Origin of the sequence: uncultured Pontibacter sp. (assembly GCF_947495565.1) — a bacterium.
GTDB lineage: Bacteria > Bacteroidota > Bacteroidia > Cytophagales > Hymenobacteraceae > Pontibacter.
On sequence record NZ_CANLZM010000013.1, the window covers coordinates 115,343 to 173,013 of the forward strand.

The window sequence follows — 57,671 nt, forward strand, 5'->3', positions numbered from 1 at the left end:
TGATCATGTACGTAGACAAACCTATGGTAATGAGGCCAACCAGAGTAACCAAGCCTACTATTTGAGGGCTAATGTGCCCTAAAGTCATGCCAAGCGAGGCGAAAATCAACGAAAACTCGCTTATCTGCGCAACAGTAAGGCCCGCCAGAAAACTTGTTCGCTTCCTGTAGCCCATCAGTCCCATAATCACCATGACAATGAGCGGGTTACCTACCAGCACGAAAAGCGAAAACAAAAGAGCAGGTACTACCTGATCGCCTATGAGCTGCAGGTTGAGGTGGAGCCCCAGGTGGATGAAAAAGAAAAGCAGCAGAAAATCACGTATACTGACTAAGCGGCCACTAATTACATTCCGGTACTGCGTAGAGGCCAGCGAGACACCTGCTACAAAAGCACCAACCTCACGGCTGAAACCCAAGTACTCGCTGCCGGATGCAACGGCTACGGCCCATGCAATGGCAAACAGCACCAACAGCTCCTGAGAACGCGCCAGGTATTGCACTAACCGCGGTATGACATAAATCATCAGCAGCCCAATGGCTACAAATATGCCTAACCCTCTGCCCACCATACCTAGCATGTTGTACAGCAGCTGCTCGCCGGTATTGTTATCGAGAGCCTTCAAAAAAATCATCATAAACACGACTACAAGGTCCTGCACAATCAGAAAGCCAATGGCAATCTGGCCGTGCAGCGAGTCTATTTCCTTTTTATCAGAAAGGAGCTTTACAATGATAATAGTACTAGAAAAAGTGAGCGCAACGGCGATATACAATGAAACCAGCGGGGTATACCCAAGCGCAAGGCCTATAACAAAGCCAAAAACTGAGGTGAAGATTACCTGGCCTAATCCAGTCATCAGGGCCACTTTGCCCATGGAGCGAATCAGGTTCAGGTCAAGTTTTAAGCCGACAACAAATAAAAGTATAGCGATGCCGAGGTCGGAGAGGAGCGTGATTTTATCTGTAGAAGATACCAGGTTCAGGCCCGTAGGCCCGACAAGTATACCTAAGGCTATAAAAACAACGATGAGCGGCTGGCGGAGCAACTGGCCAATTGCACCAAGTATGGCTGCCAGCATAAGTATGATGGTGAACTCATAAAAGGAATTTTGGTTCAGTAGATCCATAACCATACTTCATTGCGCCTCCTTTATATGCGGTATAACTAATAAGGGCAGGCCAGCTTTGCTGGCGGCTCTCTCTGCAAATTGCTCCGATGGTGAGTTTCCCCAAAACCCGTGCTGCATCGGCAACCAAACCAGCAAGTCTGTACCTGAGTTTTGTAAATGCTTCTGCAGGTCTTGGGCTTTAGTGGCTTTGCGGATGGAAGTGATTTTATAAGGTAGATCCTTATCTAAGCTGTAGGTTTCTGCTGGCGGCAAAAACTTTGGCTCTGTTTCATCCTCATCCAGTACAAAAATAAAGTATAATTGAGCGCTGTAAGTCTGCGCGATTCTTTCCAGTAGCCGTAGTCCGGGCCTCTCGCCAAATCGCTTCAGCCGGATTATAACCGAAATGATCTTAAACGCCTCAAAATGATAGTTCGGCGGAATTATAAGCAGCGGCGCAATGGTAAGGCGAATCATATCACTGGTGTTGCTGCCCAAAAAGAATTTTTGAAAACCACTAACTCCGCTCGAACCCATCACCACCAGGTTTACAGCGCTGCCACAGCTAAGTTGAAGTATGGCGTCAATCAACGGAGCCGGCAGAACCTGTACAGTTTTAAGCACCTCTTTTGGCCTCAGGCTCAGCTCCAGATAAAGCCCTTGGCACTGCTGCTGCAGCTTTTGCTCCAATTTCTGGTGCTCGGCCTTGTAAATGTCGGCGTATACTTCCTGCGGAGAAGTGGCGGGTACGGGAGGCCTCTCCATAGTGTGCAGAAACACTACTTCTGCTTGATAGCTTCTCGCTAATTGCAGCGCAGTGCGCATGGCAGCATATGCGTTTTCTGAAAAATCGGTAGGTACAAGTATACGCAGCATGATAAAAGAGTCTTTCTATCAATACGCAAAAGCTTGAGTATGAAGTTGTAGGGCAGCAGCTCAAAAAAATAAGCCGCTCAGCTTTTAATGGCTGAAGCGGCTTATTTTAAAGTTAGTTGGTTGAAAATGGGGATAGTTTATACTACCACATTTATGATTTTGTTTGGCACAATGATGATTTTCTTTGGAGACTTTCCTTCGAAAAATTTAGTTACCTGCTCCTCGGCAAGTACGGCCTTTTCAATCTCCTCGCGCGGCACATCCAACGCAAACTTTAGCTTGGCCCGCATTTTTCCGTTTACAGATACCGGGTACTCAAACGTGTTCTCTACCAGGTATTTCTCCTCGAACTTAGGGAAAGTGGCGTAGCTGATGCTTTCCCGATGACCCAATTGCTGCCAAAGTTCTTCGGTAATGTGTGGCGCGTATGGCGACAGTATTACCGTAAGCGGCTCCAGAATAGCGCGTTTGTAGCACTTGAGCTGGCTCAGCTCATTCACGCAGATCATAAAGGTAGAAACCGAGGTGTTAAACGAGAAGCGCTCGATGTCTTCCTCCACCTTCCTGATCGTTTTGTGCAACGACTTCAATTCTTCGGCTGTTGGAGCCTCGTCGGTAACTTGCAGGTTGCCGTCTTTGTCGAAAAAAAGCTTCCAGTATTTCTTCAGGAACTTGTGCACGCCGTCCATGCCGTTGGTGTTCCAGGGCTTAAACTGCTCCAGCGGGCCTAAGAACATTTCATACATGCGCAGCGTGTCAGCTCCCTGGCGTTCCACAATGTCGTCCGGGTTAACCACGTTATACTTGGATTTCGACATCTTCTCAATCTCCACGCCACAAACATACTTGCCGTCCTCAAGTATAAACTCAGCGTCAGCATTCTCCGGTCGCCAGTTCTTGAAGGCTTCCAGGTCCAGCACGTCATTGTCTACGATGTTTACGTCCACGTGCAGCTGTGATGTCTCGTACTGGTCTTTCAGGCCAAAGGAAACATACTTGTTCGTGCCGTTGATGCGGTACACAAAGTTAGAACGTCCCTGGATCATGCCCTGGTTGATGAGCTTTTTAAATGGCTCCTGTTCCACCACAAGCCCCAAGTCGAACATAAACTTGTTCCAGAAGCGGGAGTAGAGCAGGTGGCCGGTAGCGTGCTCAGAGCCACCGATGTATAGATCCACGTTGCGCCAGTATTTCACGATGTCCTCGTCGGCGAACGCGCTGTCGTTTTGCGGGTCCATGTAGCGGTACCAGTACCAGCTGCTGCCGGCCCAGCCCGGCATGGTGCTCAGCTCGTACTCATGCTCATTTTCATACTTCCAATCCACGGCGCGGCCAAGTGGCGGCTCGCCGGTTTCGGTTGGCAGGTATTGGTCAATCTTAGGCAGCTCCAGCGGCAATTCTTCTTCCTTGATGAGGTGCGGCACGCCATCCTTGAAGTATACCGGCACGGGCTCGCCCCAGTAGCGCTGGCGGCTGAACACGGCATCGCGCATGCGGAACTGCGTGCGGCCTTTGCCCACGCCAAGTTCCTCGGCTTTGGCAATACCTGCCTTTATGGCCTCTTTCACCTCCAGCCCGTTCAGGAAACCGGAGTTAATGATTTTGCCTTCTTTGCCAGAGTAAGCCTCTTCCTCGATGTTGCCGCCTTCCACTACTTGCTTTATCGGCAGGCTAAAGTGCTTGGCGAAAGCATAATCGCGGGAATCGTGGCCCGGCACAGCCATAACGGCACCTGTACCGTAGCCAGCCAGTACATAATCCGCAATCCAGATCTGTACCTTATCGCCTGAGATCGGGTTGATGGCATAAGCGCCGGTAAACACGCCGCTCACGGTTTTTACATCAGTCATGCGCTCGCGCTCCGAACGGTTTTTGGCCACGGTAACGTAAGCATCCACGGCTTCGCGCTGCTCCTGCGTGGTGATCTGTGCTACCAACTCGTGCTCTGGCGCCAGTACCACAAACGATGCCCCAAAAATAGTATCGATACGGGTGGTAAATACTTTAATCTTATCTTCAGCGCCATCCACGGCAAAATCAAGCTCGGCACCCACTGATTTGCCGATCCAGTTGCGTTGCATTTCCTTGATCGGTTCCGGCCAGTCGATATCCTCCAAACCTTGCAGTAAACGCTCGGCATAGGCCGTGATGCGCATCATCCACTGGCGCATTTTCTTACGCTCAACAGGGTAACCGCCACGCTCCGATACGCCGCCCACTACCTCGTCGTTGGCAAGTACTGTTCCCATGGCAGGGCACCAGTTTACCACGGCCTCGGCCACATAGGTCAGTCTATACTTTAGCAACACTTCCGACTGCTGCTGCTCGTTCATGGCTTGCCACTCACCGGCGGTGAAGGCTGGCGTTTCATCATCACAGGCTGCGTTTACCTGGGCGTTTCCGTTTTGCTCGAACTCCTCGATCAGGGATGCAATCGGTTCTGCCTTTTCCGAAGTATAATTATAGTAGCTGTTAAACAGCTGCATAAAGATCCACTGCGTCCATTTGTAATAATTTGGCTCAGAGGTGCGGATCTCGCGCTCCCAGTCAAAAGAGAAGCCGATATTCTTCAGCTGCTCCACATAGCGCTTAATGTTCTGCTCGGTGGTAATTGCCGGGTGCTGACCTGTTTGGATGGCATATTGCTCTGCTGGCAAACCGAAGGCGTCGAAGCCCATTGGGTGCAGCACGTTAAAGCCTTTCAGGCGCTTGTAGCGGCTCACAATGTCAGAGGCGATATAACCTAGCGGGTGGCCCACATGCAGTCCGGCGCCGGATGGGTACGGGAACATATCCAGGGCGTAATACTTTGGTTTATCACTGGTTGCAGTGGCTTTAAATGTCTGGTTTTCTTCCCAGTACTGCTGCCACTTTTTCTCTATCTGCTTAAAATTATACTCTGACATGCTCTGTAAATCTGTTCGCTTACTTCTGGTTGAACTGCTAAGATAATCGTTAATTGTGAATTGTCGGTTTGTTGGCTGGCTAAATTGTTGAATTGCTACATGGTTGATTGGCTAAGAACGTAAGATAATAGGAAGAGGCAACACGAGGAATCGATACAGGATTCAGGTTTGATCTTAGGCTACCTGTTGTTGATTTGGCCAGGCAAGCACACCTCTTGAATTAGCAATTAACAATGCAGCAATTTATCAATAAAACCTACCTTTGCGCCATGGAACAGAAGAAACACGACCTACTCGATATTATCCATCTGATTTATGTGATGGACCCGATGTGCTCCTGGTGTTATGCTTTTGCCCCGGTGGTAAAGCAGCTGGTAGCCGAGCAGAAAGATAAGATGCAGTTTAAGCTGGTAATGGGCGGCCTGCGCCCCGGCACCGAGCGCCCGCTGGAAGCCCAAATGAAAGACAGCATCCGGCACCACTGGCAGGATGTTGAGAAAATAACCGGGCAACCTTTTGATTATGCCTTCTTCGAGCGCAATGGCTTTGTATACGATACGGAACCTGGCTGCCGCGCTGTGGTAAGCATGCGCTACCTGAAGCCCGAGGCAGAGCTGAAGATGGCAGAGGCAGTGCAGCAGGCGTTTTATGCCAAGAATAACGATGTTACCAAGCCGGAGGTGCTGGCCAGCATTGCGACGCAGTTTGGCATAGCGGAAGACGCTTTTATGGAGCAGTATAACTCCGAGGAAATGAAGGAGAAAACCCAGCAGGATTTCACAATAGCAAAGCATTTGCAGGCCGCCGCCTTTCCGAGTTTATACATCCTGAACGGTACAAACATACATTTGATTAGCCGCGGTTACCGCCCTTACGATGGCATGAAAGCGCACCTGGACCGCGTGCTGCAGCAACTCTCCCCAGACCAGAACCCTTTATAAGATTTGCCAAGTATAAGAGAGCAACCTGCTTACTTATACCTATGAAGCGCCACCGGGAGCCTTTTGGTTTTTGCCAGATCACTAAAAAGCATTTGCCGCTGCACTTGCTGGTGCCAGGTAAAGCCATTCGTCAAAAAGTAGTAGATCTGATTAAGGCCGATTTTCCGGATTTTGACGTGGAAAAGTTCGTGGCCCTGGATGTGCTGACCAAGTACCGCAAGTTATACCTGGAGCAACTGCTGCGGCAAGAGCTCGGCGAACTTACAGAGCTGGAAGAGGAGGTGGTGAAGAGTATAAACCAACAGGAGTTACTCTCCAGCAACGTGGAAGATGAGTTGGAAGAAGACATCAGCCTGGGCAACCGAATGGCCGACCACATAGCCAGCTTTGGCGGCAGCTGGACCTTTATCAGCATCTTTTTCTCATTCCTGCTGATCTGGATGATGATAAACGTGTTTTTGCTGGCATCACGGCCCTTCGACCCATACCCGTTTATACTTTTAAATTTGATTTTGTCCTGCCTGGCCGCCATTCAGGCACCTATTATCATGATGAGCCAGAACCGGCAGGAGACCAAAGACAGGCTGCGCTCTGAACACGACTACAAAATCAACCTGAAAGCGGAACTGGAGATAAGGCTGCTGCACGAGAAGCTCGACCACCTGCTTATGCACCAGAACCAGCATTTAGTAGAAATACAGCAAATGCAGCTCGACCTGTTGGAGGATATTATGCAGCAGCTCAAGGCGAAGAAAAACCATTCCTGAAGCTGCTGCTCAGGTTAAAGTATACTTGCCGTTGGGTCAACGCCGTTCCAAGTGCCTTCGCTGGCCACAGGTTTAAAACGGGCAAAGAGCTCTTCGCTGTACCAGTTCTCTGATCGGGTGCGCCGCATGACCTCCTGGTGCAACGGACTCTTATACGCAAAGTTTTTCATCGCCTCCACCGATTCCCACACGCTGAATGTTGCCTGCCGGACAAACGGCAACTCACCCAAGCCAATGGAGCAGACCAGGCCTTCGGCATTTTCCAGCGCCTTACTTGTGCTGGGCACAAAACGCCAAAAGCCAGGCAAAGCACGCCAGTTTATACTTGCACGCGTTAGCACCGCAATCGGGCCGGAGCTATGCTTTTCAGGTAAGGCCGGAGAAAAGGGGGCCACGCCATCCCATTGCCCATGCTGCTGATAGGGGTATAGTTTAATCGTCCAGGTTTCGTGGGTATGTTGCCTGTATTCCTGTATGAGGGCGGAGTTTTGCAGAAAAGCATCGGCGTCAGCTTCTGTTTGCCAGGTGCACATGAGGCCGTAGCGCCTAAAGTTCGGTTTTATACTAAAGCCTTTGCCGTGTCCGCTGCCCAAAAGCTTAAAGAACAACAGACCAGATACTTTCTCTAGCTTAGGCCCCGAAGTACCCATCTGTGACAGACCCCAGCGCCAATGCCCCTTGCGTATGCCAAATAGGGTAAGGGTGGTTAATCGGGGAGAGGTAGATGCTATTGGTGGCATTGGATACGCTGAGAGTTAAGACTACTTGAGGTTAAACGCAAAGCAGGAGGCGCTTAAGTCAACGCCTCCTGCTTTGCAATTTCAGTAAAATAATTTAAGCCTGATACTATAGGTTGATTTTCTTGTTTTCGCCTCCTTTTGCAGGCTCGCCGGTGATGGCCGCTTTTGCCATGCCGTAAAGTATAACCATGGTATTGTTAGGCGTGTCCCAATATTCCGCTTTATCGATTTTAACGCGGATAAGACCTATGTTTTTGTCTTCCTTGCCATCCGGGAACCAGGCTTTCATGTCGGAGCTCCATAATTCATCTATTTTCTGCTGATCGCGCAGCACCTGGGCTTTACCTGATATGGAAACATAAAGGTTATCATCCGGGTCGGCAAAGCTTAGATTAACGTGAGCGTCATGCTCAATTTCATGCGTTTTACCGGATTCGTATCCTGTAAAAAACCATAGATCGCCGTCTGCCTCTGTTTTTTGGGTTTTCATGGGGCGGCTGCGCAAGGTGCCATCGTCATCCACGGTGGTCATCATCGCAATTTTTACATCTTTGATTTTATGTATTAATTTCTCTAAGTTCTCTTTGGTGTTACGATCGGTGTTCATAGCTTTATATCTTGTTTGTGTTAGATTACGGGCCTATCGTGCTTAGGGTTTATACTTCTGGTAAAGGCAACCCAACCCAAAAAAAACCGCTAAAACAATAGGTACAGCAGCCTGTTTATACTTTCTACCTTAGCCAAAAATACGTGAACTACCTAGCCCACATTTACTTGTCTGGCTCCGATGAACAACTCTTAGTAGGCAATTTTATGGCTGATGCCGTGAAAGGGAAACAGCTTGACGTGTACCCTGCGGGCATAGCCAGAGGTATACGGCTGCACCGCCTGATAGACACATACACAGATACCCATCCGATAGTGGCTGAAACAAAAGTGCGGCTACGGCCAAAGTATAAAAAGTTTTCCCCGGTTATAGCCGACATGTACTATGACCATTTCTTGGCCCGGAACTTCATGCAGTATGCTAATGTGCCCCTGGCGGAGTTTGTGCAGCAGGCATACGCAATTATTCAACAGCAGTATGATATGTTACCCCTACGCATGCAGCAGCTGTTTCCGTATATGCAGCGCCAGAACTGGTTGGAGTCGTATGCTGAGTTTTCTGGTTTGGCTCAGGCTTTTGAAGGTATGAGCCGCCGCACATCCTTCGTGTCGGGTATGGAAACTGCGGGGGAGGAGTTAGAGGCGCAGTATACTTTATACCAGGCAGACTTCGGGGCTTTCTTCCCGGACCTGGAATGTTACGTAGCTGAAGTAAAAAGCCATTTGATTTAAAATTTATACTTGAAGTAAATAATCTGTTGCTTAAACGCTTTATAATGACTTCAAATGTGATTGACAAGGCCCGTATACGAAATATAGTTTATGATTCAGGTTTCTCAAAATTCACTACATAGGCTAAATTCCAAGCTGAGCTGACATCATAGCTAAACCTTTTATAGTTAGTTGCTTATACTTTGTTTATGAAAGTATGAAAATAAACTGAACGCTTATGTTACAGCACAGCTATCTCTTCCGGCACAACCGCCGTAAATTTCTAAAAGATTTATCTTTAGCCTTTGGCGCCACCACGCTGGGGATGCCTTTGGTCTCGCTGGCTTCCTGTCAATCCTCGGGCTCGGAAACGCAGCAGGAGCAGCAAACTAACCAAGCTTCCGGCAATTCAAAGAAATTGGGCATCGCCTTGGTTGGCTTAGGTAGTTATGCCACCAACCAACTCGCTCCGGCACTTCAGGAAACCGAAAAATGCTACCTGGCCGGCATCGTGACCGGTACGCCCTCTAAAGCTGAGGAGTGGAAGCGCAAGTATAACATTCCGGATAAGAACGTTTACAACTACGAGACCTACGATCAGATAGCCGATAACCCCGACATCGATATCATCTACATCGTGCTGCCAAACGGCATGCATGCAGAGTATACTATACGCGGTGCCAGGGCTAAAAAACACATCATCTGCGAGAAACCAATGGCCACCACCGTAGCCGATTGCAAGCACATGATTGAGGCTTGCAACCAGAATAACGTGAAGCTATCCATTGGTTACCGCCTGCACTTCGAGCCGCATAACCTTCGGGTAATGGAGCTGGGGCAACAGCAGGTTTACGGGGCTGTGCAGCAGATTGAAGCCGCGGATAGCTTTGTGTTTAGCGGGAGCTCGGACAAATGGCGACTGGATAAAGAACTAGCTGGCGGCGGCCCGTTGATGGACCTCGGTATTTACTGTGTGCAGGGTGCTATTTACACGATGGGAGAGACCCCGACTGCTGTTACAGCTAAATTTGGGGAGGTAACCCGGCCAGAGTATTTCGATGACGTGGAGCAGTCTATAAGCTGGCAGATGGAGTTTCCGAATGGTGCTGTGGCCAACTGCCGCACCAGCTACAATAAAAACGAAGGGCTGCTGTACGGCAAAGCCGAGAATGGCTGGTGGCGTCTGGAGCCTGCCTACAGCTACTCCGGCATTAAAGGCAAAACAAACGAAGGCCTGATGAATTTGCCCCAGGTAAACCAGCAGGCGCGCCAGATGGATGATTTTGCCAGGTGTGTACTGGAGGGCGATGAAACCAAAGTGCCCGGTGAGATGGGACTGCGGGATGTCCGGATTCTAGAGGCGATTTACGAGGCAGCTAGAACAGGGGAGAGCGTAGCAATTCAGACTTAGAGGACAGCTGGTTTAATTATTAAATGATCTTATTTTAGGTGCTTGATAAAGTATAGGAAAAGAAGCTGTTTAAAGTTTTTGGTTGTAGGGCCTACACCCGCCATTGTTGGTGTTTTTCACCAACAATCAAAATGCAGATGCTGTAAATCTTGCTGGTGAAAACATGCAGCAAGGGCAGGCAGTATAGTATTAATAAATTCTAAACAGGCTCAAAGTATAATTCCTGAAACAAAAGAGAGCTGCTGGATATCCAGCAGCTCTCTTTTTACACTTTAAACTATAGCGGGGCTTAGTGTTGTACGCCGCCTTCGCCATGCACGTGGCCATGAGAAATTTCTTCTGGCGTAGCCTCGCGGATGTTTTCCACTTTACCTTTAAAGTATAATTCTTTGCCAGCCAGCGGGTGGTTGAAATCCATCTTTACAGTATCGGCAGTTACATCTACAACACGTCCTTGCAACTGGTTACCTTCACTATCCGTCATCGGGATATAGTTGCCGATGGCAAGCATATCCTCTGGCACGGCGCCCTCTATTTCAAAAGCCTGCTTTGGCAGATCCACCACGGCGTTATCGTCTTGGTTACCATAGCCTTCCTCGGCATCGAGTTTAAAATCAAAATCATCACCTACCGACAGACCGTCAAGCTTTTCTTCAAATTGCTCAGGAAGACCACTCAAGCCGTAGATGAACACCATTGGCTGCTCTTTATCGGCTGTTTCTATCAGGTTTGTCTCGCCCTGCTCGTCCATGATTCGCAATTCATAAGAGAGCGTAACTACTTTGTTTTTTTCAATTTTCATGTCTTGTCGTTTAATTTCTAATAATAGAAAGTTAGGAAAATATATCCAGACCTCTAAGCTTTGTACAATATTTACAGGTTTATGCCATCAGCTCCTGCAGCTCCCAGGCACTGCGGTAGGCATTTATACTCTCTACGTAGTTTAAGAAAGAAGCGTAGAAAGGGTGCTGACTTAAGGTGGCGCTATCCCCCACAATTACCATTTTTTTCTTGGCCCGCGTCATGGCTACGTTCATACGGCGCATGTCTGCTAGAAAGCCTATTTCGCCCTGCTCATTGCTGCGTGTCATGCTGATGTAGATGATATCGCGCTCCTGCCCCTGAAAGCTGTCTACAGTGCCAACGGATAAATGCCGCAGCTGCCTCAGTTCGTGTAGCTGTGGCATATGCTCAATACGGTCTTCCAGATAATTAATTTGAGCGCGGTAAGGGGCGATTACGCCAATGCGCAGGTGCTCCACCTCCTCATCGGCATGGCTGTAATCCTTTAGCAAGTGTGCCAGGTGGTTGAGCAGCAGGTTCGCCTCATCAGGGTTTGCGGAGCTGCTGCTCTCAGGCGTATCCACTTCATTGTAGCCGCAGCCGGCCGTATCTATAAACTCTACCGCTAAACCTGCCGCAAAGTGAGGGTTATACTCATGCAGGTCGCTGCTGTGCACGCTTTCATGAGCCATAAGCTCGCCCTTGTAAAACTGTTGGTTCGAGAACTCCATGATGTGGTGGTGCATACGGTACTGCGTTTTCAGCATCACCGATACTTCAGGCTGACGTTCAATGCACTTCTCAAACAGGGTTTTGCCTAAGCCTTTCTGCTCAGCCTCATAGGATTTAACAGTAGGGGGAAGCTGGCAATGGTCGCCGGCCAGCACCACGCGTTTGGCCCTGGAAATTGGAATCCAGCAGGCTGGCTCCAGCGCCTGGGCTGCTTCGTCAATAAACACTGTATCATACTCCAAATGGCGGATGGCTTTGTTGGCAGCGCCTACCAGCGTGCACGTAATCACCTGCACGTTGTTCAGAAGATCTTCGGTAATATATTCTTCCACACGGTCGGCCTCATCCAGCAGACGTTTGCTCTCCAACTTATACAGCTGCCGCTGCGCCCGCTCCTCATGCCCGAATTTGCGCTTAAACTGGAAAGCCATGCGCTTATACTCTTCAGCCGTTTTACGGAGTTCTTTCAGGTTTTTATAAGAGCGGTGCGCCATTACCTGCGCATCTAAAGTATGCTCCAGCAGCACATCAGAAACACGGGATGGATTGCCGATACGGATAACGTTAACGCCCTCATTAGCCAGTTTCTCTGTTAGTAAGTCTACGGCTGTGTTGGAAGGCGCTGTTACGAGCAGGCGCTTCTGGGTGTGCAGCGTAGTAAGTATGGCTTGCACCAGCGTGGTGGTTTTGCCTGTTCCCGGCGGGCCGTGGATAATGGCCACATCCTTTGCCTGCACAATTTTACGGACCGCCTCATTCTGCGATTGGTTCAGCGATGGAATAGCATCCATGGAAGCCTCTGCAAAGTGGGCGGGCATATCGCCGAGCAGGATATCACGCAGTTCCGCCAGCCGGGTTTTATAAGCTTCAATCACCTTTTTCATGGCTATCTCCATCTCGCGGTAGCTCATTTCATCAAAGGTGAGGTCTATGCCGAGGCGGCCATCGTCTATCCAGTCGGGGAGGTCTTCCTTGTTGGTTGCCAGCTGCACTTTGTTGCGCTTCAGGCCTACCACCACACCATTTAAGCTTTGGCGCTCGCCGCTGTTGCTGAACAAGGCCGCCGTTTTACCAACCTGAAACAGGTGCAGCTGGTCGCGGTCTTTGGTACGCTCCAATTCTATCACCACCTTATTCCCGAAACCGATTTCTTCTTTGGATATGGTAACAGGATACCAGCAGAACCCCATTGCTTTACGCTCTGCAATCGTGCTCTTCAGGCTTTTTATCTTGTATTGCTGGCGGTCTTCTTCCTGCTCTATTTTCAGCAGCTCCTGTACCCGCTTCAGTTCAAATAGTATTTCGCTCATGTATATCAAAAAAGAAAGGCTGGTCGTTTTGCCCCAGCCTCCATCCTTTAGTTTTATTCCTCAAGTATAAAAGTTATACCTGCTAAGTGCAAGGCATAACAAAATGTATCCCTTTTTAAATTCATTGCCCCGGCGCAAAGTATAGTTTACGCTTTCTTTTTCTTGCGGGGTTTAGCGTTGGCCTTGTTCAGGCGAATCTGCAGAAAAACGGCGTAAAGCAAAAGTATAAAAGCGCCTACGGCCAGCACACTTATCACTTTATCTTTGCCATACTTTACGTCATAGCTTGCCTTTACCTGCGTTTGCAGTTCGGCCATTTCTCGGTCTTTTTTGCGCAGCGTGCTCTCCAGTGTTTTCACTTCGCTTTTCAGGCTGCTTACCTGCTTCTCGAAGTTGCGCTGATCCTCGATGGTGAGTTTGCCCTCTCTGGAGGTTTGCACTTTGTTTTGCGCAATCTGCCTGATGCTGTTTTCCTTTACCGCCCCAACAAGCTCAGTATCTTTATTAATGATTTTCTTGAGCGTCTCGATAATATTGATGAGGTCTTTTTTAGACTGGGTGCCCCAGAAACTGCTGTTCTGCTGCTTGTAATATTGGTATTCCAGTATCAGCTGCTCCCGCTCACTCAGCAGCCGCGACAGTTTATCCTCTTGCTGCACCTGCTCTTCGGTCTGGGCCTGCGCCCCTACAAAAAAAAGGCAAAGCATTGCTAGCGCAAATATTCTCTTCATCATCTCTCTTCTATACTTATCCTTTAATTTACACGCAAATATGGTCATCCTTATTGGATTAGGCCTAATTTATTTTTTAGGATGCTTGTAGAAAAAAAGCAGGAGCACCGGCAGAAGCAGCAGGTCCGCCACCACGGCAAAGACCAGTGTGAGGCTCACGAACAGGCCCACATAATAGGTCGCATCAAAGGTAGAGAGAACCAGCGTAAGAAAGCCCGCAACCAGTATGCAGGATGTGATAATGATGGCTTTGCCAGCAGAGATAAACGTGCTCTTTAGCGCATAAGGCAGTGATTTGCCGGCCATCAGCTCCAGCTTCAGCTTGCTCAGAAAGTGTATGGTGTCGTCCACGGCTATTCCGAAAGCGATGGTGAAGATGATGGAAATTGAGACGGTAAGCTTGACGCCCATAAAACCCATTATGCCGCCAATCATCAGTAAAGGTATAATATTGGGTATCAAGGAAATGATGATCATCCTGAAGGAGCGGAAAATTAAACCGACAATAACCGCTACCACTCCAAAAGCGATCAGGAGCCCTTGCATCATGTTAGAAGTCACGTACTCGTTGTTCTTGTCCATCAGGAGAGCACTGCCTGTGAGGCGCGTCTGTAGCAGGTCGGGGTTAATGTTTTGGCTGATAAAGGTGCGCAAGGAATCGTTGAGCACACTGGCGCGGGCGCTGCCAATGTCTTTCATCTTGCCGCTTAGCCGGCCTTCGGTAGCGTCTGGAGTTACCACACTTCGCAGCTCCTCGCGGTTGCGGAAAGCCTGCAGCCGTCGTTTTATACTTTGAAGTCCGCTTTTAGAATCCGGCAAAGTATAATATTCCTGCAGCCCGCCATTCTGCGCCCTGTTCAGGGTTTTAACTATAGTGGCAGGAGAGGTGATGAAGTTGAGGCCGTACGTGTTGTACAGGTAATCCTCCAGCTCCTGCACCTCCTGCAGCACCTCCGCATCAAACATAGAGCGATTGGCTCCGGCAACCAAATGCAGCTCAAACGGGCGCACACCAGAAAACTTCTGCTCAAAATAATTGAAGTCCTGAATAATAGGGTCTTCATCGCCTAGATCTTCCAGCAGCGTGGTGTCCACTTTTATCTGGCTGATGCCCACCAGGCTCAGAAGTATAATGAAGGTGCTGGAGGCAAGTATGGCTTTGGGGTGAAGCAGCACAAAACGCAGCAGGTTGCGCATCATAACCGGCCACGAGAAGCTTACAGTTCTGGCTCTTGCCTTGTTTGGTTCTTTGATGAGCAGCAGGATAGCCGGCAAAACAGTAAATGCAAGTATAAAAGCCAAACCAATTGACACAGCCGTGTAAAGACCGAAGTTACGTATGGGTACGATGGCAGTAGTAAGCAAGGTCAGGAAACCGATGGACGTGGTAAGCGAGGTTAAAAAAGTGGCCATGCCGACTTCCTTGACAGTTATCTTAAGCGCCGGGATTTTCTCTTTTCCGCTCCCGATTTCAGTAATGTACCTGGAGAGGATATGGATTACGTCAGACATGCCAACCACAAACATGATGGTGGGCAGCAGCACGGTCATCAGGTCTATCGGTTTGTTGAATAAGCCCATCACGCCCATCGCCCACAGCACCGACAGCAGCACCACCACCAGCGGCACCAGCACGCCCCAGGCCGTGCGGAAAGCAATCCACAGAAAGAAAATTACCAATAGGATGGAGGCTGACATAAAAATGGCCAGTTCTACCTGCATCTTCTCCACAAATACAGATTGCGCCAGCGCCTTTCCGGCTATGTGCTCCTCCTGCAGCTGCAGCTCCTCCAGCTTCAGGTTCAGGGCAGACATCAAGGTATCGCTGGCCTCTTTGCTTAGGTTATCCGTTGTCTGCACAAACAAAGACACAGCCGTGGCGTCTTCTGAAAACAAGGTTCCGATCAGCTCTTTAGAAGTATAAATATTGATGGAGTCCTGCTCGTATCGTTCGGGTTCTGAGGCATGCAGGTATGGAATCTCAAAGTATCCGAACTGCTCTATCACCGGGCTTTTAACCGTGGTTGGCGAGAGTACCCCTTCTACATGGGGTTGCCGCTGCAGAAAACTGGTCAGGCTGTCAACTTTGGTGAGAAACTGCTTGTCAAATAAGCTTTTTCCCTGGTTGTCTAGGCCAATGAGGAGGTAGTCGTTGTCGTTGCCAAACTTATCGCGGTAACTAAAGTAATAGGTGAGGTCAGGATCGCCTTTCGGGAAAAAATTATCGAAATTGTAATCAAACCGCAGTCGGGAGGCAAAGTATATACTCAGGGCCGTAAGCACCGTAACGGTAAGCAGCACCAGGTAACTTAATTTTCTGTAGCTCAAAGGTATTTAGATAGGGTTTAGAGGCACTATGAACGCAAAAATAACTCCTATCATTTGCTTTTGTTTGGATGAGGCATAAAAACTTCTGCTCCGCAATGGCACAAATTTAGATGAGCGACAACCGCTTAGCGGCCTGGGCTAAGTATAAGTATAACACAAATGGCTCCTTCCACAAAAAACCTATAACTTTATAGCCGCACAAAAAGAGCATCCATACCATGAAGCAATATTTAGACTTAATGCAGCATATACTGCAAAACGGGGTAAAGAAAGAGGACAGAACCGGTACAGGTACCCTGAGTGTTTTTGGCTACCAGATGCGTTTTGATTTGCAGCAGGGTTTTCCGTTGGTAACCACTAAAAAAGTGCACCTGCGCTCTATTATACATGAGTTGCTTTGGTTTCTGCGGGGTGATACAAACATAAAGTACCTGAAGGAAAACGGCGTGAGCATTTGGGATGAGTGGGCAGACGAAAACGGTGACTTAGGCCCGGTTTACGGCTCACAATGGCGTAACTGGCCTACTCCGGATGGCCGCCACATAGACCAGATTTCTCAGGTGGTGAACCAGCTAAAGAACAACCCTGATTCGCGCCGCATTATAGTGAGCGCCTGGAACGTAGCCGAAATCGAAAACATGAAGCTGCCGCCTTGCCATGCGTTTTTTCAGTTTTATGTAGCAGACGGTAAACTAAGCTGCCAATTGTACCAGCGTTCCGCAGACGTGTTTTTAGGTGTGCCTTTCAACATTGCTTCTTACGCGCTGCTGGTTCTGATGATGGCGCAGGTAACAGGCCTGGAGCCGGGTGAGTTTATCTGGACTGGCGGCGATACGCACCTGTACCTTAACCACCTGGAGCAGGCGCAGCTACAGCTAACCCGCGAGCCGCGCGAGCTGCCGCAAATGAAACTCAACCCAGAGGTGCAGAACATCTTCGATTTTAAGTTTGAAGATTTTGAGCTGGTAAATTACAATCCTCATCCGGGTATTAAAGCGCCTGTTGCAGTTTAGGTTTTAGCCGAAAAAGGATAGATTTCGTATGAATTCGATTATCATCCTTTCAATTTAACCTATAGTTTATGATCATCAGATCCATTCTTGCTTTTGTCTTTAGCCTTGCTTTTTTGGGGGCGCAGGCACAGCAGCTACCCGAACCGGATACGCTTAAAACGAGTGGCGGCCCATTTATAATTCAACCGGTTAGCCATGGCACGCTGGTGCTAAAGTATAAAGCCAAGCATATTTACGTGGACCCAACTGGCGGAGCAGAAGCATTTGCCAGCATTCCTAAGCCTGATCTTATACTTATTACCGACATTCATGGCGACCACCTGGACACGGCCACTCTGGCAGCTCTTGATACCAAAGGCATTAAAATGGTGGTTCCCCGTGCTGTGGCCGAGCGACTGCCCGAGCAGTTTAAGCAGCAACTTGTGGTGCTGGATAACGACGGCCAAAGTATGCAGCAAGGTATAACCTTAAAGGCTATGCCCATGTACAACCTGCCCGACACGGCCGATGCGCGCCACCCGAAGGGTAGAGGCAACGGCTACCTGCTCGAGATGGGAGGCAAGCGCGTGTACATTTCCGGCGATACGGAAGGCATACCAGAAATGCGCAGCCTCAAAAACATTGACGTGGCTTTTATAAGTATGAACCTGCCTTATACCATGGACGTGGACCAGGCAGCCGATGCGGTGCTGGAGTTTAAGCCTAAAGTTATTTACCCGTATCATTACCGCGGCCAAAATGGCCTGAGCGATGTTGAGAAGTTCAAACAGCTGGTGAGCAGCAAAAACAAAGACATTGAAGTGCGCCTTAAAGATTGGTATCCGGCACAGTAACAACAAGCATTTTCAAAATCAAAAAAGCACAGGCCGTAGAGTCTGTGCTTTTTTGATTTAGGGGCTAGTGAGTTTCGCTAAACCTGTTAATTTTGAGCCAGATTTATAACTTATTGGCAGCTCACTTTGAAACAAACTTTACTCTCTATCGCCAAGCTGATGAAACTTGGCAGCCTTACTTTTGGCTTATTATACTTCAACTTTAACGCTTCAGGGCAATCTGTGGCAATCGATACGCTCCAGGCAGCGCATGAGAAGCCAGCTGATTATAAAGTAACCGCCCCTCAGGTAACACTTTCATCTGTCCAACTGAACAAAGGATTACTGGTGACGCCGGAACAGCTGTTTGCCGGGGCTTTTCCTGGTTTGCTGGTGAGCCCTGTTAGTGGTGCGCCCGGTGCTGCAGGCCAAATGCGGATCAGGCAGGGGAGCAGTTTTGCAGGGGCTAATCAGCCGCTGGTAATCCTGAACGGTGTTCCTCTGTTTCATGACCCAATGACCGGAGTAGATAACCCTTTGAGTTTTATTAATCTGGATGATATTTCCAGCGTCACTGTACTGAAAGACGTTTCAGTTACGGCCATGTATGGGAGCAGAGGCAGTAATGGGGTTATCCTAATTACTACGCGCAAGAACGATAAGCCAGAAAACGGCTTTATGCTCAGCTTCTCGATGACAGGCGCTATGGCTACGGCTACAGGTAAAATACCGGTTCTCTCTGCCGATGAGTTCCGGAAGGTAATAGGCCAACAGGTTGGGAAGGAGCATGAAATGGCACTTGGGCCGGCTCAAACAGACTGGCAGGACGAAATATACCGAACAGCCTACGGTGCCGATAATCAGCTGAATATAAGTGGCGCACTGGGTAAACTGCCCTATCTCGTTTCAGTAGGCTATCTAAACCATAACGGCGTGCTGAAGACATCAAAGCTTCGGCGAACATCCGCTGCTGTAAACCTACAGCCAAGCTTGTTTAAAGACCACCTGAAGCTGGACCTTAACCTGCGCAGCGCTTCCGTGAAGACTACCTTTGCAGATGAAATGGCAATAGTTGCTGCTGCTCTTTTTGACCCAACCAAACCGGTTATGGACAGAAACAGCTACGGCAATTACTTTACCTACGTGGATTCCGGCGATCGATCTTATTTAGCTCCTTTTAACCCCCTTAGTTTGTTAGAGCAACCCGAAGATTTGGGGACATCAAACAGAAACATTACCAGCCTTTCAGCTGATTATGCTTTTCACTTTTTGCCAGCGCTGCATGCCCGGTTAAATGTGGCAGTTGACCATGCAGAGAACCAAAGGTCATTTCACGCTCCCGCAAACATGGCAAAATATGCCTTAACGAACGGCTTAAACTGGAAGAACAAGCAAACCGCAGAAAATCAGTTTCTGGAGTTTAGCTTAGGTTACAGCCACAAGTTGGAAGCCATAAACAGCAGCTTTAACATAATGGCGGGCTTAAATAGGCAAAGCTGGGAGGAGCGAAACCTGCAGGAAGCGCACACTAATCATTATGGGCGCGAGTTGAAAGGTGCTGTTGGCAACAGTAATACCCTGGAACTGCAGTCTTTGTTCGGAAGGCTTAGTTATACATTTGGCCGTAGGTTGGAGCTAAATACCACGCTTCGGAATGACGGTTCTTCCAGATTTGCCGAAGACAACAGGAATTTCTTGTCCAGAGCTTTGGGTATTTCATGGAATGCGGCAGGATTAGGTTTCACTGAAAAACTGCCGTCTCTCACAACACTTATTTGGCGAGCCAGCTACGGCATACTTGGCAAGATGGATTGGAGCAACGAGCGTTCTGATTTGCTTTATGTAATACAGGGTGGATCTATTCCGGCTGAATTAAAACCTGCAAGCTCCACCGAGTATAATGTGGGGCTGGAAACAGGATGGTTTCAAAACAGATTGCAAGTCTCTGTTGATGTGTACAACGCAATATATGATGATCTGCTGCTGCAGGTTCCTGTGGCTTATGGCAGCTACAGCACCGGTTATGAGTTGATGAACTATGGCAGTTATAAAACGAGCGGGCTGGAATGGTCGCTGAACTATAACGTGCTGCAGAAAAAGGATTTGGTTTGGCAGCTTGGGCTCAGCGGAGCGTTTGAGAACAACGAAATTCGGGATTTGGGCGAAACGAAGTCTGGCGCTGTTGCAGGCAATATAGCGGGCGGATTAGGTGAAATTCAGATCCATCGTACAGGTTATCCTGCTTCCTCTTTTTATGTGTATAAACAGCAATACGGGCCGGAGGGACAGCTGCTGCCGGGCAAGTTTGCCGACACTAATCAGGATGGTTTCTACACTTGGGCAGATCGTTTTGCTTACAAGTCTGCTACACCAAAAGCGCATGGCGGCTTCCGTTCTTATGTAAAGTATAAACGCCTGGATGCTTCTATTTTACTGCATAGCCAGCTAGGCAACTACAGCTATAACAATGTAGCTGCGGTACAGGGAGCTTTCAATATGCTGGACACCTATAACGACCATTTCAGGAACATCTCTCAAAGCGCATTGGAAACAGAACTAGAAGAGCTGCAGCCTTTTTCAGATTATTATGTTCAGGACGCATCTTTCCTGCGGTTAGAACACCTGCAGCTGGGTTATAGCATAGGCACATCAAAGAACAACAATCCGCTTCTTCGCATTTACGCCACCATGCAAAATGCATTTACCCTCACAAAGTATAAAGGGCAGGAGCCAGGGGTTGCCGGTGGTATAGATGGCTACACTTACGCACAGCCACGTACTTTTAGCTTTGGCCTTCAAATGAATTTATACTAAAAACAATCAGCCCCCGAAGTATAAACTGCGGGGGCTGATTGTTTTTAGTTGAGCCTATTATTGTTAAGGATTAGTAGACCACAAGCCGGCTTCTTTTACAAATACGCGGCGGTTTAGCTTTAGCTGGGAGATTACCAGTTCGGCAAAATCCTCCGGCTGCATCACACGCTCCGGGTTGCCGTCAGTCAGCTTCAGATCAATAGCCATATCAGTGGCAACGGTGCTCGGGGTGAGGGTAGTCACGCGGATGTTATGCTTGCGCACTTCCTGCATCAGCGACTCCGACATACCGATCAAACCAAACTTGGATGCGCTGTAGGCACTGGTAACCGGCGCACCTTTCTGCCCCGCCGTAGACGATACGTTTACGATGTCGCCTGTCTGGCGCTCCATCATTTCCGGCAGCACCGCACGGGTTACATAGTATGGCCCCATCAGATTTACTTTGATGATGCTTTCCCATTTCTCCGGCTCCATTTCCAGGAACTTGCCAAAAGCACCAACACCGGCATTGTTAATCAAAATATCAATCGGGCCTAGTTGCTCTCTAGCCTGAGCAACAGCCGTATTTACAGCTTCTATATCCGTTACGTCTGCAGTTATAACAGCCGCCTTCACACCTTTTGCCTTTACGGCTTCCGCTACTTCTTCTAACTGGCTGGTGGTACGTGCCATCAGCGCTACATTTACGCCTTCTGCTGCTAAAGCTATAGCCAGTGCCCGGCCAATGCCTTTACCGGCACCAGTTACCAGTGCGTTTTTTCCTTTGATAGATTCCATGTAAGTATGCTTGTTATTTGTAGATACAAATATATAGACCCTAACTTAAAAATTCAAGTGAATAGGGAGGAAGCTCCATTGCCAGCAGCCAGTGTCTCTAAATAAGACTATCTGTTGCTTTTCGGAATATACTTTTAAACGCTAAACTTTTAAGGCGGGTTTTTATAGCTGCAAGGCTGAGCGCAGCATCTTCAGAAAATCGTTCTGCTGGTTTAAAGGTGTGCCATTTAAACTGGCCAACCCACGAATACCTGTTACGTTTGCTGAGAAAACAGCATCAGCGTGTTGCAGCTGGTCGAGGTTCTGTAGTACTTCCTGCACTTTTATTTGTTGAGAGGTGCACCACTTGATGATGTTGCGCCGCAGAATGCCGTTTACGCAGCCAGATGTTAGGCCGGGCGTGAAAAGGACATTATCCTTCAGCCAAAAAATATTGGAAGAGATGAGCTCACCTATCATACCTTGCTGCGTCAGCAGGAGCATATCATCATGCTGGTGCGCTTTCTTCTCAAGCCCGGCCAGCACATAAAGCTGTGCATTAGGCCCTTTAAAATGAGAAAGAGGTGTGCAGACGGTATTTACATTCTGGCAAATGCCAATGTGTAGTGCAGCTTGTGGAGCAGGAGCGGCTTGTTGCAGTGTAGCGTACCAATAAACCTGGTTTGTTTGAGGAGTATACAAGCCTTCGCCGCTTCGCCATACTTTAAGTTTAAGTCTGGCATAGTTTATGGCGTTCTCTTGCTGGGCCAGTAGCAGGAGCTGCTCTTTGAAAGCAGTCTGAAAAAAATAATCCGGCAGCTGCAGGTCCAGCACAGTAGCTGCCTCTCGCATACGCTGGAGATGCTCAGGCCAGAACCGGATAACACCATTAACAACAATAGCTGTCTCAAAAAAACCGTCGTTATACTGGAAGGCTCTATCAGAAATAGGAATGCACAGATACTGCTCAGGAATCAGCTGGTTGTTGTAAAGTATAAACAAGACGCTCGAATTGTGGTTAAAGTATAAAATTAAATGATTGCGCCGAGTGTTTTGCTGGAATTTCAGCTAAAACCACTCATTCGGCTTCGCGTACACTAAATTATATCCATTTAAGTATGATAATCAAGAGTTTACCATTTTTTCTATTTGTAATTTTAAGTTACACTGCCTGCACGGAGGCTACCAACGGTAACCGCGTGCAGATGACCGGTAACGATGTGCAGACGCAGGAAGCGGATACAGTTGGTTTGCCTAGCGCCGTTTTTGCCGGTGGCTGCTTTTGGTGCACAGAGGCTTATTTTGAAAGGCTGAAAGGTGTGGAGGCTGTTATTTCGGGCTACTCCGGCGGCAAACAGGCGGAGCCATCTTACAAGCAGGTCAGCGCTGGCCTTACCGACCATGCGGAAGCTGTTCAGGTGTACTATAATCCAGATCAAATTTCTTATCAGGAGTTGCTTGAGGTGTTTTTCGCCACACATGACCCGACAACCCTTAACCGCCAAGGCCCTGACTATGGTAAGCAGTACAGGTCTGCTGTGTTTTACCGCACTCCGGAAGAAAAAGGGCAAATTGAAAAGTATATAAAGCAGCTGGAGGAAGCCGGCGCTTACCAGAACGAAATTGTGACGTATGTGGAGCCGTTCAAAAAATTCTGGCCTGCCGAGGAGTATCACCAGGACTATTACCGCCGAAACCCGCAGGACCCTTACGTGGTATCTGTTGCTAAGCCAAAGGTTAAGAAGTTTGAAGACAACTACCAGGATAAGCTGAAACCTGAATATGTAAGGTAAGTATTTATCTTTTTGAATCTGTAACCGTAGTAGAAGGCTGAAAATAAATTAATACCTAAAATAAAACTATGGGATTTATAATTGATTTGCTTGTGAGCGCCGGCGTGATTTTGCTGCTGGCTTATCTTTTGCCAAGTGTACATGTCAAAAGCTTCTGGACCGCACTTTGGGTGGCTTTTCTGATCGGTATTTTTAACGCTACCATCGGCTGGATTTTAGGAGGCGTACTCAATTTGGTGTCGTTTTTCCTGTTGGAGGCTATTGTGAGTATTATCGTTACTGCGCTTATGATTAAGCTGGTAGACAAATTGGTGAGCAACTTTAAGGTGGATGGCTTTCTGCCTGCTGTTATCATAGCCATTACTACTGCGGTGGCGCTGTACCTGGTCGGTTTGGGCAGCGGCGATAACGATGATTATTCGCTGCAGCAACAGGATGTGCAGCCAAAAATTGAGTTTTTAGCTACTGTTTAATCTTTAAGATGGCTGTTAATTATAAAATACGTTGACGATTCCACTACTAAATAACTTTAAACATAAGGCCTCCAATACCAAGGTATTGGAGGCCTTATGTTTAAAGTGTTATACTTTTAGGCTGCATCTACTCTGAAGCTAGATAAACAGTTAAAGAAGCAGGTTTAGCTGTACTTTATACTTCGCTTTTCCCAGCTGCTTTGCATAGCCAATTCTATAACTTTTATGGTATTACGGGCCTGCTCTGGTTTAACCACTAATTCCTCCTGGCCAAGTATAGCTTTGTAAACATTTTCGTACAAGCCTGTATAATCGCCCGCTTCGCTTTCTATTTTTCCTTTAAAGTGAAGTCCCTGCAAATCAGTATTTATTGTTCCCCAGTTCTGCTCCGGCTCCACACCCCAGTCAGTAGCGTTGGCCGGAAAATTTCCAAGTTTTAGCTGCTCCTCCTGCACATCCATGCCATACTTTACAAAAGAGCCTTTGGTGCCGTGCAGTAAAAAATGCGGCCCGTTTTCACGGACTAGCATACTGGCTTTAAGTATGGCTTTCAAGGTTTTATACTGCAATACCACTTCAAAATAATCCGGCACTTTTGATTTTTGCCGCTGTACTTTCACGTCGGCAAACACTTCCTCTGGCTCTCCGAACAAATATAGCGCCTGGTCAATTAAATGGGAGCCGAGGTCGTAAAGAATACCTCCGCCCGGCAGATCTTCCTCTTTCCAAGTGTTTGGTTTAATCTGGTTGCGGAAACGGTCGAAATGAGCTTCATACTCAACCAGATTTCCCAGCAGTTGGTTTTGCAGCACTTTCTGCACCGTTTTAAAGTCACTGTCCCAGCGGCGATTCTGAAATACTGTCAGCAGTTTCTGTTTTTCCTGGGCTAAGGCAATCAGTTCTTCCGCTTCGGCACTGGTGATGGTAAAAGGCTTATCAACCAGCACATGCTTTCCTGCCTGCAAGGCCGCCTTTGCCAGCGCGAAATGTGTGGCGTTTCCCGTGGCAACCACTACCAAATTTATACTTGCATCCCCGAAAATGTCCTGCTCCTGCGGCACTACCTCTGCCTCCGGAAAGCGTTGCTTGGCTAAGGCTATACTCTCTTCGCGGTTTGCTTTTATTTTAGTCAGTTTAAGCCCCGGAACATTGGCTATAAAAGGCGCATGAAAGATTCTACCTGCCATTCCGAAGCCTAACAGGCCTACATTTATAAGTTGCGTCATTTTAATTTTTAAGTATGATGTTAAAGTATCTGGCTGCTAAACCAGCGCTCTGTCAGCCACAAGAAGTCTTTAAAACGCTTTGGGCTGCTGTTGTGCTAAGTAATTAGTTGATTTCAAAAGCTTTATACTCGGGTCATTTAGAGAGATTATCTGGCACAAATCCCTTTGTAGGCGCACCATTGGCACACGTCCAGGTCTTTTGTTTTTTGGATAGGCTCCAGTGGGTCCAGCATGCGGCGCACAAAATCTCCGAGCAGCTCTTCGGAGGCAGCTACAAAATCCTTTGGCGTGGCATTATCCTCCTCCATAAAGTTAAACTCCGAAGACAGCACGCCCGGCTCCAGATTTCGGAAGGAAAGTATGCCGGATTTTGGGTTTATACTTAGTAGGGAAATGTGTTGGGCGTGGCGAAGTATGGTTCCCGGCTGCTCCTCCAGCACCCGCTTCAGCACATATTCATACAGCCAAAGCTGGCGGGCTTTGCCATACTTCTGATCTGTTAGGAAATGTAGCGCTACGTCTTCTGGTTTAATGCGCAACTGGTTCTGCTCCACCTTTCCGGTTTTATAGTCGATTACGCGCAGCTCGTGCCCGGTAAGGTCTATTCGGTCGGCTTTTCCGGCTATGCGCACGTTTACTACTTCATCGCCAACTTGCACTGGAAGTATGGTGGCCAGTGTTTCTTCGAGGCGCAGCACGTACAGCGGCAGCTCATCAGAATCCTTTAATTTTTGAAGGTATTTCTCCAGCACCTCCACCGCCACCTTGTAGAGCAGGTAATTCATGCCCCGCTCAGGCTTGGCACCCAGCGTAACTTTACTAAACTCCTGCTTTACCTTTTCTGGCAGCGCCTGCAGCATCTGCTCCACATGCACGGCAAGTATAGGGTCTCCGGTTTGCTCGTGCGGCCGAAAAAAATCCTCTAAAACCTGGTGCACAATGGTACCAAACTGATCTGCCCCAAGTTGCTCTTCCACCTCATCCACTTCCTGCATTTTGGCGATGCGCGTAAAGTAGTACTGCAGTGAGCAGTTGATGTACATGTTCAGGTGGGAAGGGTAGAGGCCACGCTCCAGTTCCTGCCGCAGCTGTGCTATAGTTTCCGGAGTTTTTTCTATCAGAATGTCTTCTTGGTACTTGCGCGTTTCCTGCTGCTCCACAGCCGCAATCATATCCCGAAATTTAATGTTTGGGTTGCGGAGCGCCAGGTCGTTTTGCAGCTGTAGTATAAAGCGGCTTTTCTCGCCGGAGCCGTAGGTGTCTGAAGGCAGCACATAAAGCAGGTTAACCTTTTTAGCGCGCTGCAGCAGGCGATAGAAATTGTATGCCATGGCTCCCTCGGTCTCGGAGTAGGTAGGCAGGCCGAACTCGCGCAGCACATCGTAAGGCATCAGCGACTCTTGCCGCTTTGGCGCCGGTAGCACGTTTTCGTTAACAGAAAGTATGATCAGGTTCTCAAAATCCAGCGCACGCGTCTCCAGCATACCCATAATCTGCACCTCCGAAATCGGCTCCCCGCTAAACGGCAGCCTTGTCTGAGAAATCAGTTCATACAGAAACTTGCGGAAGCTGCGCACCGAAATCTTATGTTCGCGGCAATCGAAAATAGTGTCGAGGCGCTTCACTAAAGTATAAAATATGTAGAGGTACTCGGTTTCGATGCTGTTGCGGCCATGGGTGTATACTTCGCGCAGCAACTCGATTAACTGGTACATGGCCAGTATAATATCGTCGCAGTCGCGCCAGGTTCTGAATAGCACTTCAAATAGCGGGTGGTGCTGGCTTAGCTCCAGCAGCTCCTGCGCCGTTATCAGTACCTTGTTCTCCTGCACCATCTTATCCAGCACCTGCTGCATCATGCCATGGAATTTGGCCTGCTCCGGCTGTTCATTTAAGTATAACTCATACCTCCTGATGAAAGGGTGCGTGAGCAGTTTGGTGACACTCAGGTGATGGTACTGGTATACTTTGTAGCCGGAGCTCTGCAACTGCGTTACGCCTGTTAGGTGCACCTCAAACAGCAGATCAATGAGGTTAAACAGCGGTGTGCCCCGAAAGCTGAGGCCCATCGTAACGTTATAAGACGGAATATCCGCTGGTATGGAGTGCAGCACAGGCAACAGCAATGTTTCGTCGGGCAACACAATGGCGGTCTGGGCATGCTTGTCCTGCTCCCGAATCTCCTGCAACAGCTGGCCAGCCAGTTTGCCCTGCATGCTGGCGTTGGCCACTCCAATCACATTGATTTCCTTTTCATCCGTCAGCAGCAGATTTTGCTGCCAACGCCACTCCGGCAGGTTCCAGGTGCTTTTATACTGGCGCAAGAAGCTCCCGGCTCTGTTGCTGAGGCCCTGCTCATCCATGTAAAACTCATCGGTATCAAACAGTACTTCCGCCTTGTCGTGCTTCAGCAGTGTCCTGATGATCTTTTCCTCGGAACGCGTAAGGCTGTTGAGGCCAATAAATATATACTGCTGGCAATCGCTGCCTTTGGCTATACTTTCGATGTTGCGGGCCACTTTACGGAAAGCCATGCCCGTATAAGCCTGCTTGTTTGCCAGCAGCCGCTCCTGCAGCCTGTGGTAGGTTTTCTCTATGTTATCCCAAAGGCTGAAATACTTTTTAAGGGTGGGAGAGAGTTCTTTCCCCAGAAATTTGGGGTCCCAGCGCTCCAATGCCTTCGCCTCGCCCAGGTACTCGAACAGCTTGGTGGTGTCTACCAGGTTTTGGTCGATGCGGTTGAAATCCTCCAGCAGGGTGCCAGCCCAGGTTACAAAGTTGTCAAAGTCTAGCTTCGGGTCCTGCTCCCGCATGAGGTCAAACAGCTCCAGCTGCAGGTTTATCGGCTCCAGCACATCGGTTTTGGAGAGTTTCCGGATAAAATCCTCCATGGCATAGACCTCCGGCGACCAGATCGGTTCCGGTGCCGCCTGTGCCAAGGCCGTCTTAAAGAAAAAGCTCGCACGGCGCGACGGAAGCACTACACACAGCTCACTTATGTTTTCTTTATACTTTTCGTAAATGTACTTAGCCGTTAGCTCCAGAAAGGTTTGCACGCGGTATTTAGTTTTGAGTGGGTGAATGAGTGATTATGGTCTGAGTCAGGATTTACCAGATTTCAAAGATTGGATACTTCCAAAAATTCCTTGATATTTAGACCTTTTATCTGAAGTATAAGCACTAATTAATAGTAGATAATCTTGTTCATCTTCTAATCCTGAAAATCCTGATCCTTAATGGATAGAGGTATGCCTTGGCCCTTTTGGTTCTTCCGGAAGCATGAATGGGTTGTAGGCGATCTCCCATAAATTGTCGTCCGGGTCTGAGATGTAGCCGCTGTAACCACCCCAGAAAACCTGCTCCGGGTGTTTTACTACTGTAGCGCCTTTTTCCTCCAGCTGCGCAACCAATTCATCCACCTCCTGCTTAGAGCGCACGTTGTGGGCAAGGGAGAAGCGCTTAAAACCGCTGCCTTCCGCTGAAACTCCCGCATCGTCTGCCAAAGACTCCTGCGGGAAAAGCGCCAGCAGTATGCCCTGCAACTGAAAGAAAACTATACTTTCAGAGTCCGTCTCAACGGAACGCCATCCGAATACCTGGTGGTAAAATTCTTTGGACCGCTGCAGGTTCTTTACCCCTAAAGTGATCATTGTCAGTCGTTGCTCCATAGTTAATATGCTTTTGCCGCTCCCCAAATTAAAGTAATGGTGTATTTGCTATAAATTCGTTTAAATCTTTTTTAACTAAATGTATTTACTTGTTCGCTGACCGAAATTCAAAGTATAAAACAGCGACTTATTGTAAGAATATTGTCTGCTGGTAAGAGTTTCAAAACAGCCATCAACTGATTTAGGTACATCTTCAGGAATGGCAGCAGTTACAGCTCCAGCCCCAGCTGCTCCGTTTTTTTGTTGCCGTAATGCCACTCTACCACTTTCTCCGTTTCAAAATAATACAGTATGCATTTAACCTTCTGATAGCCCAATTGGCGAAATCGTACGGCGTAATGGTCCAGTTTATACTTGTGCTCAGGCTCTGGGGGCGGCGTTTTAAATCCAATCAGCACCACCGCGTCAGCATCAAACACGATACGGTCTGGCTTGTAAAGGTAGGCCCTTGCGTCCAGCACTTCCTTCTCGTGCTCCACCACCACCTGGTTTGTAAAGTAGCGGCCTAGCTTAGGATTGCTGAGCACCTGCGTCAGTTTCTGCTTTATCTCTGGCTTTTCGCGTTCGCTGATGATGCCTTCATAGGTCATCTGCCGCAGCACTTTATCCAGTTCAGGCGCAAATGCCAAGCGGGCCAAGGCGTAATGCAGTTTCCGGTTTTGCTGACGCTGCACCGTCTGCGTTTCGAAGTCGAACACGTTGTTGGCGTGCTGTTTTATTTTGAGGCGTTTTTCCCAGTCAGTTGAAGTCAGGTGTTCAAGCAAGTATGATTTTTCATCTCCTTTTCGGTGAGCCATACTTTGCGGCTTGCCCTGCGCCAGTTGGTAGCACAAGGTGCCGTACGCCCACATCTCCTTGTGCAGCAGGTAACGGTACAGCAGGTGACTTACGTTTTTAGCCTGTCCGTCCAGCTTTGGCGCTTTCCGCTCCTCCAGCAAATCTTTTGCGTTGCCTATCAGGTACAGCCTGTCGATGGGGCGGGTGAGGGCCACATACAGCATGTTCAGGTTCTCGATAAAAGTTTTTTCTACCTCCGTGCTATATTGTTTTGCCAGTGTAGTGTTCTCCAGTTTAGAACTTATGTTAACTGCCACGCTCCGCAGTTTGCCTGTTACGCTCACCTCGTCTGGCAGTTGACTCCACATCAGCGAGCCACGCTTCGGTTCAGTGCTCCAATCAGCAAACGGAATGATGACGATGGGGTAAGCCAGGCCTTTGGATTTGTGGATGCTGGTGATGGTAATGGCGTTTCGGTCTTTCGGTGTGTTGATGCTCAGTTTTTCTTTCTGCACATCCCAATAAGCCAGAAAATTATTCAGGTTGTTGCTATGCTTCAGGCTGTACTCCAGCACCAGGTCCAGGAACCGGAAAAGATATTCGCTCTCATTGTTTCTGCCGAGCAGGTCAAAAATGCGAATAATCTTTTCTGTGAGTTCATAGATGGACAGGTTGCCTGTTTCGCGCTCCTGCACATCAAAGCCGAACACACGAAGCTGATCGAAAAAAGATTGGTTTTCCTTTTCATTGGCAATAGCGGCAATGGTTTTAGTCATCTCCACATCCGGCACCACGCCTAAAGACACTTTACAAACCAGGTACAAAGCCTCAGACTTTGCCAGAGAATCTTTAGGCCGGTTAAACACCCGGAACATGGCGATGATCAGGTTGATGACCTCGGCGAACTGCAGCGAGAGCGAATCCTGCGAGATGATGTCATACTTGCGCTCCTTCAGGAAATTTGCGATGAGCTTACTCTTGATGTTGGTGCGGCAAAGTATGGCCATGTCTTTTAATATATAACCCTCAGCCATGGCCTGCTGCACTAGCTGGAGCACCATATTCAACGTGCTCTCGTCGTAAGCCAGCGCTTTTTCCGAAGTATAGCCATCATACAACTCGTGTGTGCGGCTGCAGCTGTTCAGGTCATACTTCAAATTAAGGTCATCATCGTGCGTGAACATAATTTGTATATGGCCGCCGCTTTTGTCGCTGCCCGTGGGCACCTGCTGCGCAAAATCTTTATCGTAGATGGACGTGAACATGCCGAACTCCTGGTGCCCCTGGCTTATGAAGGTGAACAGCTCATTGTTGAAGTCGATGATCTCGGAGCGGCTGCGGTAGTTTACGCTCAGGTTCTGCGGCTCCAGCGCCTGATCCACGGATTCATACCTTTCGCGTATAAGCGGCCCGTGTCGGCGGTTTTCGTATAGTTGCCTGGTATTGTTTTTATAAAGGTGCAGGATCTGCTCCATCTCGCCGCCGCGCCAACGGTAAATCGCCTGCTTGGCATCGCCCACCACCATACTAAAATGGCCCGAAGCCAGCGCATTGTCTACGAGCGGCAGCAGGTTGTTCCATTGCAGCACCGATGTGTCCTGAAACTCATCTATCAGAATGTGCTTATACTTTTCGCCCAGTCGCTCATAAATAAACGGCACCGGCTCCTTCAGCACAATATCAATGATCCGCTTGTTAAACTCTGAGATGTGCACGGTATTCTTGTCCAGCTTTATTTCCTGCAGGCACTTCTCCAGCTCATTCAGCAAGGATACTTTATACAGGTGTGGCACCACCTGCTGTACCAGCGTGAACATGTCGGCGTACTGCTCTTTTATACTTTCGATGTGGAAGTATAAATCGGTTAAAAGCTGTTTAATGCTGTCTATCTGGGCTTTGGCGTACGTGTTGGCTTTGCCGCCATACCATTTGTCTTCTTCTATGGTTTTTTGAGCGTTGCTGTTGCCATAGTTTAGGTCCACTGTTGTGAGCCACTTGTTGAAGTATGACCAGATGCCGCGGTTTCCCTGGTAGAGGTCGGTGGGGGTGACGTCTGCGTTCTCGAGCACCTGCATGGCTTGCTGCGCCGCTTCCTTCACGGTTTCGGCCACCTGCTGCTGCACCAAGTATAGCTGCTCGCGCACTTCCTTAAAATCCTCCAGGCTCAGCTGCTGCAGGTCTGTTATAGACTCGTATACCTGCTCGTTCAGCAGGTTGCGGGCAAAGTCCATCAGGTCGTCGGGCAGCATGGTCCAGCTTTTGCCTTCGCGCGCTTTCTCCAGCGCATACTGCTCCAGCGTCTGCGACAGCAAATCGTCTTTAGAATCAGTTACCTTGTCCAGCAGCAGCGACACGGCTGTGCTCAGGAGAGTGTTCGAGTCCAGGTCAACTTCAAAATTCTGCGGTATATTCAGCTCACGCGTAAACGCCTGCACAATTTTGTTTACAAAGCTATCGATGGTGCTGACGCTAAAGTCGGAGTAATTATATAGAATCTGCCTGAATAGTATGGCCGCGCGCCCACGAACCTCCTCCATATTAAACTGCTCCTCCGGGTACTCCATCTGCAGCTCATCTGTGATCTGCTGGAGCAGGTATTCGCTTTTCTGCTGTTCCTTCTCCTGCAGGTTTGAGTCATTAAAATTGCGTAGCGCTGCCAGAATACGTTCTTTCATCTCGGCGGCGGCATCGTTGGTGAAGGTGATGGCAAGTATGCCACGGTAATAGTCCGGGTCAGAGGTGTGCAGCGCCAGCTTCAGGTATTCCTTTGTTAGGTTGTAGGTTTTGCCGGATCCGGCGGAGGAGGAGTATATTTTAAAAACTGATGGCATCGCGGTAGTGTCTATACTTTAAAGATACAGTTTTGCCCAGCCATCAATCAAGTGTTTGGCTAAATATAGTAGCAACTGCTTTGTAACTACAACACTTGCAGGGGTATAAAGAAATAAGCCTCTCCCCGGATAGGGCAGAGGCTTATAAATATCTTAGTAGTAAGCTTGGTTTAGCCAGCGTAAACTAATTCGCCTCTGGCCTCGGTAGTAATAGGAGCAAAATCTTTTACACATACATGGTACATGATGCGCGCCATGGAGAGAGAGTAATCGGTAATCAGGCATCGTTGCTGCTCTGCACTTATTAGGGCTTTGCTGGTGCCCAGGTTAAACTTGTTCAGCTCAATCACCTCATCAAAATTTTGGCGAAGGGTTTTCAGCGCTTTAAAGGACGGCTCGTTGTAGTATAGCGGGATTACCTGGCAAACTGCATAGTTTCCTTTTTTACGCTCCTGCGCAATCAGCTCGCATAAAGATTCAATGTTGGTTCTGTCCACATCCGAAAGGATCACATAAAACACATTGCGGCGATCGGCGTTGAGTGCTTTTGCCGGCGCGCTGCCTAATAACATGTTCCGGCTGACCTTTGCGCCTTTGTGGAAGGTCTCATCCTTCAGAATTTTGTTGTGGATTTTAAAGGCCAGCGCCCCTGATGCGATGATGTTAAAATCCTTGCCTTTGGTTGAGATTTTGGAGAAGTGCAACATAGAATTAAGGTTAAGAGGTTAGGGATGTTTTAAATATCTTTAAAATCGCCACAAGCAGTTACCTTTAACCAGTAATTTATGTGGCTGATAATCTCCTGATTGATGTTCAAATTATTTGGCTGAACCTGTTAACAGGTGTAGAGTAGGTACAATTTAATAGTAAAAGCATAAGGGCAAAACGAGTTAGTGTGATACAATACTTACTGCTATTGGGATATACTACGATTGTTTAATTTAATTAATTCACGATAAAATATTATCAATGGTTAATAGGTATATTTCATGAGTGAATGTACTGTTACAACGAGCCAAGATTTTATTAGTTGCTTTAATCTTGTAAAATATTGTAATTAACAGGTAAGTTAAAATAAAAATTTAAGTATACATACTATGAATGTTGAATTTAGTAAAAGGTTGTAATTTGGGTGTGGAAATTTTTATATTGGTGCAAAGGGTTTAAAATTGCTATTTTATAACCACAGTTAGTAATTCTCGATTAAAGTGCGTACCTTTGCATTTGATTTGGAACAGTCTGAATTACAGATAACTGGTTACTACACTGTTGGCTACTTAGTTGTTTTTATTTGTCGCTCTCTTAATTGCAGAGAATGGTTGATTAGCAGGCTGCCTCCAGATGTATCAGTTACAAAAAGTTAGATGAACAAAATCAGATTTGAAGAGCTTCCGCTTTCGCCGGAAGTACAGCGTGCTATCGCTGACATGGGTTTCGAAGAAGCCTCTCCCATCCAAACAGAAGCAATCCCGGTTGTTTTAGCAGGAAAAGACATCATCGGCCAGGCACAGACAGGCACTGGCAAAACCGCCGCTTTCGGCATCCCTACCATCGAATCCATTGACACCAACAACCGAAGCGTACAGGCTCTTATCCTGTGCCCTACGCGTGAGTTGGCCATTCAGGTATCCGGTGAGATTCAGAAACTGGCAAAGTATAAGCAAGGCATCAGCGTGGTGCCTATTTACGGTGGCCAGAGCTATGACCGCCAGCTGCGCGCCCTTAAGCAGGGTGTTCAGATCGTGATCGGTACGCCAGGCCGTGTTATGGACCACATCAACCGCGGCACTCTTGTGCTTGACGGGGTGAGAAAAATCATACTTGACGAAGCGGACGAAATGCTGGATATGGGCTTCCGTGAAGACATTGAGTATGTGCTGGAGCGTATCCCGGAAGATCGCCAGACGATCTTCTTCTCGGCTACCATGTCTAAGCCGATCATGGAAATGACGAAGCGTTACCAGACTGATCCGGTACTGGTTAAAGTAGTGCACCAGGAACTGACGGTAACAAACATCGACCAGGCTTACTTTGAAGTACGTAACAGCGCGAAGCAGGAAGTTCTTTCCCGCCTGTTGGATATGTATAACATGAAGTCGGTTATCATCTTCTGCAACACCAAGCGTATGGTGGATGACCTGGTGACCGGCCTGCAGGCACGCGGTTACTTCTCTGATGCCCTGCATGGAGACCTTAACCAGAACCAGCGCTCAGCTGTAATGAATAAATTCCGTAATGGCACGCTGGAAATACTGGTAGCGACAGACGTTGCTGCCCGTGGACTGGACGTTGACAATGTGGAAGCCGTATTTAACTACGATTTGCCGCAGGACGAAGAGTCTTACGTACACCGCATCGGCCGTACAGGTCGTGCCGGTAAATCAGGTAAGGCATTCTCTTTCGTGGGTGGCCGTTCAGACGGTTACAAGCTGAAGGATATCATGCGCTACACAAAAGCCAAGATTGTTTTGCAGCAGGTTCCGTCGCTGGAAGATGTGAACGAGATACGCACTAATATTTTCTTTGATAAAGTGAAGGAAGTGCTTGAAAAAGGGCACCTGGCAAAGCATGTTGCACGCATTGAGCGTTTCGTAAACGAAACAGACGGATATACTCCGCTCGACCTGGCTGCGGCGCTTCTAAAAATGAACCTGAAGGAGCAGAAAGTTAAGGAAAAAGGCGCTGAAGCCGAAAAAGGCCTAAGCGCTGCTAAAGAAGGTATGGATCGCTTGTTCATCACCATCGGTAAGAAAGACCGCGTACACCCACGCGACCTGATTGACCTGTTAGCGCAGAATTCCAGCATTCCGGAAGGTCGTGTAGGCGATATCGACTTGTACGATAAGTTTAGCTTTGTAGAAGTGCCTACAGAGTATACTGCAGAGATTGTAGAGAGCATTGGACGCGTGGAATATGATGGCCGTATGGTTGTTGTGGAGAAATCGCAGAAGAAAGGCTCAGGCCCGAAAGAAGGCGGTGAGGACTTCGGTTTTGGCGGCGGCGGCGACCGAGACAGAGACCGTGGCGGCCGTAGAGGCGGCGGTGGTTTCCGTGGCGACCGTGATGGCGGAGGCTTCCGTGGCGGTGATCGTGATCGTGGCGGTGACCGTGGCGGGTTCCGTGGCGGCGACAGACGCGGCGGCGGTGACCGTGACCGTGGTGGAGACCGTGGCGGTGATAGAAGAAGCGGCGGCGGCGGAGGTTTCCGTAAGAAAAGATTCTAATCTTCTGAAAATCTGTAACATTACGTCTTATCGCACGTATAAATAAATGTAATCAGCGCAAGAAGTGTTAAAACTTCCGAGCTTGAAGAAAAGGCCGACTTGAAACGTCGGCCTTTTTGATTAAAAATATTTCACAATAGCATAACCTAATGTTTACTCTTGCGTTAATAGAGTATCATAAAAAGGTTGGAAGATTAAGCTAACTGTTTACGCAGTTAGATATGACAGGGGTAACATCAGACGGATGTTACCCCTGTTGTTTTTTAGACGTAATTATTCACTTAAACTTTAATATCATACTTTATTTCTTTTATCCCGGCCCTGAAATATTCATAATCCACTCCATCTGCTAAGTGCCAGGCTGCTCGTAATACGGTGGGTATTCTTAAACCGCCCATTTCTCTGTACCTGTCATAGTAGGCCGACCATGGCAGCTTTTGAGCTTCTTTATTGGTAGCAGCATAATACCGATCGTTGGTTCTAAACTGATATATTTGGTAATACTTATCGAAGTAAAATTTACCACTTACCGTCTTTCCTGCGTCTTTTATACTTGCTGTCATACAATCGGGTGCCGATTGCTGCAAACTTAAAGTAGACTGTGTGAAGACAGCAGGCAGCAGCACCGCCTCGGCTAGAAACGTTACAAGAGCTGACAAGTCTATTTCTCTTCCTTTTGCCTCATTTATTGTTAAGCCGGCTAACTTTATCAGCATATTACCTTTACCATGCTGGTATTTATCTCTGGCTCCGAAAGGCACAAAACCATATAGCTCGGTGTGCATAAAGGCAATTCGGGTAGGGGGAGAAAATGAATTAAACTGTTCGCAGGAAAGGCTAAGCCACTGTTTGTTTGGTTTTAATCTGATGCCCGCATGCTCGAACAAAATATAAATGTTATGGAATTTAAGTTTGCCAATGTATCCACAGTTTACCATATACTGAGTAAGTACAGCAGGCTTATTCCTAAATTCATCCAGTGAAAAAGATTCCTGTTGATTGAATTTATTACCAGATGATAAAGCATCCTGTTGCTCATTTAGAAATAGCGTCTTAAGGAACATAGGCTGAAGTGTATTATACTTTTATTACGCTTTTCTGTAACAGAAGGGCATAAAAAAAGGAGCTTCGTAAAAGCTCCTTTTGGTGATTTCTGGGTAATCTATCCTTTTGCGTTATCGCGCAAAGTGCGGATGTGGTCGTGTGCATGCTTTACGTCCTGGTACTGCTGCTCCACAATCTGCTTCAGCTCGGAAGGGAGGTTCTTTTCAAGTGCTTCCTTATAGGCCTTCACAGCGTAGTCTTCGCCGCGCTCACACTCTTCGAGTACACGCACTCTGTCTCTGGATGTAAGCGCTGATTTAAGGTCAATCCAGGCGCGGTGCATAGTGCCTTCAATAGAGCTGGACTCATCATCCGTATGTCCCATTTTGTGCAGGTGGTCCTGCAGCTCCGTAATCATACTATCGCGCTGCACCGCATACTTACGGAACAGATCCTTAAGGTCTTTATCTTCAACATCTTCTGAGGCTGTTTTATAACCTTTGGCGCCATCTTTACAACGCTCAATCAGATGGTGCACAGTAGACTGTACTTCTTTATTAATTTCCATAGTTTTATCAGTTTTGATCTAATATGCATTTTTACTGATATGGATGAAGTTTTGTTGCCGGTTTAGCTAAAACAGCCAATCTAAACCATTGCTTTACCTGCCAGATAACCTGTTGTCCAGGCGGCCTGGAAATTAAAACCGCCCGTAATACCGTCGATATCCAATACTTCGCCTGCAAAGTATAAACCCGGCTGCAGTCGGCTCTCCATCGTTTTCATGTTTACCTGGCTGAGATCTACACCGCCGCATGTTACAAACTCTTCTTTAAAAGTAGTTTTGCCGTTAACCGACACCGGCATGCGTAACAGCGCTTCTACCAGTTTATTTGTATTTTTTGCTGGCAATTCTGCCCATTTCACCTGATCCGGCACTTCGGCTATACTTGTCAGGCCTTGCCAGAGGCGTTGCGGCAAACCGAAAAGCGGGTTTGTAGCTACCGTTTTCTTAGGGTGCGCCTGGCGGTACTGTTGCAGCTGCTCCCGCAGGCTTTCTTCTGTCTGTTCCGGCAGCCATTGTATCAGGGCTGTAAATGCATACTTCTGGTCGTAAAAGTGGCGGGCGCCCCAGGCAGATAATTTTAAAACCGCAGGACCTGAATATCCCCAATGGGTAATCAGCAAAGGGCCTTCGTACTCCAGCTTTTGCCCGGCAATACGCACCCGCGCGTGCGACACCGCCACCCCTTGCAGTTCTTTTAAAGGCGAAGAAGGCACATTAAAGGTAAACAATGACGGAACTGGCTCCTGGATAGTATGGCCCAACTGCCGAAGCCACTCATAGCTATGGCTTTTCGAATTACCCCCAGTGCTTACCAGTACACTGTTAGCTTTTATACTTTCGCCGTTGCTCAGCTTCAGTATAAAGTATGGCTGCTCCGCCTCTTTAGCAGATTTTATACTTTCCACTGCAGCACCGGTTTTAATCTGTACACCAAACTTTCGCGCTTGCTGCAACAGGCAGTCTATAATGGTTTGAGAATTGTCGGTGACCGGAAACATTCTGCCGTCTGCTTCTGCCTTTAGCTTTACGCCATGCTTTTCGAACCATGTCACCGTCTCGCGTGCACCAAAAACTTTAAAAGCCTCTTTTAGCTGCTTGCCTCCGCGCGGGTAAAACTGCGACAGGAGACTCGGTGTAAAGCAGTGATGGGTAACGTTGCAGCGCCCTCCGCCCGAAACACCAACTTTAGAAAGCAGCTTTCCTGTTTTCTCCAGCAGCAGCACATCTGCCTCTGGGTTCGCCTCAGCACAAGTTATCGCTCCGAAAAATCCTGCGGCTCCGCCACCAATTACAACTACCTGCATGCTGTTTTTATTTTATAGTTCGGTTGATGCTTTCTGAGTCCTTATATACTTTGGACTTTCCACTGAAATTGCATCGAACACAAAATTACTAAAAGAATGCCATAGGGTCAGGGTAGATAAAGGTATAGGACAGGTCGTCCTTCAATTTTTGGCTGTTGATGAGCTTAAACTGTGTCTTCTCCATATCAGAAAATTCGGGCGGAGTAAGGCCCAAGGCCTGGGCGGAGGAAGTATAAAACTCGCGGCGCAACGGATGCATGTCGGCGCAGGCATTATATACTTTTCCCCATTTCTGCTGTTCCAGGATGCTGTAAAGTATGTTCAGGCAGTCTTCCAAGTGAATCAGGTTAACAGGGGCATCGCCATTAAGTACATTTTTCTTTCCGGCTAAAAAGCGGCCAGGCTGTCTGTTGCCGCCAACCAGCCCTGAAAACCGTACAACCGTTGTCATCCAATCCTCACGGTCCTGAAACAGTTTTTCCGCCTGCAGCAGCATGTTGTTCGGCTCCATCTCTTCGGTAAAGCTGATATCTTCTTCGGTTACAGTACGGTTTAAGTCCTGATAGACAGAAGTGGAGGAGACAAAAAGTATACGACTGACAGGTGACTGAATAAGCGATTTTAAAAGTAGGTGCATCTGGTGCATGTAAGCCTCCCCGCCATCTGAGCGCAGGTGCGGAGGAATGTTCAGCACCAATACATCCGTGTCCAGAAAGTCTTGCAGCGCCGCTTTGTCCATTTGCTCGCTGGCCAGGTCGAGCAGGTACGGCTGAATATCCTTCATTAGGATTTCCTCTACTTTCTCGGGTGTAGTGGTCGAGCCTTTTACCGTGTAACCGTGCCTCACCAGCCGCTCAGCTAAAGGCATGCCTAGCCAGCCACAGCCCATGATGCTGATCGTTTGCGTATCCTCCATAGTTTATCTTGATAGTATCGTTTTACAACATTACGGGCACCACTCGGTTTAGAATGGCAACACTTAAATTTTATGTATCACAAAGTAAGCATAAATGAAGTATGATGTGGTAATTATCGGGTCTGGTTTTGGTAGCCTTACTGCCGCAGCTTTGCTGGCAGAGCGGGGGATGCATATATGCGTGCTGGAGCAGGCAAAATACCCTGGAGGCTGCGCCACCTCCTACAAACGCAAAGGCCACTGGTTTGAGACTGGCGCTACCACTTTGGTTGGTCTGGATGAGCACATGCCGCTACGTTACTTACTTGATAAGACAGGCATACAGGTGCCTGTGCAAAAGCTGGAGCCACCGATGCAGGTCATACTTTCGAACGGCCAATTAATCACCCGCTACGGCACGCTGGCGCAGTGGGTGGAGGAGGCGGAACGTGTTTTTGGCAAGTATAAGCAGCGCGAGTTTTGGGAGCACTGTTACAAAGTGAGTCAGAAGGTATGGCGTATTTCGCTGCAGCAGCTAAGTTTTCCGTTTTCTAACCTGAAAGACCTGCTGCTTTCCGGAACGCGGGTTACTCCCAGTCAGGTCAAGCTGCTGCCGGGGGCGTTTAGAACCATGGAAGACGTGCTGCGCAAGTATGACCTGCTGCAGCACAAGCCCTTTGTTGATTTCCTGAACGAGCAGCTCCTGATAACGGCGCAGAACCACGTGCAAGAGGTAAACGAACTTTTTGGCGCCACTGCCCTCTGCTATACTTTGTACGGCAATTACTATGTGCCCGGCGGCTTGATTAACCTGGTGAAGCCTGTGGAGCAGTACATTCTGTCCAAAGGATCGGATGTAAAGTATGGGCAGCAAGTAATGCAGGTGGAAACATTAGCGGACGGGTATAAAACCAAAACTAAGAAAGCTGAGTTTTACAGCAAATATGTTATTTCTGGCCTTCCTGTAAACAACACGCTTCAGCTTTTTGATGACAGAAAAATACAGCAGCGCCTGAAGCCGCACATCCTGCCAAGCAATAAATTGAACGGGGCTTTTACCATGTCGCTGGAGCTGCGCGCCGCAGAGGCAAAACAGGTGCTGCACCATCAGGTGCATGTGCCGGGCGGGCTGCCGGAAATAGGCAGTAAAAGTATATTCATCAGCTTCAGCCATCCGGAGGACAAGCTAAAATCGCCTGAAGGGCATATAGTGGCAAGTATAAGTACGCATGTGCGGCATCCGCAGCAGCAGTTAATCAACCAAAAAGCTGTTATAGAAGAGGCTATACTCGATGTGCTGGTGCAAAACGGCCTGATCAGACATGAAAACATCGTCTCTGTAGATTCGGCTACGCCTGGTGCCTGGATTTTCTGGACTAAGCGTGCGTACGGTGCTGTAGGCGGATACCCGCAGTACCGCAACATAAAGCCCTGGCAAATGAAAGACGCCCGGCTAGACCACCGCGGTGCCTACATTTGCGGAGACACCGTTTACCCAGGCCAAGGAATACCCGGAGTGTGCCTCAGTGGCATTATAGCCGCAAATAAATTGATTCAGGACCATCAGTAATGTAGTTAGCATTTTATACTTCTTCATACAGATCACAAGTATAACCTTGTCCTTACAAATCGGAAATTTATTAATGATGCCATAACAGGAGTTGTGCTATAAATAGTCATATTTGTATATCTATATAACTAAATGTTTTATGCTAAAAAAACTACAAAAGCTCGCTTATCTGTCTATGGTAGGATGGATGCTTGTCTCCTGTTCTAAGGAATCTGTTACGCCTGATGTCTCAAAAGATTTAGGCGAGCTTAACAAGGTGGAGGATGCCACCGCCACCCGCGATAGCAACTTGGCTATGGGCAACCCGAGCGGTGCTAACACCAGCTACAGCAATTACTTGGTAAGTAAAACGCAGTACGCCATGTCGTACAACAGCTACCGTGGCACGCCAAACTGGGTTAGCTGGCACCTTAGCAGCGCCTGGCTCGGCTCGGCTCCTAGGCAAGACGACTTCAGAGCCGATAATTCTTTGCCAAGCAGCTTTTACAAAGTACAGTCCACGGACTACACCAGCAGTGGCTTTGACCGTGGCCATAACTGCCCGTCTGCAGACCGCACCGGCAGCACCACCGATAATTCGGCAACTTTCCTGATGTCAAACATGATTCCGCAGGCTCCTAACAACAACCAGAAAACATGGGCAAACCTGGAGAACTACTGCCGCACACTTGTAAGCCAGGGCAACGAGCTTTATGTGGTTATGGGCAGCTACGGCACGGGCGGAGACGGCTCTAATGGGTATAAAACCACACTGGCAAACGGAAAGGTAACCGTACCGAACCGCATCTGGAAGGTAATTGTGGTTCTCCCGGTTGGCACAAACGATGCCGCACGCGTAACAACTAGCACCCGCATTATCGCCATCGACACGCCAAACTCTAACTCTGTGAGCAGCAGCTGGGGCAGCTACCGCACTACCGTAGATGCTATTGAGGCTAAAATGGGCTATAACCTGTTATCCAATGTTTCCAGCTCGGTGCAAAGCGTTATAGAAGCACGCGTAGACAACGGCCCGACTCAATAACTTTATAAGTCATCAAAGAATAGAACGGCCACACTACCTTTATAGTGTGGCCGTTCTTTTTAGGTCTCCACCACCAGCGTTTTAAGGCCGGCATAGTCTCCTGCAGGTGTTTTGCCGATCAGGTAGACAGGCATGTTGACGTCGCTGATCTTATAAGCCTTTGGGTTTTGGAGCAACTCGTTTAGCTTCTGAAGTAAATGCTTAAACCGAGGCGCAGCTTCTTTGGCGGCTTGATCAGCTTCCGCGTGTGGGTTAATCATGCGGTTTAGAAAATCCTCTAGTGCCAATTCTTGAACGCGCGTGCCGGAGGGCTTGCCATCCCATTCCACCATTATTTCTCCTGTAAATTCTTCCTCTTTAGGTTTTTCATGATAGTAAAACTCAAAAGGAGCATCGGTTTCGCTCATCATCAGAAGCCCTTGACTGGCCTCCATTAATTGCTGTTTAATTTTCTCTGGTTCCATAGTTTCAAAAATTGAAGGTCAAAAGAAGGCAACAATTATCTCTTTACCTCAACTATACTTATTATCTTTAGGTAAAGCCATACATTCTGAAAAACATTTAACTTAAAAACTATGCTAAAAGCTGAACCGATGTTGAAAGAGGGCGCTCTGAAAGGCAAAACGATTATAGTAACTGGTGGAGGCACAGGCTTAGGCCGCTCCATGGTGAAATATTTTCTGGAGCTAGGCGCTAATGCCGTTATCTGCAGCCGTAAGCTGGAGGTGCTGGAGCAAGCCGCCAGGGAGCTGGAAGAACAAACCGGCGGGAACGTGCTTCCGGTTGCCTGCGATGTGCGGAAGTATAACGAAATTGAAGCGATGTTGCAAGCCGCTTTAGACCGTTTCGGTAGTGTGGATGTGCTGGTAAACAACGCGGCAGGCAATTTTGTGAGCCCCACGGAACGCCTGAGCCACAAAGCCTTTGATGTGATTACGGACATCGTGCTGAAGGGCAGTTACAACTGTACGCTTGCCCTCGGAAAGCATTGGATAGAGCAGAAGCAGGAGGCTGCCATACTTAATATTGTCACCACCTATGCCTGGACTGGCTCTGGCTACGTAGTGCCCTCTGCCTGTGCCAAGGCAGGCGTGCTAGCCATGACACGCTCGCTGGCTGCGGAGTGGGCAAAGTATGGAATTCGATCTAACGCCATCGCTCCGGGGCCTTTTCCTACAGAAGGCGCCTGGACACGCCTTTTCCCAAAACAGCTGGCTGAAAAACTGGACCCTGTTAAACGCATACCGGTAGGCAGGTTTGGAGAGCATCAGGAATTGGCCAACCTGGCGGCTTATCTCGTTTCCGATTACGCTGCTTTTGTGAACGGCGAAGTAGTGACTATTGACGGGGGAGAGTGGCTGTACGGTGCCGGAGAGTTTAACTCGTTCGATCAGATACCGCAGGAAATGTGGGATGCCATGGAGAAGCAGATGAGGGGCAAAGGGCAATAAGTGCATCCCAACAAAAAGGCCTCTGCTGAATAAGCCGAGGCCTTTTTTAAAGTATAAGTAGGTCTTATTGGGCAGCTATAATGAGGCCTAGCACAAGGTTAACCCCCAGGCCGATACCCCAATTGGTCCATACTTTGCCGGCCTTCTTTTTGCGAGCCGACTTTTTGTAGCCGCTTTTGTAGTCAGCGTCCTGTAGCAGTTGGCTTGCCGGTGCATCCCAATTTTCTTCTTTGGGAGATACAGCCGAGGAAATGGCAGCCGGTACAAGGCCAACAATAGGAGAGAGGAGGCTGACAATAAGTGTACCCGTACCAGCCGCTTTGTAGCCGTCGTAGTATTGCTTTCCGTCAACTTGGCCTTTCGCATACATATCCAGGCCGCTGGTGGCCAATGCAGGTTCTACCACAACAGCCGGAGCGTCAGGTGTGGCTACTTTGGCAGAGGCCATGGCTTCCGGAGACGGCTGGCTATCCAGCTCAAACACTTCGGAAGTTTTATCCTCATAAGTAATAACCGTAATCTCTGACTTCGGCAAGATGTAAGTAGGGCCATCCTGGTGGCTGAAGCGCTTATACTTGATTTCTGAGTTAGAAACCTCTAGTACTTTCGCTTCCACTTTCTCGCCGGTGCGTTTTGTAATAACATCTTGTGCCTGAAGTGCCGAGCATAGGGTAATGGTAGACACAATCGTGAGTAAGAATTTTTTCATAAGCTTGTAATCATAAAATGGTTGGGCTTAAAATTATATGATTTTATTAATATTTACAACAGTAGAATTTATACTCGCCTAAAATAAAACAGCCCCGGCTTTGGGAGGCGGGGCTGTTTAAGTTTAAATAGGTTTTTGAAGTTATTTAAGCGTGGGGATTGACATATGCAGGGTCTCCGCCTTCATCTTCGTCGGGCCGGCCATTGCCACGGGCTCTGAGCTCAGCCAATCCTTTTTTGCCATAAGCCACTCTGGTGATGACAACGTAGAGCACAGGCACCACAAATATCGCCAGGAAAGTAGCAGCCAGCATACCGCCAATTACCACCCAGCCTATTGTTTGCCTCGATACCGCTCCGGCACCCGTTGCAAGCGCCAGCGGAACCACGCCAAGTATAAAGGCCATGGATGTCATTAGGATCGGGCGCAGACGAAGTATAACAGCCTCTATGGTTGCTTCGATCAGCTCCATGCCGCGGTCTACCCGCTCTTTTGCAAACTCCACAATCAGAATAGCATTTTTAGCAGCCAAACCAATCAGCGTAATCATACCAATTTGAGCGTACACATTGTTATCCAGCTTAGGTAGCACGGTTAAAGCCAGAATCGCCCCGAACATACCCAGCGGAATGGCAAAAAGTATAGAGAACGGAACAGACCAGCTTTCATACAGTGCCGCCAGCAAGAGCAGTACAAGTATAACTGACAAAGAGAAAATATAAACCGTGCTGCTTCCTGCTGCTAACTCTTCGCGGCTAAGGCCGGAGAAGTCGTAACCGTAGCCGGTTGGTAATACTTCCGCTGCCACTTCCTGCAGTGCCTGCAGTGCCTGGCCGCTACTGTAGCCCGGTGCGGCGCCTCCCATCACTTCCGCAGAACGGAATAGGTTATAGTGGGTAATTACAGCCGGGTTCTCTACCACACGCGAAGTTACCAGCGCACTCAATGGCACAGACCCACCTTGGCGGTTCATGACATAATACTGGTTCAGGCTCTCGATATCCATGCGGTAAGCGGTGTCGGCCTGTGCCACTACTCTGAAGTTACGGCCGTAGCGGGTAAAATCGTTTATATAGCGGCTACCCATTAGCGACGACATGGTGGCGTACACATCAGAAATAGACACGCCCAATTGCTTCGCTTTTTCTCGGTCTACTTCCACCTGGTATCCCGGTGTGCGGGTGTTAAAGAAGCTGTAAGCCATGGCAATTTCCGGGCGCTGGTTAGCAGCCATCAGGAACTGCCCAAGTGTAGCTTCAAACTCTTTCAGGTCGCCGCCACCCGCTTTTTGCTCCAGCATAAAGCTAAAGCCACCAGATTGCCCTAAACCTGGTATGGCAGGCGGTGCCACTACGATAACATTTGCTTCTTTGATAGCGGCAAAACGTTGGTTTAAGGTAGCCATTACACCTTGTAGCTGCTCTGACTCGTCTTTCCGTTGGTCCCATGGCTGCAGCTGCAGGAATATGGTACCACTGTTAGACTTAAAAGAGAAGTTGATCGCGTTCAGTCCTCCAATAGCTGTGTAGTTCCTAACTGCCGGTATGTCTGCCATAATGTCGCCCATCTCAGCTAGCAAAGCCTCTGTTCTGGTGGCTGAGGAGCCTTCCGGCAACTCTATCGAAATGAAAAGTCGGCCCTCATCCTCAGTTGGTATAAAGCCCGTTGGTTTAGAGGCAAACAAGCCTACAGTGCCTGCATAAAGGCAGGCAAGCAGCACAAGCACCAGTGGTGTAGCCTTTATACTTTTGCGAACCCCACGCGAGTATGAGTTAGTAGTTTTAGCAAACCAATTGTTGAACAGATAGAAGAACTTATTCAGGCCTCTTGAATCTTTGTTCACGTTCATCGGCTTTAGCATAATCGAGCAAAGGGCAGGCGTAAGCGTTAAGGCCACAAATGCTGATATAAGCACTGAGATAGCGATGGTGATGGCAAACTGCTGGTACAATCGACCTACAATACCAGGAATAAAGCCAACCGGAATAAATACAGCCGCCAAAATAAGAGCGATGGCTATAACCGGAGCCGTAATGTCTTTCATTGCCTTGCGGGTGGCCTCTCGGGCGGAAAGCCGCTCGTGGTCTATGTAATGCTGCACCGCCTCCACTACCACAATGGCGTCATCCACCACAATACCGATAGCCAGCACAAACCCAAAAAGGGTAAGCGTATTAATGGTGAAACCAAGCGGAATAAAGAAGATGAAGGTACCAATAATAGACACCGGAATAGCCAGGATCGGCACCAGTGTAGCACGCCAGCTCTGCAAGAACAGGAACACTACGATGATTACAAGTATAAGCGCCTCTACCAGCGTATTTACCACCTCATTGATGGATACCTGCACCACAGACACCGTTTCAAACGATACTACGTAATCCACATCAGCCGGGAAAGATGCCTTCAGCTCATCTAACGCTGCGTAAACGCCCTCAGCTGTTTCCAGGGCGTTACTTCCTGGTGCCTGGTACATGAGCAGAATGGCGGAAGGATTGCCGTTGATAGTAGCGGCACGTCCATAATCAAAGCGACCAAACTCTAAGCGAGCCACATCTCTCAAGTATACCAGGCTGCCATCAGCAGGATTTGTTCGCACCACAATATTGCCGAACTCTTCCTGCGTCTGCAGGCGGCCTCTTACCGTAATAGGATACTGGAAAGCCTGAGAGTCGTACTGTGGCTTTGCGCCTACTGTACCCGCTGCCACTTGCAGGTTCTGCTCTTGTATGGCTCCCGTAATCTCGTTGGTGCTGATGCCGTACTGCGCCAGTTTATCCGGCTTCAGCCACACACGCATACTAAAATCCTGCCCCAGCGCATTTATATCCCCAACACCCGGCACACGAAGCAATGCGTCGCGCACGTAAATGTTAGTATAGTTGTCCAGGTACTGCACATCATGGGTGCCGTTGGGTGAGAAAATGCCCACCACCATCATAATACTTGGGTTACGCTTTCGCACGGTCACACCCAGTCGGCGCACTTCCTCCGGCAGGCTTGGCTCCGCAATACTGGCCCGGTTCTGCACATCCAGCGTGGCAATATCAATGTCGGTGCCTACCTCAAACGTAACCGACATGTTCATTTGGCCGGTACTTGTATTGGTAGAGGTAATGTACGCCATGCCCGGTGTACCGTTAATCTGCGTTTCCACGGGCGTGGCAACCGTCTGCTCCACCGTTTGTGCATCAGCTCCAGTATAGATAGCCGATACAGAAACTGTAGGAGGGGAGATGTCCGGGTATTGCGTTACCGGCAAATTCATCATGGCCAGCAGTCCCACCAGCACGATCACAATGGAGATCACAATGGAGGTGACGGGCCTTCTTATAAATACATCTGATATCATTCTTCGTCTTAATTTCTGCTGATAGTATGTTTCTGAATTACCTGCCAGTTGGCTGCTGCGGCGTTTCTTGTGGCTCACCGACCTGTACTTTAGATCCCTGGCGCAGCTTCTGAATTCCGTCAACTACAATCTGCTGATTTTCCTTAAGGCCTTCCCGGATCACAATATTGCCGTTGAACCTGGTGCCTAGCTCCACGTTTTGCTGCACAGCGGAATCTCCCTGCACCACATAGACAAAGAACTCCCCAAGCTGCTCCGACACTGCTTTATAGGGAATAACCAGCTGGCTGCCGATGTCCTGGTTCAGCACGTTCATGGTCACTGTCATACCTGAGATTAGCACGCCACCAGAGTTCGGGAACTGCACCCTGACGGTTGTAGTACCGGACTGGCGCCCGATGGCTCTGTCTATAGCCAGTAATTTGCCGGTGTGCGGGTATGGATCTCCACCGTTTAAGCTGATCGTGAAGAGTGAGTCCGGCTGGTTGCCCTGCTGCATTTTGCTGAAGCGGCTAATTTCCTGCTCGTTAACTACAAAGTCCACGGCAATAGGATCGGTAGAGGAGATAGTGTTTAGCAGCGGCTGCCCCGGAGAAACCTGCGCCCCAACCCGAACCTGTGAAATGCCGATGGTGCCGCTGAAAGGTGCCGTTATGGTAGAGTAGCCAACATCTGTTGAGGCGCTTTGTACCTGTGCCTCTGCCGATGCTACCTGCGCCTGTGCAGTTTGTACTTCGGTGCGGGCATAATCCACCTGTTGCCTTGCAATGGCATCGCGCTCGGCCAGTCTTTCATACCGCTCCAAGTCTTTCTGTACCCTGGCTAGGTTTGCCTTGGCGCTTTGCAGGTTAGCACGTGCCTGTTGCAGCCCTGCCTGGTACTTGCTTTGGTCTATCTCATATAATTTCTGGCCTTTTTTTACCTGCTGGCCGTCCTGCACATAGATGTTAGTGATGTAGCCAGCCACTTGCGGGCGCAACTCCACCTCTTGCAGCGCCACCACGGATGCCGGGTAGCTGTCTGTGCCCATTACGTTTTGCTCCTGTACATGGTAGGTGTTTACCGGAATAGCCCGGGCGGCTGGGTTCATTTGCTGCTGCCCTTTCTCGTTGCCACCGCAGGAAACAAGTGAAGCCGGTCCGATAATGGCTGTGATAAGCCAGGCGTATTTATTCTTCATTCTATGGAAAGATGTAGTGATTTAACGATTGATGTCTATGGTGCCTAAAGCGCGCTGGTAATCCAGTTTGCTTGCCAGCAGGTTGTAAAGGGCGTTGTAATAATTAAGCTGCGTGGCGCGCAATTCGCTTTCGGCTACCACCAGGTCCACGTAGGCTTTTACGCCCTCGTCGTACTGCAGCTTAATGATATCGTACACTTCCTGGGCTAGCTGCAGGTTATTCTGTAGGGTACGCCACTCCGTATAGTCGCTTTTATAGTTGGCTAGCGCCGACTGGTATTCGGTGTTGATGGCCTTACGGGTATTCTCCATTTCGATATCCAAGCGCTGTTCCTGCAGCTGCGCGATCCGCAGGTTCTGTACTCTGCGGGTTCCCTGGAATATTGGCACAGACACCTGAAGGCCAACTGCTGAAGTCGGATAAGACTGGTTATACAGGTCCGATAGCTCATTGTTAAAGTATAGCCAGTTGTAATTACCAAATGCTGAGACGGTGGGCAGGAAGCTCCATTTGTTGTAGGCAGTATTTAAGCGTAACAGCTCACGCTGCGTCTGCAGTTGTTGCAGCTCAACACGGTTCGCAAATTCGATTATTCTAGTGGTATCGACCAAAACCGCCTGCTCCATTCTAGTATAATCATACTCCAGCTGCACCTCGGTTTCGATTGGGAAACCCATCAGCTGCTTCAGGTACGCTACTTTGGCTTTGGTGCCTTCCTGCGCACGTTTGATACTACTTCTGATGTTTGCTAACGTTATGGAAGCGCGCTGGTAATCCGTTTTGTCTACTAGGCCAACATCATACCTGCTTTTAGCATCGTTGTACTGTTTCTGCTGCCGCTGTAGGTTTACCTCTAAAATACGAAGCTGCTCTTGCGTGAGCAGCACATCATAGAAAGCTTTGCTTACCTCTACCACCGTATTTATTTTAGTGTTCAGGGTTTGCTGGTCTAGTTGCCGCCTGCTGAATTTTGCTGCCTTAGAGGCTAAGAGCAGTTCGCTGCTGTACAAGGTCTGCGTTGCCTCTAACATTACATTAGAAGTATACTTTTGCCCTAAAGTCACGATCTGATCCCCGAAAGGCTGTTGTTGCAGTTTTATATTGTGCGTGCCGCCGTATCGGGCTGCAACCTGCGGGAGCCATCCTGATAAATTAGCATTGATCTCTCGCTCTCCGATGGCTTCATCCAAAAGAGACTGCTCCACAGCGGCACGGTTTTTAAGCGCAAACGCCACACACTGCTCCAGCGTCAGGTTTTCTTTAGCCGGTGCCGCGCCGTTCTGGGCTAGCAGCAGGGTAGGCGACAGCAGGCATCCAAGCAAGAGCGCCTTTAATCGTTTTAGAAATTTCATGTAAACTGTTGTTGATCTTTAAGAAGTGATAGGATAGTGTTCATCTCCTGAAGCGGTGAGATGATTAAATTTTGGAGTATCATCTGTTCATAGTTTTAAGTTGGTGTGTGATGGTTTTCTTCTAGTATGATTCTACTTGAGGTTAAAACTTACGACTTATCATTTCGGTTTTGCATGCCGTCCCAAAGTATGAGCGGAATCTGCTCTAGCTCACCGTTCTGTAATTTTAGTCCTCCCAATACCTGTATTTTTACCGTAGATATAATGTTGCTGTGTGCCAGCGTACCCAAAATTTTAGAGCTTATTGGCCTTAGATGCCCTTCTTGTATGCCTCGCTCAAAAAACTGGAATAGCAGCCGGTGAAAATCATCCTTCACAAACTCTGACTGTCCGGTATTGTAAGGGGAGTTTACGAATTGTTCAAAGAAGCGGAATATGCCTGTGTTCTTGCTATAGTAAGTATAAAGGCCGTGCCACAGGTTAAAGAAGCATTTTTGAAAAGGGATATCCGCTCTGTCCTCGCGCTTTAGCACCTCAATGGACTGCTGCTGTATGTAATGATACAGCTCCAGGATCAGCACCTCTTTGCTTTCGAAGTAATGGTAGATGGTGCCTGCAGCCACTCCGGCTTTTTTAGCCACCAGACTCATGGGCGTGCCATGGAATCCGTTTTCTTTCACCAGCTCCAGTGTACTCTCAAAAATCGCTTTTTTCTTATCCGCTATCGGCATCCTAAATTTGCTTAATTGAACGTTCATTCGGTTTGCAAAGATATGGCTCGATTTCTCGTTATCAAACCAAATATGGCATTTCCGGCAGAACCGTAATTGGCTAAATCACGCCTTTATAATTCTGAATCAGCTTAAATGTTTTATTATTGTTTAGTTAAGATTTCTCTCAAGCAAACGTTCTATCCAGAAAATCAGGAAGAGGGCAACCAGGTTTATACCTATAAATTTCTGCCCCAGGTCGGTGCCGATGCTAAAGTGAAAGGAAGACAGTGCCAGCCTGAATTTAAACAGCCAGCCGCCAACCATGTCTACTCCAACACCAACGCGCAGGCCAGCGACATACTGAAAGCCGTATGCCCCAAACGAAAAGTATAGAACCTGAAAAACCTGGTTCAGGAGTGACAGTTGTAAACCCCGTTTTGGGTTACGCAGGATAAATCGGCCGCAAAGTATGGAAAACACATACAGCACACCGGCAAACAACCCGAGCCGCAGCACTTGCTGTGTAACGGTTACCTCTCCGCTGAACATCACCCAAATAGTAAGGCCAATGCCCAAAAGGCCGCCCAGCATCTGGTAAATGGCAAGCGCTTTAAGCTGATTCTTAGTGTTCAAGACTTATTTATACTTTAAAATGCCTGTAGCATTAAACAGTTGTAGCTACAAAAGTTTGGCAAATGTACTAAAAATCTACTTGCTAACAGGTTTGAGGATGTGATTTAAGACAGGTAGCGGTTTTGATCAGACAAAGAGCAAGGTCAGAAGTATTAATAGCAGCTACTGCTGTTTAAAAGCTTTGTCAGCTGGATTTATGATTTAGAGGCTTTAGAAAAGGGATGGCAGCTAATTGGCTATCATTCCGATGCGAGACAATCGCTTATGTTTTGCGGTGCAGAAGTTTTACTTTGGCTGGTGCAGATCAGCCTTATTTATACTTTGTTTTCAAAAGCTGCGCGATCTTCATCATGCCGGTGCTGGCTTTTTCCTCATATTGATGCAAGGTTGAGTGAGCCCGCATACTTGGCAAGTTAGGGTCAACTACAAAAACAGGCACTTCATGCGAAACATAATCCACTAAACCGGCGGCAGGGTACACCACCAGCGAAGTGCCTACAACCAGAAAAATATCTGCCTCTAAAGTATGCTCAATAGCTTTTTCCATCATAGGCACCGGCTCCCCGAACCAGACGATGTTGGGGCGAAGCTGCGAGCCGCGTTCACATTTTTCTCCTTTGTTTAGCTCCCAACCTTTAATTGGGTAAACAAGCGTGGGGTCTAGAGTGCTGCGGCTCTCGAACAGCTTGCCGTGCAGGTGCAGCACATTGGAAGAACCGGCCCGCTCATGCAGGTCATCCACATTCTGAGTGATAATGCGCACATCAAAGTCCTGCTCCAGTTCAGCTAGGGCCAGGTGCGCTGGGTTGGGTTGAACACTGTGGGCGTTTTTACGGCGCTGGTTGTAAAAATCCAGTACAAGGGCCGGGTTTTTGCGCCAGCCTTCCGGGGTGGCTACTTCCATTACATCATAGCCTTCCCAAAGCCCGTTGGCATCCCTGAAGGTGGCCACCCCGCTTTCTGCGCTAATCCCTGCGCCAGTTAAAACCACAAGTTTTTTCATCACGCTCTTAAATTTTTAACCCAGTTTGGAGACATTCTTATGATTAACGTTATAAGTTTTAGAAGAGCTAAGGTTACAGCTTTTGCAGAACTTAGGCAAGCCGGAAAACCATAATTGATGTCTAGCAATTCTTTAATAGCCAGGTATACAGAAGTATGGATTTGCTGCGAACACGAAACCTGGAGAAGTTAGGTCCAGAATGAAATTGCAAAATCCATTTTAAATAAAATCCTGCTCTACAGATACTAGAGTTGCTTTTAGGGTAGTATATTCGCTAAATTTTATAAGAATGATAAAGAGGAGCGAGCGCCTTAACAATGTGTCTTACGACCTGTGCGGGCCTTTGTACGAGAAAGCGAAAGAACTGGAGCTGGAGGGGCACCGCATTACAAAGCTCAACATCGGAAATCCGGCCCCTTTTGGGTTTGAAGCACCTAAGGAAGTGGTGCAGCATGTTATCCGCAACTTTGCTAACGCCCAAGGGTATTCTGACCATAAAGGGTTGTTCAGCGCCAGACATGCTGTGAAACGCTATTATAGGGAGAAAGGGATTGCTAACATTAGTGAGGAGGATGTATACTTAGGTAACGGGCTGAGCGAGCTGATTATGCATGCTGTAGAGGCACTGCTGAATGCCGGGGATGAGGTGCTTGTGCCATCCCCGGATTATCCTTTATGGACGGCGGCGGTACGTTTTGCCGGAGGAAAGGCCGTGCACTACCACTGCGACGAAGAGGCCAACTGGTTTCCGGATGTACAGGATATCAAACGTAAAATTACAGACCGCACGCGTGCACTTGTACTCATAAATCCTAACAACCCAACAGGTGCGGTTTACTCAAAGGAAGTGCTGCAGGAGCTGGTGCAACTGGCAGAAGCGGAAAATCTGGTTATTTTTTCGGATGAGATTTACGATAAGATACTTTATAACGACACAGCTTTCACCTCAACAGCTACTTTATCTGAGTCAGTACTTTTTGTCACGTTCAGCGGCTTGTCCAAGAATTACTTGGCGGCAGGCTTCAGGGCGGGGTGGATGCTGGTGAGTGGTGCCAAGCATAAGGCGCAGGAGTACATATGTGGGCTGAACATCCTGGCTAGCTTGCGCGTGTGCAGCAATGTGCCAGCTCAGTTTGCCATTGAGGCCGCGCTAAACGGGCAGCACAACATTTTTGAACTGACAAAACCTACCGGCAGGCTGGGCATACAGCGGGAAATATGCTATGAGAAACTAACAACCATACCGGGCATCACATGTGTAAAGCCAAACGGTGCTTTTTATATGTTTCCGAAACTTGACATGAAACAGTATAACCTAGCCAGTGATCAGCAGTTAGCGTTAGGTTTACTTTCGGAGCAGCACGTGCTGCTGGTGCCGGGTTCTGGGTTTAATTATCCGTACCACGACCACTTTAGAGTAGTGTACTTACCGGCGCCCGAAGAGCTGAGCCAAACAATGGACAGGCTGCAAACCTTCTTTAAAAACCATCAGCAGTAAAACCGAAAACTAAGAACAAGCCAAAGCCGCAACGGATTTCTGCTGCGGCTTTGGCTTGTTTTAAATCAATTTAACTTATAAAGTATACTTGCGGCCTTTGTTTTGCTCCTGCAGGTAATCCATTAGCGGCTGGAAGTAATCTACCATGGCGCGGGCGCTCAGCTCTTCGCCGGTCTTCTCTTTCAGCATCTGGCGCCAGTCAGCAGAGGCTCCCGGATACATGATATCACGCAGGAAGCTGCCCACCTCTTTACTGCCGTAGTAGTTCGTGGCGTGCGGGTCCTGCTTCAGGATGTTCTTGGCGATGTGGTCGTGCAGTTGGAACAGTATAACATAGCTCATGGCGTAGTCATAGTACTGGGCGGCATCATCATTGATGTGAGTTTTAGTGGCGGCATCCAGGTAGTTCTCACCACGGTTTGAGGGCGGCACTATACCCTGATACTTTTTAGTAAGCTCCCACCAACGCTTGTTCAATTGGTCAGCAGGAAGGTCTTTAGCATAAAAATCATGTTCCCACTCGCTCATTACGCCGGATGAGAAAGGAATGAACACAACATAGCTCAGCGCTTCCTTCAGCAGTGTCTGCACATCATCGGTTTTGGTGTTTTTATCGATCAGGTTAAGCTCCGCTAGGAACGGTTTCTGCATCGCTGCCAAACCCAGCAAGGAGCCAACTGCTTCGTGGTACGCTCGGTTAGCCCCGCCTCGCAACAGCACAGGCACATCAGGGTTGGTGTAAGTCATGTAATAATAAATGTGGCCCAGCTCGTGATGCGTCGTCTCATACCACTCTGCATTTGGCTCCACACTCATCAGGCAGCGCACATCGTCCTGCAGGTTCATGTGCCAGGCCGAGGCGTGGTTGTTCTTTTTATAATTTGCATCTGCCGGCAGCGGGTACAGGCTCGACTTGGTGTAGAACGTCTGCGGCAGCTCCGGAAAGCCCATGCTGGTGTAGAAGCGCTCGGCCTGCTTTACCTGCCACTCCGCGCCTTTGGGGTGCAGGGCGGCGTCAAGGTCAATACCTTCCACGTTTACCATGGCGCTCCAGTCCTGGCCCCAGCGGTTCGGAACCCAATGGGCCGGCAAATAATCCGGCACCTCTTTTACGCCATACTTCTTAGCCAGCTCATAACGGGCATAGGTGTGCAACTCGCTGTAAAGCGGACGCAGCTCCTGGTTTATCTGCTGCATCAGGTTCATCATCTCTCCGCGCGTCATCCCGTAATCGGAGGCTTGGTAAGTGAAGTAATCATCGTAGCCAAGGCTCTGCACTGTTTTGTTGCGCAGCTGTCGCAGGTCCAGGAGCCCTTCTTTCAAGTTAGGGCCAACCTCTTTGCTGGCATTCCAGGCATCCAACCGCTTTCTAATATCGGTTTCAGATTTCAGGATGTTGTCGATATCATTGGTGCTAACCGATTTCTCATAGATGCGGTAATCAAAACCGTACAGCTTTTCAGTTTGCTCAGTTTCTGCCTTGATTCGGGCTTTCACCACATCCGGGATGATCTGAGGGTTGTTGGCGCCGGCGTAAAGTATGGCGTCAAACTGTTTTACCTGCAGCGGGGTCAGCTGGTCTTTTTTATCCAGCATGTTACGGGCCATTTCGATATTTTCTGCACTTCCGCTAAAGGCAGCAAAGGCCTCGTTGGCCCGGCGCGTGGCAGCGGCATTGGTGGTATCGCCTTCTACAATCTTGGTATTAGAAGTCCATTCAGCCTCAGCAGATTTTGTGTAAAGCTGCTGATAAGTTTGGGAGTACTGGTCCAGAAAAGCCTGTGCCTCCTCCTGTGCTTCTGTCATTTCTACGGTCTGCTCTGTACCCGCTGTTTCCGACTTTTGGCTAGAGCAGGAGGAGAGGAGCACGGCGGCGGTGAGGCCGGTAAAGATTAGTTTTTTCATGGATTAGGTTTGCGGTTATCTGACTAAGATACTATAGAAGACAAGTATAAACAAGCCTTATAAGCATTCTGTCGACTGAGGAATGTTACCTGAAACTGTAAGCAGGGACTAAAGCTATCGACTGTTTGAATTTAATTTAACCAGAAACGGCACCCATCGGTGCCGTTTTTGATACTTCTTAATAAGATTGCTAATCTAGCTAGCTGTTCTCCTCTTCCGGCAGCTGCGCCTCCTGAAGCAGGTTATTGTCTATCGTTTTGCTGGTTTTTGCGCCTAACTCGCGCAGTATTTCTACCCTACGGATGAGGTTGCCGCGGCCTTCGGTAAGTTTATTCATGGCTGCATTATAGGAGCTTTGGCTGCTTTCTAGGTGTTTGCCTATCGTTTTCAGGTCATCTACAAAGCCCACGAACTTATCATACAGCTTGCCGCTTTCATCGGCTATTTTCAGCACGTTTCGTTTCTGGTCTTCCTGTCGCCACACACCCGCTACTGTGCGCAGCGTGGCTAAAAGGGTAGAGGTTGTCACCAGCACTATATTTTTATCAAAAGCATCGGTAAACAGGGCGTGGTCGTGCTGCACAGCCAGGTTAAAGGCTGGCTCAATGGGAATGTACATCAACACGAAATCCGGGGAGTTGATGCCAGTAAGGCGATGGTAGCTTTTGCGGCCAAGATCTGAGAAGTGGGTGCGCACCGAGTTTATATGGCCGCGCAAGTATACTTCCTGCTGGTTCTCGTCCTCGCAGCTGCAGTATGCCTCATACGCCACCAACGACATCTTTGAGTCGATAATCAGGTGCTTGCCCTCAGGAAGGCGCACAATTACGTCCGGGCGGTATACTTGCTTCTCATCGTTCTGACGAACTTCCTCACGCTCATAATGTACGCCTTTGCGCAGCCCTGATTTCTCCAGCAGACTTTCCAGCAGGTACTCGCCCCAGTTGCCCTGCGTTTTGCTCTCGCCTTTCAGCGCTCTGGTTAGGTTCACGGCATCCTGGCTCATCTGTTGGTTTAGCGAAGCCAGCTGCGTGATCTGCTCTTTTAGTGAAATGCTGTCTTTTAGCGTTTTCTCATAAGTTTGCTCTACTTTTACTTCAAACTCTTTGATGCGCTCTTTCAGCGGAGAGAGAATACGCTCCAGGTTCTCGGACGAGGCTTTGTTGAAGTGCTCAGCATTAGACATGAGCACCTGGTTGGAGATGCTCTGGAACTGCTGCAGGAATTTCTCGCGCAGCTGCTCCAGCTCACGGCCTTGTTCCTGCAGGCGTGTTTTCAGGTGCTCATAGTCAGTTTCGGTTTTGGTGAGGGCGTTGGTCAGGTCCAGCGTTTCAGACTGCGCCTCCCGTAGCTGAGACTTAAGCTGCTGCATCTCCTCGCTTTTTTGCTTGGCCTGCGCCTCCAGCACGCCCTGGGTAATGGCAGCTTGTTTAGCGGTTTGCTCTAAAGCGCTCATTTTACCTTTCAGCGCCAGAAAAGCCACTACCAATCCTCCCAAAAATGCTGCTAATCCTACGATAATCTCCATAGGGTAAAGGTAAAGTTTTTTAGTATGGCAGCAAACCGTTTTGCTAATGAAATTAGTTTAGCTTGCTTTGCCTTCTGTAGCAAGTATACTTCTGCAAAGCTTGTGGTTTAAGTTTGATTTAATTGATCGGGCACATCAAACTTACCTTACATAGCTCACCTTATACTTTTTACCTTTGATTTTAGCGCTGTTCAGCTTTTCTACAGCCTGTTTGGCGGCGTAATTTGGCACGGCCACAAAGCTGTGGTGATCCTGAATTTCTATTTTGCCGATTTCAGCTACGTTCAGGCCAACTTCAGCAATCAGTGCGCCCACAATATCGCGTGGACTAAGTTTGCCTTTGCGCCCGCCGCTAATGTGTAGCGTGGTAAGCGCAGGCGTTGTCGGGGCCGCCGGTTTGGCTGGCTTATTTAGCTGCTGCAGCTCCAGCCATTTGTTTACCTGTACTTCGGGCCACTGCGCTAGCTTTTGCTCTTCCCGCGTGTTAAGCAAGGTATAAACCATTCCTGATTTACCGGCTCTGCCGGTGCGGCCGCTGCGGTGCAGGTAAGCATCCTGATGCTGCGGTAACTCATAGTGCACTATCTGCTGCAGTACA

General features: G+C 48.5%; 45 protein-coding genes (2 of these 45 running past the window's edge). 14 read left to right on the forward strand and 31 right to left on the reverse strand.

Going from position 1 to position 57,671, the window contains the following annotated elements; translation table 11 throughout:
- The 3 genes from Q1B04_RS16105 to leuS form a co-directional block, all read right to left on the reverse strand.
- Positions 1-1,129, reverse strand: partial view of a cation:proton antiporter gene (locus tag Q1B04_RS16105; protein ID WP_299760643.1) — the 5' portion only. The gene continues 533 nt to the left of window position 1, outside the view; 1,129 of the gene's 1,662 nt are visible here — the first part of the coding sequence; it begins with the start codon at positions 1,127-1,129; the stop codon falls past the left edge of the window.
- A gap of 9 nt (positions 1,130-1,138) precedes the next feature.
- Positions 1,139-1,987 (reverse strand): universal stress protein, encoded by an 849-nt coding sequence (locus Q1B04_RS16110; protein WP_299760645.1) that lies wholly within the window; start codon positions 1,985-1,987, stop codon positions 1,139-1,141.
- A gap of 137 nt (positions 1,988-2,124) precedes the next feature.
- Positions 2,125-4,893, reverse strand: a complete 2,769-nt coding sequence (gene leuS / locus Q1B04_RS16115; protein ID WP_299760647.1) for a leucine--tRNA ligase — start codon at positions 4,891-4,893, stop codon at positions 2,125-2,127.
- A gap of 269 nt (positions 4,894-5,162) precedes the next feature.
- Here leuS and Q1B04_RS16120 point away from each other — a divergent pair, with 269 nt between their 5' ends.
- The gene (locus Q1B04_RS16120; RefSeq protein ID WP_299760649.1) at positions 5,163-5,834 is read left to right on the forward strand and encodes a DsbA family protein; all 672 of its coding nucleotides are present in this window, start codon (positions 5,163-5,165) and stop codon (positions 5,832-5,834) included.
- 41 nt (positions 5,835-5,875) lie between these two features.
- A complete protein-coding gene (locus Q1B04_RS16125; RefSeq protein WP_299760652.1) occupies positions 5,876-6,601 on the forward strand; it encodes a DUF1003 domain-containing protein in 726 nt (241 codons plus the stop codon).
- Between the two features lie 14 nt (positions 6,602-6,615).
- Here Q1B04_RS16125 and Q1B04_RS16130 read toward each other — a convergent pair whose 3' ends face one another.
- Both Q1B04_RS16130 and Q1B04_RS16135 read right to left on the reverse strand, forming a co-directional pair.
- On the reverse strand, positions 6,616-7,341 hold the full coding sequence (locus Q1B04_RS16130; protein WP_299760654.1) for a DUF3291 domain-containing protein: 726 nt from the start codon (positions 7,339-7,341) through the stop codon (positions 6,616-6,618).
- A gap of 106 nt (positions 7,342-7,447) precedes the next feature.
- Entirely contained in the window at positions 7,448-7,948 is a 501-nt protein-coding gene (locus tag Q1B04_RS16135) for a pyridoxamine 5'-phosphate oxidase family protein (RefSeq protein WP_299760656.1), read from the reverse strand.
- 143 nt (positions 7,949-8,091) lie between these two features.
- Here Q1B04_RS16135 and Q1B04_RS16140 point away from each other — a divergent pair, with 143 nt between their 5' ends.
- Together Q1B04_RS16140 and Q1B04_RS16145 are read left to right on the forward strand one after the other, a co-directional pair.
- Positions 8,092-8,679 (forward strand): ACP phosphodiesterase, encoded by a 588-nt coding sequence (locus tag Q1B04_RS16140; protein WP_299760658.1) that lies wholly within the window; start codon positions 8,092-8,094, stop codon positions 8,677-8,679.
- Positions 8,680-8,896: 217 nt separating this feature from the next.
- Positions 8,897-10,069: a Gfo/Idh/MocA family oxidoreductase gene (locus Q1B04_RS16145; protein WP_299760660.1), complete on the forward strand. Its 1,173-nt coding sequence runs from the start codon at positions 8,897-8,899 to the stop codon at positions 10,067-10,069.
- A gap of 289 nt (positions 10,070-10,358) precedes the next feature.
- Here Q1B04_RS16145 and Q1B04_RS16150 read toward each other — a convergent pair whose 3' ends face one another.
- The 4 genes from Q1B04_RS16150 to Q1B04_RS16165 all read right to left on the reverse strand — a co-directional run bounded on the left by Q1B04_RS16150 (position 10,359) and on the right by Q1B04_RS16165 (position 15,953).
- Positions 10,359-10,871, reverse strand: a complete 513-nt coding sequence (locus Q1B04_RS16150) for a peptidylprolyl isomerase (RefSeq protein WP_299760662.1) — start codon at positions 10,869-10,871, stop codon at positions 10,359-10,361.
- Between the two features lie 79 nt (positions 10,872-10,950).
- The gene (locus Q1B04_RS16155) at positions 10,951-12,894 is read right to left on the reverse strand and encodes an AAA domain-containing protein (protein WP_299760664.1); all 1,944 of its coding nucleotides are present in this window, start codon (positions 12,892-12,894) and stop codon (positions 10,951-10,953) included.
- A 146-nt stretch (positions 12,895-13,040) separates the two neighbouring features.
- Positions 13,041-13,628: a hypothetical protein gene (locus Q1B04_RS16160; RefSeq protein WP_299760666.1), complete on the reverse strand. Its 588-nt coding sequence runs from the start codon at positions 13,626-13,628 to the stop codon at positions 13,041-13,043.
- 66 nt (positions 13,629-13,694) lie between these two features.
- Positions 13,695-15,953 carry an MMPL family transporter gene (locus Q1B04_RS16165; protein ID WP_299760668.1) on the reverse strand — a complete coding sequence of 753 codons (2,259 nt, stop codon included), beginning with the start codon at positions 15,951-15,953 and terminating at the stop codon, positions 13,695-13,697.
- Positions 15,954-16,171: 218 nt separating this feature from the next.
- Between Q1B04_RS16165 and Q1B04_RS16170 the strand changes: the two genes are divergently transcribed.
- From Q1B04_RS16170 to Q1B04_RS16180, 3 genes are all read left to right on the forward strand, one after another.
- Positions 16,172-16,966 (forward strand): thymidylate synthase, encoded by a 795-nt coding sequence (locus Q1B04_RS16170; protein WP_299760670.1) that lies wholly within the window; start codon positions 16,172-16,174, stop codon positions 16,964-16,966.
- Between the two features lie 68 nt (positions 16,967-17,034).
- Positions 17,035-17,799 (forward strand): MBL fold metallo-hydrolase, encoded by a 765-nt coding sequence (locus Q1B04_RS16175; RefSeq protein ID WP_299760672.1) that lies wholly within the window; start codon positions 17,035-17,037, stop codon positions 17,797-17,799.
- 126 nt (positions 17,800-17,925) lie between these two features.
- Positions 17,926-20,592 (forward strand): SusC/RagA family TonB-linked outer membrane protein, encoded by a 2,667-nt coding sequence (locus tag Q1B04_RS16180; protein ID WP_299760674.1) that lies wholly within the window; start codon positions 17,926-17,928, stop codon positions 20,590-20,592.
- A gap of 63 nt (positions 20,593-20,655) precedes the next feature.
- Here Q1B04_RS16180 and Q1B04_RS16185 read toward each other — a convergent pair whose 3' ends face one another.
- Together Q1B04_RS16185 and Q1B04_RS16190 are read right to left on the reverse strand one after the other, a co-directional pair.
- Complete coding sequence (locus tag Q1B04_RS16185) at positions 20,656-21,372, reverse strand: 3-ketoacyl-ACP reductase (protein ID WP_299760676.1); 717 nt, start codon at positions 21,370-21,372, stop codon at positions 20,656-20,658.
- A 162-nt stretch (positions 21,373-21,534) separates the two neighbouring features.
- The gene (locus Q1B04_RS16190) at positions 21,535-22,353 is read right to left on the reverse strand and encodes an aminotransferase class IV (RefSeq protein ID WP_299760678.1); all 819 of its coding nucleotides are present in this window, start codon (positions 22,351-22,353) and stop codon (positions 21,535-21,537) included.
- Positions 22,354-22,469: 116 nt separating this feature from the next.
- Here Q1B04_RS16190 and msrA point away from each other — a divergent pair, with 116 nt between their 5' ends.
- Both msrA and Q1B04_RS16200 read left to right on the forward strand, forming a co-directional pair.
- Entirely contained in the window at positions 22,470-23,144 is a 675-nt protein-coding gene (gene msrA, locus Q1B04_RS16195; RefSeq protein WP_299760680.1) for a peptide-methionine (S)-S-oxide reductase MsrA, read from the forward strand.
- 68 nt (positions 23,145-23,212) lie between these two features.
- A complete protein-coding gene (locus Q1B04_RS16200; protein ID WP_299760682.1) occupies positions 23,213-23,617 on the forward strand; it encodes a phage holin family protein in 405 nt (134 codons plus the stop codon).
- Between the two features lie 164 nt (positions 23,618-23,781).
- On the opposite strand, the gene Q1B04_RS16205 is transcribed toward Q1B04_RS16200, so the two are convergent.
- The 5 genes from Q1B04_RS16205 to Q1B04_RS16225 form a co-directional block, all read right to left on the reverse strand.
- A complete protein-coding gene (locus Q1B04_RS16205) occupies positions 23,782-24,843 on the reverse strand; it encodes an oxidoreductase (RefSeq protein WP_299760684.1) in 1,062 nt (353 codons plus the stop codon).
- Positions 24,844-24,989: 146 nt separating this feature from the next.
- Positions 24,990-27,899, reverse strand: a complete 2,910-nt coding sequence (locus tag Q1B04_RS16210) for a PD-(D/E)XK nuclease family protein (RefSeq protein WP_299760686.1) — start codon at positions 27,897-27,899, stop codon at positions 24,990-24,992.
- Between the two features lie 177 nt (positions 27,900-28,076).
- Complete coding sequence (locus Q1B04_RS16215) at positions 28,077-28,511, reverse strand: VOC family protein (protein ID WP_299760688.1); 435 nt, start codon at positions 28,509-28,511, stop codon at positions 28,077-28,079.
- A 209-nt stretch (positions 28,512-28,720) separates the two neighbouring features.
- Entirely contained in the window at positions 28,721-32,119 is a 3,399-nt protein-coding gene (locus Q1B04_RS16220) for a UvrD-helicase domain-containing protein (RefSeq protein ID WP_299760690.1), read from the reverse strand.
- Between the two features lie 170 nt (positions 32,120-32,289).
- Positions 32,290-32,826, reverse strand: a complete 537-nt coding sequence (locus tag Q1B04_RS16225; RefSeq protein ID WP_299760692.1) for a hypothetical protein — start codon at positions 32,824-32,826, stop codon at positions 32,290-32,292.
- Positions 32,827-33,483: 657 nt separating this feature from the next.
- On the opposite strand from Q1B04_RS16225, the gene Q1B04_RS16230 reads away from it, so the two are divergent.
- The gene (locus Q1B04_RS16230; protein WP_299760694.1) at positions 33,484-35,343 is read left to right on the forward strand and encodes a DEAD/DEAH box helicase; all 1,860 of its coding nucleotides are present in this window, start codon (positions 33,484-33,486) and stop codon (positions 35,341-35,343) included.
- Positions 35,344-35,624: 281 nt separating this feature from the next.
- On the opposite strand, the gene Q1B04_RS20045 is transcribed toward Q1B04_RS16230, so the two are convergent.
- The 4 genes from Q1B04_RS20045 to Q1B04_RS16250 form a co-directional block, all read right to left on the reverse strand.
- The gene (locus Q1B04_RS20045) at positions 35,625-36,407 is read right to left on the reverse strand and encodes a DUF6544 family protein (protein ID WP_366524714.1); all 783 of its coding nucleotides are present in this window, start codon (positions 36,405-36,407) and stop codon (positions 35,625-35,627) included.
- A gap of 98 nt (positions 36,408-36,505) precedes the next feature.
- Positions 36,506-36,955 carry a PA2169 family four-helix-bundle protein gene (locus Q1B04_RS16240; RefSeq protein WP_299760698.1) on the reverse strand — a complete coding sequence of 150 codons (450 nt, stop codon included), beginning with the start codon at positions 36,953-36,955 and terminating at the stop codon, positions 36,506-36,508.
- An 80-nt stretch (positions 36,956-37,035) separates the two neighbouring features.
- Positions 37,036-38,259, reverse strand: coding sequence for an NAD(P)/FAD-dependent oxidoreductase (locus tag Q1B04_RS16245; protein WP_299760700.1), 1,224 nt, complete (start codon positions 38,257-38,259; stop codon positions 37,036-37,038).
- 88 nt (positions 38,260-38,347) lie between these two features.
- Positions 38,348-39,175, reverse strand: coding sequence for an SDR family oxidoreductase (locus Q1B04_RS16250; RefSeq protein WP_299760702.1), 828 nt, complete (start codon positions 39,173-39,175; stop codon positions 38,348-38,350).
- Between the two features lie 94 nt (positions 39,176-39,269).
- Here Q1B04_RS16250 and Q1B04_RS16255 point away from each other — a divergent pair, with 94 nt between their 5' ends.
- Both Q1B04_RS16255 and Q1B04_RS16260 read left to right on the forward strand, forming a co-directional pair.
- Entirely contained in the window at positions 39,270-40,724 is a 1,455-nt protein-coding gene (locus Q1B04_RS16255) for an NAD(P)/FAD-dependent oxidoreductase (RefSeq protein ID WP_299760704.1), read from the forward strand.
- Between the two features lie 139 nt (positions 40,725-40,863).
- Positions 40,864-41,748 (forward strand): DNA/RNA non-specific endonuclease, encoded by an 885-nt coding sequence (locus Q1B04_RS16260; RefSeq protein ID WP_299760706.1) that lies wholly within the window; start codon positions 40,864-40,866, stop codon positions 41,746-41,748.
- Positions 41,749-41,807: 59 nt separating this feature from the next.
- Here Q1B04_RS16260 and Q1B04_RS16265 read toward each other — a convergent pair whose 3' ends face one another.
- A complete protein-coding gene (locus Q1B04_RS16265; RefSeq protein ID WP_299760708.1) occupies positions 41,808-42,212 on the reverse strand; it encodes a nuclease A inhibitor family protein in 405 nt (134 codons plus the stop codon).
- 111 nt (positions 42,213-42,323) lie between these two features.
- Here Q1B04_RS16265 and Q1B04_RS16270 point away from each other — a divergent pair, with 111 nt between their 5' ends.
- Complete coding sequence (locus Q1B04_RS16270; protein WP_299760710.1) at positions 42,324-43,199, forward strand: SDR family oxidoreductase; 876 nt, start codon at positions 42,324-42,326, stop codon at positions 43,197-43,199.
- 64 nt (positions 43,200-43,263) lie between these two features.
- Here the strand turns inward: Q1B04_RS16270 and Q1B04_RS16275 are convergent, their stop codons facing one another.
- The 7 genes from Q1B04_RS16275 to Q1B04_RS16305 form a co-directional block, all read right to left on the reverse strand.
- A complete protein-coding gene (locus tag Q1B04_RS16275) occupies positions 43,264-43,908 on the reverse strand; it encodes a hypothetical protein (protein WP_299760712.1) in 645 nt (214 codons plus the stop codon).
- 145 nt (positions 43,909-44,053) lie between these two features.
- The gene (locus Q1B04_RS16280) at positions 44,054-47,260 is read right to left on the reverse strand and encodes a multidrug efflux RND transporter permease subunit (RefSeq protein WP_299760732.1); all 3,207 of its coding nucleotides are present in this window, start codon (positions 47,258-47,260) and stop codon (positions 44,054-44,056) included.
- Between the two features lie 37 nt (positions 47,261-47,297).
- Positions 47,298-48,440, reverse strand: a complete 1,143-nt coding sequence (locus tag Q1B04_RS16285) for an efflux RND transporter periplasmic adaptor subunit (protein ID WP_299760714.1) — start codon at positions 48,438-48,440, stop codon at positions 47,298-47,300.
- A 21-nt stretch (positions 48,441-48,461) separates the two neighbouring features.
- Entirely contained in the window at positions 48,462-49,793 is a 1,332-nt protein-coding gene (locus Q1B04_RS16290; RefSeq protein WP_299760716.1) for a TolC family protein, read from the reverse strand.
- A 149-nt stretch (positions 49,794-49,942) separates the two neighbouring features.
- Entirely contained in the window at positions 49,943-50,551 is a 609-nt protein-coding gene (locus tag Q1B04_RS16295; protein ID WP_299760718.1) for a TetR/AcrR family transcriptional regulator, read from the reverse strand.
- 123 nt (positions 50,552-50,674) lie between these two features.
- Positions 50,675-51,139: a hypothetical protein gene (locus tag Q1B04_RS16300; RefSeq protein ID WP_299760720.1), complete on the reverse strand. Its 465-nt coding sequence runs from the start codon at positions 51,137-51,139 to the stop codon at positions 50,675-50,677.
- A 310-nt stretch (positions 51,140-51,449) separates the two neighbouring features.
- A complete protein-coding gene (locus Q1B04_RS16305; RefSeq protein ID WP_299760734.1) occupies positions 51,450-52,142 on the reverse strand; it encodes an NAD-dependent deacylase in 693 nt (230 codons plus the stop codon).
- A 289-nt stretch (positions 52,143-52,431) separates the two neighbouring features.
- Between Q1B04_RS16305 and Q1B04_RS16310 the strand changes: the two genes are divergently transcribed.
- Entirely contained in the window at positions 52,432-53,640 is a 1,209-nt protein-coding gene (locus Q1B04_RS16310; protein WP_299760722.1) for a pyridoxal phosphate-dependent aminotransferase, read from the forward strand.
- A 75-nt stretch (positions 53,641-53,715) separates the two neighbouring features.
- Here Q1B04_RS16310 and Q1B04_RS16315 read toward each other — a convergent pair whose 3' ends face one another.
- The 3 genes from Q1B04_RS16315 to Q1B04_RS16325 form a co-directional block, all read right to left on the reverse strand.
- A complete protein-coding gene (locus tag Q1B04_RS16315; RefSeq protein ID WP_299760724.1) occupies positions 53,716-55,545 on the reverse strand; it encodes a M2 family metallopeptidase in 1,830 nt (609 codons plus the stop codon).
- 199 nt (positions 55,546-55,744) lie between these two features.
- Positions 55,745-57,073, reverse strand: a complete 1,329-nt coding sequence (gene rmuC / locus Q1B04_RS16320; protein WP_299760726.1) for a DNA recombination protein RmuC — start codon at positions 57,071-57,073, stop codon at positions 55,745-55,747.
- 141 nt (positions 57,074-57,214) lie between these two features.
- A protein-coding gene (locus Q1B04_RS16325; RefSeq protein ID WP_299760728.1) for a DEAD/DEAH box helicase crosses the window boundary here: on the reverse strand, positions 57,215-57,671 show its end. The gene runs 920 nt beyond the window's last position; 457 of the gene's 1,377 nt are visible here — the last part of the coding sequence; its start codon lies off the right edge, out of view — the gene reads right to left on this strand; it ends in the stop codon at positions 57,215-57,217.

Excerpts from the sequence above, each read along its gene's own strand:
- Q1B04_RS16265 (WP_299760708.1), bottom strand. The coding sequence starts at position 42,212 with ATGGAACCAGAGAAAATTAAACAGCAATTAATGGAGGCCAGTCAAGGG.
- Q1B04_RS16120 (WP_299760649.1), top strand. The coding sequence starts at position 5,163 with ATGGAACAGAAGAAACACGACCTACTCGATATTATCCATCTGATTTAT.
- Q1B04_RS16275 (WP_299760712.1), bottom strand. The coding sequence starts at position 43,908 with ATGAAAAAATTCTTACTCACGATTGTGTCTACCATTACCCTATGCTCG.
- Q1B04_RS16270 (WP_299760710.1), top strand. The coding sequence starts at position 42,324 with ATGCTAAAAGCTGAACCGATGTTGAAAGAGGGCGCTCTGAAAGGCAAA.
- Q1B04_RS16135 (WP_299760656.1), bottom strand. The coding sequence starts at position 7,948 with ATGAACACCGATCGTAACACCAAAGAGAACTTAGAGAAATTAATACAT.
- Q1B04_RS16220 (WP_299760690.1), bottom strand. The coding sequence starts at position 32,119 with ATGCCATCAGTTTTTAAAATATACTCCTCCTCCGCCGGATCCGGCAAA.
- Q1B04_RS16240 (WP_299760698.1), bottom strand. The coding sequence starts at position 36,955 with ATGGAAATTAATAAAGAAGTACAGTCTACTGTGCACCATCTGATTGAG.
- Q1B04_RS16110 (WP_299760645.1), bottom strand. The coding sequence starts at position 1,987 with ATGCTGCGTATACTTGTACCTACCGATTTTTCAGAAAACGCATATGCT.
- Q1B04_RS16250 (WP_299760702.1), bottom strand. The coding sequence starts at position 39,175 with ATGGAGGATACGCAAACGATCAGCATCATGGGCTGTGGCTGGCTAGGC.
- Q1B04_RS16145 (WP_299760660.1), top strand. The coding sequence starts at position 8,897 with ATGTTACAGCACAGCTATCTCTTCCGGCACAACCGCCGTAAATTTCTA.
- Q1B04_RS16170 (WP_299760670.1), top strand. The coding sequence starts at position 16,172 with ATGAAGCAATATTTAGACTTAATGCAGCATATACTGCAAAACGGGGTA.
- Q1B04_RS16175 (WP_299760672.1), top strand. The coding sequence starts at position 17,035 with ATGATCATCAGATCCATTCTTGCTTTTGTCTTTAGCCTTGCTTTTTTG.
- Q1B04_RS16125 (WP_299760652.1), top strand. The coding sequence starts at position 5,876 with ATGAAGCGCCACCGGGAGCCTTTTGGTTTTTGCCAGATCACTAAAAAG.
- Q1B04_RS16225 (WP_299760692.1), bottom strand. The coding sequence starts at position 32,826 with ATGTTGCACTTCTCCAAAATCTCAACCAAAGGCAAGGATTTTAACATC.
- Q1B04_RS16130 (WP_299760654.1), bottom strand. The coding sequence starts at position 7,341 with ATGCCACCAATAGCATCTACCTCTCCCCGATTAACCACCCTTACCCTA.
- Q1B04_RS16295 (WP_299760718.1), bottom strand. The coding sequence starts at position 50,551 with ATGAACGTTCAATTAAGCAAATTTAGGATGCCGATAGCGGATAAGAAA.
- Q1B04_RS16205 (WP_299760684.1), bottom strand. The coding sequence starts at position 24,843 with ATGACGCAACTTATAAATGTAGGCCTGTTAGGCTTCGGAATGGCAGGT.
- leuS (WP_299760647.1), bottom strand. The coding sequence starts at position 4,893 with ATGTCAGAGTATAATTTTAAGCAGATAGAGAAAAAGTGGCAGCAGTAC.
- Q1B04_RS16200 (WP_299760682.1), top strand. The coding sequence starts at position 23,213 with ATGGGATTTATAATTGATTTGCTTGTGAGCGCCGGCGTGATTTTGCTG.
- Q1B04_RS16310 (WP_299760722.1), top strand. The coding sequence starts at position 52,432 with ATGATAAAGAGGAGCGAGCGCCTTAACAATGTGTCTTACGACCTGTGC.
- Q1B04_RS16185 (WP_299760676.1), bottom strand. The coding sequence starts at position 21,372 with ATGGAATCTATCAAAGGAAAAAACGCACTGGTAACTGGTGCCGGTAAA.
- msrA (WP_299760680.1), top strand. The coding sequence starts at position 22,470 with ATGATAATCAAGAGTTTACCATTTTTTCTATTTGTAATTTTAAGTTAC.
- Q1B04_RS20045 (WP_366524714.1), bottom strand. The coding sequence starts at position 36,407 with ATGTTCCTTAAGACGCTATTTCTAAATGAGCAACAGGATGCTTTATCA.
- Q1B04_RS16305 (WP_299760734.1), bottom strand. The coding sequence starts at position 52,142 with ATGAAAAAACTTGTGGTTTTAACTGGCGCAGGGATTAGCGCAGAAAGC.
- Q1B04_RS16245 (WP_299760700.1), bottom strand. The coding sequence starts at position 38,259 with ATGCAGGTAGTTGTAATTGGTGGCGGAGCCGCAGGATTTTTCGGAGCG.
- Q1B04_RS16280 (WP_299760732.1), bottom strand. The coding sequence starts at position 47,260 with ATGATATCAGATGTATTTATAAGAAGGCCCGTCACCTCCATTGTGATC.
- Q1B04_RS16315 (WP_299760724.1), bottom strand. The coding sequence starts at position 55,545 with ATGAAAAAACTAATCTTTACCGGCCTCACCGCCGCCGTGCTCCTCTCC.
- Q1B04_RS16290 (WP_299760716.1), bottom strand. The coding sequence starts at position 49,793 with ATGAAATTTCTAAAACGATTAAAGGCGCTCTTGCTTGGATGCCTGCTG.
- rmuC (WP_299760726.1), bottom strand. The coding sequence starts at position 57,073 with ATGGAGATTATCGTAGGATTAGCAGCATTTTTGGGAGGATTGGTAGTG.
- Q1B04_RS16150 (WP_299760662.1), bottom strand. The coding sequence starts at position 10,871 with ATGAAAATTGAAAAAAACAAAGTAGTTACGCTCTCTTATGAATTGCGA.
- Q1B04_RS16160 (WP_299760666.1), bottom strand. The coding sequence starts at position 13,628 with ATGATGAAGAGAATATTTGCGCTAGCAATGCTTTGCCTTTTTTTTGTA.
- Q1B04_RS16155 (WP_299760664.1), bottom strand. The coding sequence starts at position 12,894 with ATGAGCGAAATACTATTTGAACTGAAGCGGGTACAGGAGCTGCTGAAA.
- Q1B04_RS16255 (WP_299760704.1), top strand. The coding sequence starts at position 39,270 with ATGAAGTATGATGTGGTAATTATCGGGTCTGGTTTTGGTAGCCTTACT.
- Q1B04_RS16260 (WP_299760706.1), top strand. The coding sequence starts at position 40,864 with ATGCTAAAAAAACTACAAAAGCTCGCTTATCTGTCTATGGTAGGATGG.
- Q1B04_RS16215 (WP_299760688.1), bottom strand. The coding sequence starts at position 28,511 with ATGGAGCAACGACTGACAATGATCACTTTAGGGGTAAAGAACCTGCAG.
- Q1B04_RS16230 (WP_299760694.1), top strand. The coding sequence starts at position 33,484 with ATGAACAAAATCAGATTTGAAGAGCTTCCGCTTTCGCCGGAAGTACAG.
- Q1B04_RS16285 (WP_299760714.1), bottom strand. The coding sequence starts at position 48,440 with ATGAAGAATAAATACGCCTGGCTTATCACAGCCATTATCGGACCGGCT.